The organism is Bacillus sp. EKM420B (assembly GCF_011065565.1).
GTDB classification, from domain to species: domain Bacteria; phylum Bacillota; class Bacilli; order Bacillales; family Bacillaceae; genus Bacillus; species Bacillus velezensis.
The window spans coordinates 343,897-401,315 of the sequence record NZ_JAAMNX010000002.1; the positions used below are offsets into that span (position 1 = coordinate 343,897).

A 57,419-nucleotide genomic window follows, 5' to 3' on the forward strand; every position below is an offset into this window, starting at 1 on the left:
TGACCGGTGTAAAGCCGCTTTGAATCGCTTTGTAGTACAAAAGCGGCTTGATCGTGGAAGCCGGCTGCCGTTTCGCCTGTGTCGCCCGGTCAAACGGGCTTTTTTCGTAGTCACGTCCGCCGAGAAGTGCAAGCACGCGCCCTGTTGCCGGATCAATCGCGGAAAAGCCGACCTGAATGTCAGAGCCGGTACGGATCGTATGTGCCACAGTGTTTTCCGCAATCCGCTGCATGCGCTTATCAAGCGTTGTATAAACACGCAATCCGCTCGTTGCGAGCTGTTCGCGCGTCATGCCGAGCTTTTTCTCGAGTTCTTTCATCGCATCATCGTAAAAATAAGGCGCCGTTTTCGCTGCGGTTCTGTTTTTCAGCGGCTGATAGGCAAGCGGCGTTTTCTTAAGCCTTTCCGCCTTTTCTTTTGAGATCATTTTTTGTCCGGCCATCAGACGGAGAATGGTTTCCTGGCGCTGTTTGGCCTTCTTTTCACTGACATATGGCGAATAGCCGGACGGGCCTTTCGGTATGCCCGCTAGAAGCACGGCTTCCGCATCGTTCAGATCTTTGGCGTGTTTGCCGAAATACAGGCGGGAGGCGGCTTCAATTCCGTATGCGCCGTGGCCGTAATATATCGTATTTACATAACCTTCTAAAATCTCGTTTTTAGAATAGTTCTGTTCAAGGCGGATCGTGTAAAATGCTTCGTTCCATTTTCGTTTCCATGTTTTATCATGCTCAAGGTAGAGATTTCTCGCGTATTGCTGGGTGATGGTGCTGGCGCCCTGAACCTTGGCCATTGCCTTTATGTCAGCCAGCGCGGCGGCGGCCATCCGCCGGTAATCAAAACCGTGGTGATTGTAAAAGTTTTGATCCTCCACCGCAATCGCGGCCTGCACCGCTGTCGGATTGATATCTTTTAACCGGACCCAGTAGCGCTTTTCCCCGAAATCGGTCTCACCTAGCTTTGAGCCGTCATTTGCATAAAGAATCGTAGACTGAGGAACCCGGACGGAGGGGGCGCCCTGCCATTTCGCTGCAAGAAGAACGGATGTGAAGCAGACGCCGGCCAGCATTCCGCCGATCAGTGTCAGAAAGATGCAGGCGCGGATGATTTTGAACGTGATTCTGAGCTGTTTTCCAGATACTTTATCCACTTTTGGGAACCCCCTTTTTCATGATTCTATTATTATGTGAAAAAAGGGGGTTTTTTAAACATATCAAACCGGACACTTCTTTACTTTTTCCCCTCCATCCTCTATACTTTTTCCTTAGGTGAAAATGAGATTTTAACCGGAATAAAAGCGATACAGACGCTTACAATAAATGAAATAAGCCTTGAAAGGGAGATGACAATTGAGCGAGCTTTGGTATACGGAGAAGCAGACGAAGAATTTCGGCATTACATTAAAGGTGAAACAAACATTACATACGGAACAGACGGAATTTCAGCATCTGGAAATGGTGGAGACAGAAGAATTCGGCAACATGCTGTTCTTAGACGGAATGGTCATGACTTCTGAAAAAGACGAATTCGTCTATCATGAAATGGTTGCGCACGTCCCGTTATTTACGCACCCGAATCCGGAAAACGTTCTCGTTGTCGGCGGCGGAGACGGCGGTGTCATCAGAGAGATTCTGAAGCACCCAAGCGTAAAAAAAGCGACGCTTGTCGACATTGACGGCAAGGTTATTGAATACTCTAAAAAATTCCTTCCGTCCATTGCGGGCAAGCTTGATGATCCGCGCGTCGACGTGAGAGTCGATGACGGTTTCATGCACATCGCGAAATCAGAAAATGAGTATGACGTCATCATGGTTGATTCAACAGAACCGGTCGGACCGGCCGTCAATCTGTTCTCAAAAGGCTTCTATGCCGGAATTTCCAAGGCGTTAAAAGAAGACGGCATCTTCGTCGCGCAGACGGACAACCCGTGGTTTACACCGGAGCTGATTACAAACGTACAGCGTGACGTGAAAGAAATCTTCCCGATCACCCGTCTGTATACGGCTAATATCCCGACGTACCCGAGCGGCCTGTGGACATTTACGATCGGTTCTAAAAAGTACGATCCGCTTGAAGTGGAGGACAGCCGTTTCTTCGACATCGACACGAAGTATTACACGAAAGAGCTTCACAAAGCGGCATTTGTTCTTCCGAAATTTGTGAGTGACTTAATCAAATAAAAACGTACGGCGCAGGAGCGAATCTTGCGCTTTTTTACAGGAAAGCGAGGGTATTATTGATGAGATTTGATGAAGCTTATTCAGGAAAAGTATTTATCGCAAGCCGCCCCGACTGGAAAGAGGCGGATGCCATCCTCTACGGCATGCCGATGGATTGGACGGTCAGCTACCGTCCGGGTTCACGGTTCGGCCCGGGGAGAATCCGCGAGGTGTCTATCGGTCTTGAAGAATACAGCCCGTACCTCGACCGTGACTTGGCTGATTTGAATTTCTTTGACGCCGGAGACATTCCGCTTCCGTTCGGCAATCCGCAAAGAAGCCTTGATATGATTGAAGAATACGTGGACGGCATCTTAGAAAAAGGCAAGTTCCCGCTCGGCATGGGAGGGGAGCACCTTGTATCATGGCCTGTCATAAAAGCCATGTATAAGAAGTTTTCGGACCTTGCCATCATTCATTTTGACGCGCACACCGACCTGCGCACGGATTATGAAGGCGAACCGCTTTCCCACTCTACTCCGATCCGCAAAGCGGCCGAGCTCATCGGGCCGCAAAACGTATTTTCATTCGGCATCCGCTCCGGAATGAAGGAAGAATTTGAATGGGCGAAAGAAAACGGCATGCACATTTCTAAGTTTGAAGTGCTTGAGCCGCTGAAAAAAGTGCTGCCGCAGCTTGCGGGACGCCCTGTTTATGTCACGATCGATATCGACGTTCTTGACCCCGCTCATGCGCCGGGAACGGGCACGGTTGACGCGGGAGGCATCACGTCTAAAGAATTGCTCGCGTCCATCCATGAAATCGCGCGCTCAGAGGTCAGCGTAAAAGGCGCCGACCTCGTAGAAGTGGCACCGGTCTATGACCACTCAGAACAAACAGCAAACACGGCAAGCAAGATGATCCGTGAAATGCTGCTTGGGTTTGTGAAATAGAAAGAATTTCCCCCGCTTGAAACATGGCGGGGGATTTTTATATTGTATATAAACTACTTAGAAGTTAGTAAAAGCAATATATTATTTTACTATTAATAATTGATGTTATTGATAAAAATTATATAATAGGGTATTATTTAGTAAATACATCTTTAGAAAGGAAGTTAGAATGAAAACAGCAGTAGAAAATGAATTGGAATTAAAAAAGATTGAAATTTCAGTAATTAAACTGATAATTGCTGAAAAGCCTAATAAAGAGATCGCTAAGTCATTAAACTACTCGCAGCGTAATGTCGAATATATCATAGCCGGTCTTTGTAAAAAGTGGAATGTGAGTACTAGAGTCGGTATTGTTTCGGAAGCATATAAAAGGAATTGTATACAGTGAACGAAATGAAAGAAAAACCCCTATTGAGGGGGTTTATTTATATATGCTAAAAAAACATTCTATACAGGAATGCCGTAAAAATAAAAACTGAGATTGTCAGGTAGTTCAAATTTGTTCTCCATTTCAGAAGAATAAACAAAAGAAATAAATATGCAATATTGAACAAATCAAAGATAGAAAAAATCAAATGATTACTTGTGAAAAATAAACTAGTGTTTGGATGTTCTGCGAAAATATTTTTGAATGATATAAGAAAAAACTTAATTGCGACCGGGATGTTAGAAAACATAAATAGGGAATAAAAAGTTTTGATCTTAATTTGAGCGCCAAGAAAATTTATAATGAGGAATAATACGAATCCTTCAAAAATCACCCCGAACATTAAAAGAAACAGAGCAACAATTGCTATGATATAATCTAAATGTTTTATGTGATCAATAACTTGTATAGACATGTTTTTGGGGATTAAACTTTTCATAAAAGGTAAAAGGGAACTTAAATAAAAAGCTAACCCGATAATATAAAACAAAAACGAGGACAAAAAATTAATGTTTCGTTCCTTAAATGAAGATAATTCAATTTGCATAATCCTAAGAGACTCCTTTTATAAAGATAGGTGTAATAAATGTTTCTAACATAGCTGCTATCATTAAACCGATAAATATAATACCAATATATTTAAAAGTGAATTTCAAATTTATTTTGAGGAGTAATAAATCTAAAGTTAATTTCATTCCTACAGAGGCTGCAAGAAGCAATACCGGCACTTCAATTATTCCATGGGGAATAACAAGCAGTAAAAGGTTTAAATTGTCTTTGATGTTTCCTATCGCATTCCCTAAAATTAATCCATTAATAATTAAAACAGCAACCGTGCCAAGCGACAGCGTCAACGGGCCTAAAAAAACAAGCAGACACGCTACTTTAATATTATTAAAGAAAATCTGAAAAAAATCCGGACGGATATTTCGATTTAGATTATTTACATTTGAAGCGGGATCTGTATAAAAATATGCTGTAAATAAAGCAATTAAAAATAAGATCAGACAGAGTATGTACAATTTGACTAAAACATTCTTTTTAAACAATGTATTTTCATCCATTCGTTAAAGGGACTGCCAGGGATATTGAATTTAATGTTTTATATTATGCTGCTGCTGTACTTGCTCCAGCCAATTGTTCTAAAACGGCCAATGGCAAGCCCGCACCAAGAGATCCCAAAACAGTAATGATAGCCAGAACTGAACCCGTTGCGGTGATAGCACTGACAAGCCAACTAGGAGCGATAATTCCAGCTCTGTTTAAAATATCGATAACATCCATGCTTAAATGATTATGTTTCATACTGAAAAGTGCGAGAACAATGATTCCTGATGCTACTAATGTAAAAATTGCTTTACTATTTTGTGATTTTAAAAGTAGATTCATTTTTTCCTCCAATTTTTTCAATATCCCCAGCAAGTTAAATAATAAAATATATTGGAAGCTATTTGAATTGCGGATTTCCGAAAAATAATAGTTTAGAGGTGAAATCCGTAAAAGTATCTGCTGGCTTATTTCGTACAAAGAAAGCCGGACCATATGTATGATCCGGCTTTCTTTGGTACTGAAACATTATACTTTTTTTTCAAAAATAATATCAAAATAATCGGCTGCCCCATAGCCTGAAATAGCAGGAGCAAAAATTTGAACCAGCTTCCATCCTTGCTGCGAATACTTTTCAATAATTTCTTTATAGTCTTCTTTAGGTTTTCCTTTCCATCGGTTTACTTCTGCTTTTATGAACTTATATTCGTAAACATTGCTGTATAATCCTCCGGAAGTGTATTGGAATCGTTACCTTGTTTTTCGATTATGATAAACTTGAATCCATAAATAGAGCGCGCAGCCTATTAAAAGAATCGGAAATTGCCATCCTGTATTTCCGTTTTTAAAATAATCTATTAATGACCATATCAGTAAAGCGACAGTATAAAAACTAAATGCTATTCTGGCGGCTGTACCCGATTGGTGTTTTTGCATCTCATCCATTTTCTTCATAAGAACCGCTCCCTTAATTTTTTTTGGCGTTATAGTTGAATACTTTATCTATGCCCGTATTTAAAGCGTGAGCTATCGAAAAAGCCAGACTTAAAGTCGGGTCATATTTATTATTTTCAATTGCATTGATGGTTTGCCTGGTCACATTGCAGAGCTTAGCCAGATCGTTTTGTGAAATATCAGCTGCTGTTCTAAGTTTTTTTATATTGTTATCCACTAAAACCCTCCTTAACTTATTTTGTTTTTTATTTTAAATTTTCAAATCTATATATATTTATTTTAAATAATATATGTATAAGTGTCAAATACTTTTTACACATTTGAGTTCTAAGGTATGTTTTTTTGTTTTTGTAAATTAGTTGTTTATATAAAAAAAGGCTTGCAGTTTAACCTGCAAGCCTAAAAGTAATTATCATTTAAATCATTCCGCGCTGAGCAACTTCAAATTGATGTTCCGGTGCACTTGCGATGTCGGCTGAAACAAAAACAGTGCTTACTGCCAAGCAAGTAAGTGCTAATTTATACTTCAATTTCATACAACTTCACACCTCCTTGAATCTGCTGTCTTGTTTCTTCCACTTTTAAAAAATATGCAGCAGCCTTCTCGAAATTCTCTCTTTCATGATAATATTTTGCCACATCTAAGGCAAAATCTTCAAGATCAGCATACATCAATTTATCTCTGAGAAAGTCAAAACATTCCATGATTGCTTCTTCATCAGGCTCACCGACATACAAAGATTCTAAAAATTCATATTCGACTATATATAGGGAATCTTCTGCCTCCTCTGCATAAGATACCCCTTTGTCATGATATTGTCTGGCTATGGCCATATTTCCGATTTTATAATGTATTTGTGTGATTAAGAAATAGGCTTGCGGGAGAGAAGTGATGATGTTCCCATCTTCAAAAACAGCTATTGCCCGTTTTATGTAATCAATGGCTGGTTTGTAATTTCCTTGGCTGTTAAAACAAAGTCCGATATTATATAGAGTCCGGCCCATTAATTGAGGCTGCTGTTCTGCCTCTGCCATGGCATAAGCCTTTTTAAAATGCTGAATTGCTTCATCATATTGCTTTAAGTCAAGAAAGTTGGTAGCGAACAATGAATGGCACTGAAGCACCCTTATATTATATGCCTCCTGCTTATGATAAATTTTATAAGCCTGCCGGGCATAATCCATAGAAAAATAAGTCTGCTTCATATAATAGTATGACTCTGACATCTTAAAATAAAATTCAGCTTTCTCGATACAATCTTTGACAAAATCCAGCTTATATTCAGCTTTCTTAAAAAACTGAATCGCTGAAAGATATTCACGGCATTCCAGCTCATACATCCCCCGGAAAAAATTAAAATAATAATCAAGCCGTCCGGTCAGCCGGGCCTGCTTTTTATCAATATCCGCGAGCAGATCCGATAGTCTCGGCTGTTCTTCTATCCGCTGCGATTCCAGCGGTTCGAGGTATTCGAGCATCAGATTGTGGCGGAATTCCATGAGAGAATAGTACAGGTGAAGATCCTGGTCATCTTCCAAGCCTGCAAGTTCTTCTTTGATTTCTCTCCGCAAATACTCGGCGTCCGGGATGCTGAACCTTCGAATGTACATATACCATTCGTTGATTTTTTCTCCAATCGCTGAAGACGATAAAACACTCGCCACTATTCCGAATCCCTCCCTTCCACGTTATGTATATGACATATTTTATCATTTTCATTCGGAAGGATAGCGCAAAAATACCGCAATGTTTTCTTTCGTTAAAACCGCATGTCTGCGGATATCATTTCAAAAATCCACTATTATCCCCGCAATTTGTACAAGCAAACAAATACACCTTCCCATATTCTGTTGTATCTGCGTGAGCAGTGTATGTCTGAAAAGGAAGTGAAGATATGAGAAATAACAAGCTTTCCTTTAAAGAAAAAGCAGGAGCCGCACAAGAAGAATGTTTATGTTTTTGCGAGGAAGAAGCAAGCCGTGAAGCGATGTTTCAAGCGCCGATTGAATTGCCTGAGGGGTTTGTTGTTGATCCGGCTGAAGCTGTTGCAAACGTGACGTGGAATGCAGACAGCCTTTCTTGTGTCATTGAACGCTGTTTCATTGAGACGGGGCCTGAGCCTGATGAAATCGGTATTCAATTCGCAGTGCGCCTGCAGGGAACTGTTACGCTTCTCGTCAGTGTCTCACCAGTGCGAAATCAATATGGACAAGGGGACGGGTCTGTTTCTGTCATCCGCAATGCAGAGATTGACCAAGTCGTCTATTATTCTGATGAACCCGATGATTGCCCGGATGTCAGTGACATTACGATCGAGAACCTTATTGTCGTTCCGCCATTCTATGGCAGTCCTTTATCGGTGACGGGCACGATTGTGTTTGTTCCTGAGCCGGAACCCGTTTATGCGTTTACAGCGAATCCAAATGATCAATCAGTTTCTGTGATTGATACAAACACTCATACTGTTGTGACAACGATTGCTCTGCCGTACCGGCCGACAGGTATTGAAATAACTCCGGATAAAAGCGCTGTGTTTGTTTTGCACTTCAACAATAATGTGATTTCTGTCATCGATTATGACACTTTAACAGTGACAGCATCCATACTGCTGGATCAGCCGCCTAGATCGATAAAATGTATCCCAAATCATGAGTTTGCTTATGTTCTCGGCGATACTGCGATTTATGTGATTGAAATTGATACGTTAACTGTGGATAGGTCGATTCCTGTGGAAGGATTTGATTTTGAAATTGATCCCAATGGGTTATTCGCCTATGTTCTTGATTTTGGTTTAGTGCAAAAAGTGGACCTATTCACCGGTGAAGTCACAGGAACGATTGAACGAGAGCTTATCGTATCATCCATAGAAACAAATTGGCCGGAGCGGTATGCGTATGTCTTAGAACAAGAATTCTTATTCAATTATTTGACGGTTATTGACTTAAATACGTTTACGATCAGCATTACCCAAGAGCTGGAGCCTGATGGCCAATATGTAATGTTTACGAGTGGATCAGAGGTGTATTTACATGACAGCTTCACCGGAAATTTATATGCTGTCAGTCCGAATGGTGCAGGCGTTATAGGAAATGTTCCGCAATCGGCAAGAGACTTTGCGTTTACTCCGAATGGCGAATTTCTGTATGCTGCTCATTTTATAGAGCAGAACATCACTGTTTACAACACGGATGATTATTCTGCGGAAACTGTGATATCTCTTGGAGTTTCACCGGGAGCTATTGTGATTTAATCAACTGCATGCTGTACATTTCTAAAAGGACGTGAATTCATGAAAAAGAATGATCTGTCTGCTTTACAGGAAAATTGTTTCTGTTTTTGTGATGAGGAAATTAGCAGAGAAGCGCCGTTTCAAGCGCCGATTGACATTCCCGAGGGGTTCACCATTGATTCTGCCGAAGCAGCTGCGACGGTCACATGGAGTACTGATCATTTATTATGTATCAGTGAGCCTTGCTTAATCCAGACTGGGCCGGAACCAGAAGATATCGGTGTTCGATATGCCGTGAGAGTAAAAGGGACCGTTACGCTTCTTGTCAGTGTGTCGCCTGTACGAAATCAATATGGACAAGGGGACGGGTCTGTTTCTGTGATTCATACTGAAGAGATTGATCAAGTTGTTTATTATGCAGCGCAGTCTGGCCGCTGTCCTGATTTCAGTCAAATAACAGTGGAAGATCTTCTCATTGTACCGCCTTTCTACGGCAGTCCGCTTACGGTGACCGGGACACTTGTTTTACCGCCATCGCCAGACCCTCAATCGTATGTGTTTACAGCCAATTCAGGAGACAGCACGGTTTCGGTTATTGATTCAGATTTAAACACTGTTGTAAAAACAATCCCTTTTTCTGACGTGCCAACTAATCTAGGCGTTACTTTCGATAAAGCTTTCACGTATGTCCTCCATGGGAATACCAACCTTGTCTCAGTGCTAGATAATAAAACATTAACCATCATAAATACCATCACTGTTGGAGGAGGGCCGAGAAAGGTTGAATTTGATTCAACAGATGAGTTCGCGTACGTGATGGCCGCCGGATCTATATATATGATCAACATGGCCTCTCAATCGGTCATTGATGTCATTCCGATACCCGGCGCTTTAGACTTCGCTCTTGATCCGAATGGACAGTATGTCTATACCGCTAATGGAAGCAGCTGGTCGGTTGATAAATATGATGTAAATACTGGGCAGTTGGTAGAAAGTATCATAGATACATTTGAATTTCCCAGTTTAATTGCCACTCCTTACGCTGGAAATTTTGCGTATGTGTTGAATGGTGAGCTGCTGCCGAAAGGTGTAACGGAGATCAGTTTGTCACCATTAAGCAGGGGAGGCGGCTTCAACCGTTTATTTGAAACTCTGAGGACGATTGTATTTTCTCGCGATAGCAATAGGGCTTATTTTCTAGAGCCATATAGTGAACCGTCTCTCATTAATAACTTATACGTAGTTAATACGGCTGGACAGAGGATCATTGCAAACGTGTCTCTGCCCGGCGCCTTTGACCTTGCCGTAACACCTGATAATCAGTACATTTATGCAGCACAGCCCGACGACAATACCGTAACCGTGTACCGCACGAGTGATTATACAGCCATGACGGTGATTCCGGTTGGGACTGGTCCGTCAGCGATTGCGATGTAGCTTATTTCACAGGTTGAGAGAAGCAGAGCTGCGATAAAAAAATCGTTTATAAATAAATGAGCCGATCTGCCGGATGGCAGCCAGGATGATCAAAAACAGCAGTTCACTTATGGTGAAACTGAGCATCCGCCAAACCCCGGCTCCTGTCAGCGCTCCCGCAAGCCCTTTTTTGAACAGGCTGCCATGCCGGAAAAGCTGCAGCAAGTACGTCCGCATAAAATACAATAAATACAAAATCAGTAACACCGTGAGTCCCATTGATACGGCAAGGGGCGTGTGAAAGCGGAAAGGGACGGCTTTGACGATTTCGAACACGCAGCCGAATATGATGACTTGGCATAATACAGCAGCCATCACGTGTTTGGCGGACGTTTTTATAGCTGTCACACAGCGCTTTGACATCGTTGGCATTTCTGCTGCACAATCTATGTTGCTGGAAGTCGCAGCAGCTTCGATGAGACTGTGTGGGTTTCTGAAAAGCTGCTGTCATGTTTTTCACGGATTGGGTGACATAGTGATATGATTTTCTCTTCTCATAAGGAACTGCTTTTTATGAGGTTTATCTTCAAATCTAATGAGCAATGATGGTAAGATAGAAGCAGTTGAAGTTTACAAACTGAAGGATTATACTATTCAAGTCAAAGCGGAATGATGAAAAGGACGTGTCAAAATGAAACAAGAGACACCGATAACACTCCATGTGAAGTCTGTGATCGAGGATGACGGAAATGAGGAAGTCATCGAATTCCGTACTACCGGATTTTACTATGTAAAACAACAAAAAGTGTATCTATCTTATTATGAAGAACACGACCTAGGCAAAGTAAAAACGATTGTGAAGGTGAGCGAAGGCGAAGTCCTGATCATGAGGTCAGGCGCTGTTAAAATGAATCAGCGTTTCATACCGGGAGCTTCCACAATTGCGAAATATAAAATGTCATTTGGTGAGCTTGAGCTGGAAACAAGCACAAAATCGATTCAATCTGATCTCGGTGAAGAAAAAGGCCGAATCAGCATCGCATATGACATGCATGTCGGAGACGAGCAGCAGCATTTACATAATATGACGATTACGTATGAGGGAGGAACTCACGCATGAACATTGCGGAACAAATGAAGGACGTGCTGAAGGAAGAGATCAAAGCGGCCGTTCTGAAAGCGGGCCTGGCGGAAGAAAGCCAGATTCCAAGCGTACTGTTAGAAACACCGAAAGACAAAACACACGGTGATTATTCCACAAACATGGCGATGCAGCTGGCGAGAATCGCAAAAAAAGCGCCGCGCCAAATCGCCGAGGAGATCGTGGCGTCATTTGATAAAGGCAAAGCTTCCATTGAAAAAATGGATATTGCGGGACCGGGCTTTATCAACTTTTACATGAACAACAGCTACTTAACAAAACTGATCCCGTCCGTGCTTGAAGCGGGTGAACATTACGGAGAGACAAACATCGGACAAGGCGAAAAGATTCAGGTCGAATTCGTATCGGCCAACCCGACGGGAGATCTTCACTTAGGCCATGCGCGCGGCGCGGCGGTAGGTGACGCGCTGTGCAGCGTGCTTTCTAAAGCGGGCTATGATGTGAGCCGCGAATACTATATTAATGATGCGGGCAACCAGATTAACAACCTGGCGCTTTCCGTTGAAGTCCGTTATTTTGAAGCGCTCGGCCTCGAGAAACCGATGCCGGAAGACGGTTACCGCGGCGAGGATATTATCGCCATCGGGAAAAAACTTGCCGAAGATTTCGGCGACCGTTTCGTACATGAAGAGGAGAGCGAACGTCAGGCGTTTTTCCGTGAATATGGCTTAAAGTACGAGCTTGATAAACTTCGCTCCGACCTGGAAAATTTCCGCGTGCCGTTTGACGTATGGTATTCTGAAACGTCCCTGTACGAAAACGGAAAAATTGATCAGGCGCTCGAGACGCTTCGCGAAAAGGGCCATGTATACGAAGAGGACGGCGCGACATGGTTCCGCTCCACAACGTTCGGCGACGATAAAGACCGTGTGCTGATCAAAAAAGACGGCTCATACACTTATCTGCTGCCGGATATCGCATACCATAAAGACAAACTTGACCGCGGATTCGACAAGCTCATCAATGTATGGGGCGCGGATCACCACGGGTATATTCCGCGTATGAAAGCGGCGATTGAAGCGCTCGGTTACAAGAAAGGCACATTGGAAGTTGAGATCATTCAGCTCGTTCATTTATACAAAAACGGCGAAAAAATGAAGATGAGCAAACGTACGGGGAAAGCCGTAACGATGCGCGACCTGATTGAAGAAGTCGGCCTTGACGCGGTCCGTTATTTCTTCGCGATGCGCAGCGCTGATACGCACATGGATTTTGACTTGGATCTTGCCGTATCCACATCTAACGAAAACCCTGTGTATTATGCGCAATACGCACATGCCCGTATTTGCAGCATGCTTCGCCAAGGGGAGGAGCAGGGACTTAAACCGGCGGCAGATCTTGATTTCAGCCATATTCAATCAGAAAAAGAATATGACCTGCTGAAAACAATCGGCGGCTTCCCTGAAGCAGTGGCAGAAGCGGCGGAAAAACGCATTCCTCACCGTGTCACAAACTATATTTATGATCTGGCTTCCGCTCTGCACAGCTTCTACAATGCGGAGAAAGTCATCGATCCGGAAAATAAAGAGAAGAGCCGCGCGCGTCTCGCTTTAATGAAGGCGACGCAAATTACGCTGAACAATGCGCTTCAGCTGATCGGCGTATCCGCTCCGGAAAAAATGTAATGATGATCAAAGGACAAAGTCTTCGGGCTTTGTTCTTTTTTTTGCATATAAAGCGTGTGATGTAATTCACAATCCCGCACACTGAGTTTTTGTATGATAAGACTGATATTGAATCAGTGAAAGGGGCAAGCCGAATGATCAATCGTCAACATATTCAATTATCGCTGCAGTCTTTAAGCTTAGTGGCAGGGTTTATGGTGTGGGTGCTGATTTCATCACTCATTTCCCAAATCACATTAGATATTCATTTAAGCAAGGGTGAGATTTCTTTGGTGACGGCGATTCCTGTGATCCTCGGGTCGCTTCTCCGCATTCCTTTAGGGTATTTAACGAACAGGTTTGGCGCGCGGCTCATGTTTATGGTCAGCTTCATCCTGCTTTTATTTCCTGTATTTTGGATCAGTATCGCGGATTCTCTGTTTGATTTAATCGCAGGCGGCTTTTTCTTAGGGATCGGCGGAGCGGTATTCTCCATCGGAGTGACGTCCCTCCCGAAATATTATCCGAAAGAAAAGCACGGTGTCGTCAATGGAATTTACGGTGCCGGAAACATCGGGACCGCCGTTACTACTTTTGCGGCGCCGGTTATCGCTCAAGCCGCGGGATGGAAAGCAACCGTGCAGATGTATCTTGTTTTGCTGGCTGTTTTCGCATTACTGCACGTTTTGTTCGGCGACCGGCATGAGAAGAAAGTCAAAGTTTCCATAAAGACACAAATGAAAGCCGTTTACCGAAATCATGTGCTGTGGATGTTGAGCCTGTTTTATTTTATTACGTTCGGCTCCTTTGTCGCCTTTACCATCTATCTTCCGAATTTTTTGGTTGAGCATTTTGGGCTGAGCCCTGCGGACGCCGGTCTGCGGACGGCCGGCTTTATAGCGGTCTCTACGCTGCTCAGGCCTGTGGGAGGGTTTCTGGCAGATAAACTGAGCCCGCTCCGCATTCTGATGTTTGTTTTCGCAGGGCTTACGCTGTCAGGCGTCATGCTGTCATTCTCCCCGGCGATCGGCCTTTATGCGTTCGGATCGCTGACGGTGGCAGTCTGCTCAGGGATTGGAAACGGGACGGTATTTAAACTGGTGCCTTTCTATTTTTCGAAGCAAGCGGGGATTGCCAACGGTATTGTGTCTGCCATGGGCGGACTGGGCGGTTTTTTCCCTCCGCTGATTCTGGCAAGTGTATTTCAGGCGACAGGCCAATACGCGATCGGGTTTATGGCGCTTTCAGAGGTTGCGTTAGCCAGCTTTGTCCTTGTGATCTGGATGTATTGGCAGGAAAGAATGAAAACACATACGGAGAGAAACAGTCAGAGCCTTGATTCATAATGATCCATTCACAAGATTGTTAATTTTTTCTGGGCGAGTGCAAATCAAGTCACGTTACAATATACATACGCAACGTGACTTTCTTCGAGGTGAGCTCATGAATATTCTCTCTGTCCGAAAATCTGATAAAGAACTTCTTTCCCGCGAACTGCATGAATTGCTGGAATCGATCAGTACGAAAAGGAAAATGAAAAAACACACGTATTTGTTTCAAGAAGGAATGGATGCAGAAGAGCTTTATCTGATTCAATCAGGACTCATTGAAATCGGCAAGCTGACGTCTGACGGAAAAGACCTGACGCTTAGAATCTGCCAGAAACACGATATTGTCGGGGAATTGACGCTATTCACAGATGAGCCGAGATATATGCTCAGTGCGAAAGTGTTAGAGGACGGGGAGGTGCTCGTCATTAATAAAAACAGGCTGGAAAAGGAATTGATCCAAAACGGTGTTTTAACGTTTGAATTTATGAAATGGATGAGCACCCATCTGCGAAAAATCCAATCTAAGATCAGGGATCTGCTTCTTCACGGCAAAAAAGGGGCGCTCTATTCTACCCTTATCCGCTTATCAAACAGCTACGGGGTGGAACGAAGCGACGGGATTCTGATTAACATCGTGCTGACAAATCAGGATTTGGCTAAGTTTTGCGCGGCGGCAAGGGAGAGCGTCAACCGCATGCTGGGAGACCTCCGCAAACAAGGGGTTATTTCGATAGACGAAACCGGAAAAATTATTTTGCACAAACGGGACTATTTACGATGTGAGATCGAGTGTGAAAATTGTCCGCTTGAGATCTGCAATATTGACTGAAAAAACAAGGGCAGCCGATGTCCTTGTTTTTCAGCTTGTGATACATATACACATGACGGCGAAAAAGAAGCCGGCATTTACGATTTCCAGAATGCCGATCGTTTTCACCGGCCAGTCTCTTCCATGAAAAAACCAGGCCCGCAGACTGCTTGGGATAAAAGCGAGAAACGCCCAGCCTGCCCCGAGAAGGGCCGATAAAAAGGGGAGCAAGAGGTGATATCCCCACGACCAGTAAGCAAACCTTCTGTTTTTTCTCTCCCTTATGACCGATTTCACATAAAAAGAACTCCCGACAAAAAATAAAGCGGATTGCAAGAATAGAAACCAAGCCCAGCCGTCAAGGATTCCCGTTCCCAGCCAGCAGCTCGCAAGCCCGCCCGAACAAAAGAACAGAACACCCGCAATATCATTCGTAAGTGCCCGTTCGTTTTTTCGGCGGGCATAATGCGTATGTATGAGAAACAGCGGCAATAAAAAAACGCCGATCCAGACGAGCTGCGGCTTATGAAAGACAGAAATGATCAAAAAGCAGCAGGCCGGAAAACCGTAATACCATATCCACTTTTGATAAGGCTGAAGCTGTTTCTTTTTCAAAGCGAGCGAAACGGGATAAACCGTCAAGTAAAGGAACAGCCAGCCCAGAAAGAGCGGAATATGCCAGAAAACCGGGCCTCCCTTGACCATGCCGAGTAAAAATGGAATCAGCAGCATCGCCCATGCGCCGTGCTGCTTCGGAATCATCGCTTTCATCGAAACCCTCCTTTTTATTTCATTATAAGTGCAAACACTCTCCTGATAAGTGACCTTTATCATACAAGCTGTGAAATACATCACTGCCGCGCGGGCTCAATCGGGCTACACTAAAGCTATCAATAGCACAGGAGGCTTTCCTATGAATCAGTGTGACTATTTATTATTTCTGAAACAACTTCCTATGTTTAATGAAGTGCCTCTGTCCATTGTCGAAACCTTGCTGAAAAACGGGACGTTTATCTGCGGCTCATCTGACCAATCTCCATCCTTTCTTCACTCACAATCCGTTTATATTGTATTAAAAGGCAATATCCGTTTTACGGACAGCAGGCTCCCTGAAGGGTCACAAACCGTTGCGCTGTGGGAAAAAGGCGATGTGTTTCCGATTGATGAAAAAGGCGGGCTCTCTTTATCGCCTTTTATCTCAGTCAATGCCTCACCGGATATTCTGGTACTCCATATTCCATATTCCGTATTTAAGCAAATGATGTCTTACCATCCGCGGCTGCAAATGAACTTTTTGGCGATGCTTCAGCAAAATGTCTTCTGTTCCTATCAGTTGTTTTTGCGGTATCTGCATACATCACGGGATGAAAACGCCGAACCCGGTTCTTAAACAGAACCGGTTTTTTTGATGACGCGGGCGTCCTCATATCGTTTGAAAATCCTTCCTGCTGATCTGTGTGAACGTTTTGTGAAAAAAGCAGAGTGTGTGACATAGTTCACAAGGTGATGCGCCGTCTCTGTTTATAGTGTACATAGCATCACCTGACTCGGAAGGAGTGAACGATCATGAAGAAAAAGAAAATGAGTCCGTTGCTCAGGAGATTAAACTATTTTTCTCCTATCGAACATCATTCAAATAAACATAGCCAAACGACAAGCGAAGATCGTGATTGGGAGAATGTATACAGAAACAGATGGCAGTACGACAAAGTCGTTCGCTCCACCCACGGCGTCAACTGCACGGGTTCTTGCAGCTGGAATATTTATGTGAAAAACGGAATTGTCACGTGGGAAGGACAAAACTTGAATTATCCATCAACAGGCCCGGATATGCCTGATTTCGAACCGAGAGGCTGTCCGCGGGGGGCCAGTTTTTCATGGTACATCTACAGCCCGCTCCGTGTGAAATATCCATATGTGCGCGGTGTGCTGATCAATTTGTGGCGGGAAGCATTGCAGACGCATCAAAATCCGCTGGATGCCTGGAAATCGATCGTTGAAAACCCTGAAAAAGCGAAGTCCTATAAACAGGCAAGAGGGAAAGGCGGCTTTGTCCGCGCGGAATGGCCGGAAGTGCTGAAGCTGATTTCAGCCTCTCTGCTGTATACAGTGATGAAATACGGGCCTGACCGGAATGTCGGTTTTTCTCCGATCCCGGCGATGTCCATGATCAGCCACGCATCAGGTTCGCGATTCATGTCTTTAATCGGCGGCCCAATGCTCAGTTTTTATGACTGGTATGCTGATCTCCCGCCGGCATCCCCGCAAATTTGGGGTGACCAGACGGACGTTCCGGAAAGCAGTGATTGGTACAATTCAGGCTATATCATCACATGGGGCTCCAACGTTCCGTTAACGAGAACGCCTGATGCGCATTTTTTGGCGGAGGCCCGCTATAAAGGCGCCAAGGTTATTTCAATCAGTCCCGATTTTGCGGAGTCCTCAAAGTTCGCAGATGACTGGCTGAGCATCCGCCAAGGGACTGACGGAGCCCTGGCGATGGCGATGGGGCACGTCATTATGCAGGAATTTTACGTGAACCAAGAAACTGAACGTTTTATTGAGTACGCGAAGCAATACACCGATTTTCCATTCTTCGTCACTCTGTCAAAAGAGAAGGGCGTGTATACAGCGGGGCGGTTTTTGCATGCGAAAGACATCGGGCGGCAGACAAAGCATGATCAGTGGAAGCCGGCGGTCTGGAATGAACAGACAGGTGCGTTTGCCATACCGCAAGGAACAATGGGCTCCCGCTGGGACGGGCAGCAGAAATGGAATCTGCACATGATCGACGAAGACACCGGGGAACAGATCGAACCCCGTCTCTCCGTGCTCGGAATAGAGGACGAAATCGGCACGGTGCGCATTCCGTATTTTTCAAATGACGGAAACAAAGTGCTTGAGCGGAATCTTCCTATTAAAAAATTGGATCTGAATGGTGAAGAGACGTACGTCACGACCGTGTTTGACTTGATATTGGCAAACTACGGCGTGAACCGGGGCATCGGCGGACAATCAGCCGCATCTTATGATGATCCCCGTCCGTTCACACCTGCCTGGCAGGAACAGATCACGGGAATTAAAAGAGAAGCCGTTATACAGATTGCCAGGGAGTTTGCTCAAAATGCGATCGATACAGACGGCAGATCGATGATTATCGTAGGGGCGGGAATCAACCACTGGTTCAACTCCGACACGATTTACCGTGCGGTGTTAAATCTTGTTTTACTCGTCGGCGCCCAAGGCGTAAACGGCGGAGGCTGGGCCCATTACGTGGGGCAGGAAAAGCTCCGTCCTGCTGAAGGGTGGCAGACGATTGCAACCGCAAAGGACTGGGAAGGCGTGCCTAAACTGCAAAACGGCACCTCATTTTTCTACTTTGCGACAGACCAGTGGCGTTATGAAGACCAGCCGATCAGTGACTTGGCTTCACCGATCGCCGCGTCATCCCGCTACAAGCATCACGCTGATTACAATGTGCTGGCGGCGCGATTAGGGTGGCTGCCGTCCTATCCGACATTCAATCAAAACGGCATCGATCTGTATCAAGAAGCTGAGAAGGCGGGGGCGGCGACACCTGAAGACGTAGGTGCGTACGTGGCCTCACGGCTTCAAGAGAAAAAATTGAAATTCGCGATTGAAGACCCGGACAATGAAGTGAATTTCCCAAGGAATCTCTTCGTCTGGCGGGCAAATCTGATCTCAAGCTCAGGAAAAGGGCATGAATATTTTCTCAAGCATCTGCTGGGGACGACAAACGGTCTGATGAATGACGACAGCGACAGCATCCGCCCTGAAGAAATCAAATGGCGGGAACAGGCGCCGGAAGGCAAGCTCGACTTGTTAATCAATCTCGACTTTCGAATGGCCGGTACGGCGCTGTATTCCGATATCGTGCTGCCGGCGGCAACATGGTATGAAAAACACGATCTCAGCAGCACGGATATGCACCCGTTCATTCATCCTTTTGCTCCGGCGATCTCGGCGCCGTGGGAATCGAGGTCAGACTGGGATATTTTCAAAGCGCTGTCAAAAGCCGTTTCCGACCTGGCGGAAGAAGTCGATATGGAGCCGGTGAAAGAGGTAGTCGCGACGCCGCTCCTCCACGACACGATGCAGGAATTGGCCCAGCCGTTCGGCAAAATCAATGACTGGAGCAAGGGTGAATGTGAAGCCATTCCGGGAAAAACAATGCCGAACATCCATGTCGTTGAACGGGATTACAAACACATTTTTCATAAAATGACCGCACTCGGTCCTAACGCTGCTTTAAAGCCGAGCGGAACAAAAGGGATGAGCTGGTCGATTGCGGATGAATATGAATCACTCAAAAAGAGACTTGGAGAAATCACCTCGGACAGCCTCGCAAAGGGATGTCCGAATATCAGTGAAGCGAAACAGGCGGCGGAAGCGATTTTAACCCTGTCATCCACGTCGAATGGAAAGGTCGCCGTGAAAGCATGGGAATCGCTTGAAAACATCACAAACCTGAGGCTGAAAGACCTGGCGGAAGAACGCGAGGAAGAATGCTTTACGTTCGAGCAAATTACAGCCCAGCCGAAAACGGTCATCACGTCTCCGGCTTTTACCGGCTCAGAAAAAGGAGGGCGCAGGTACTCGCCGTTTACGACGAATGTGGAAAAATTAATCCCGTGGCGGACGCTGACAGGCAGACAATCCTATTATGTCGATCATGAACTGATGATGGAATTCGGTGAAACGATGGCGACATTTAAACCGATCCTCCAGCACCGTCCGTTCCTAAGCAAGCGGCCTGATCAAGAGGGCAAAGAGATCGTTCTTAATTATTTGACGCCGCATAATAAATGGTCCGTTCACAGCATGTATTTTGATTCCCTGCCGATGCTGACGCTGTTCCGGGGCGGGCCGACCGTGTGGATGAATAAAGATGACGCAAAGGACACGGATATCAAAGACAACGATTGGATTGAATGCTTCAACCGAAACGGCGTTGTCGTGGCGAGAGCGGTTTTGTCTCACCGGATTCCTAAAGGAATGGCGTTTATGCACCATGCCCAGGACCGCCACATCAACGTGCCCGGCACAAAACTGACGAATAACCGCGGAGGCACCCATAACAGCCCGACAAGGATTCACGTCAAGCCGACCCAGATGATCGGGGGCTACGCACAGCTCAGCTACGGCTTTAATTATTACGGTCCGACGGGGAATCAGCGCGATCTGAATGTCGTCATCCGCAAGCTGAAGGAGGTCGATTGGCTTGAAGATTAAAGCGCAGATCGGGATGGTCATGAATTTGGATAAATGCATCGGCTGCCACACGTGCAGCGTCACCTGCAAAAACACGTGGACAAATCGTTCCGGTGCGGAATATATGTATTTTAATAATGTAGAAACAAAGCCCGGCATCGGCTACCCGAAGCAATGGGAGGACCAGGACAAATATAAAGGCGGATGGACGTTGAAAAAAGGAAAGCTTGAACTGAAATCAGGCCCGAAAACGAATCGGCTTGCAGGCCTTTTCTATAACCCGAACCAGCCGACGATTGATGATTACTATGAACCTTGGAACTATGATTATGAAACATTAACAAACAGTCCGCAGAAAAAGCACCAGCCGGTGGCGCGGCCGAAATCGTCCTTGACGGGTGATTTTATGAATATCGAATGGGGCCCGAACTGGGAGGATGATCTCGCGGGCGGCCATATTACGGGGCTTGAAGATCCAAACGTTCAAAAAATGGAGGAATCGATCAAAACAGAATTCGATGAGGTCTTTATGATGTATCTGCCGCGTATTTGCGAACACTGCATCAATCCGGCGTGCGTGTCCTCCTGCCCGTCCGGCGCCATGTACAAACGTGAGGAAGACGGCATCGTTCTCGTTGATCAAAACGCGTGCCGTTCATGGAGATATTGCGTGTCATCCTGTCCTTATAAAAAAGTCTATTTTAACTGGCAGACGAACAAAGCGGAAAAATGCACACTCTGCTTCCCGCGATTGGAGGCGGGGCTGCCGACTATCTGCTCTGAAACGTGTGTGGGCAGAATCCGCTATCTCGGCGTCATGCTGTATGACGCGGACAAAGTGGAGGAAGCGGCCTCCGTTGAAAATGAAAAGGATCTCTACCATTCTCAACTGGACGTTTTTCTTGATCCGAATGATCCTGAGATTGCCAAACTGGCAAAAGAACAAGGCATCCCGGCTGAATGGATAGAGGCCGCGCAGCAATCGCCGATCTACAAAATGATCATTGACTGGAAGATTGCGCTGCCGCTTCATCCTGAGTACCGCACGCTGCCGATGGTTTGGTACATTCCGCCGCTCAGCCCGATTATGAATCTCTTTGAAGGAAAAGGGAGCCGGCAAACGGCGGAAGCGATTTTTCCGGCTATCGACCAAATGAGAATTCCGATTGACTATTTGGCGCAGCTATTAACGGCCGGTGATACGGATCATATTCGGTCAACGTTAAAGAAAATGTCCGTCATGCGTCAGTATATGAGGGCGGTTCAGACGAATAAATCCATCGACCCGGCACTGATCTCCAGTGTCGGCTTAACAGAAAAGCAAATTGAAGACATGTATCGGCTGCTGGCAATCGCCAAATATGATGACCGCTTTGTGATCCCGAGCAGCCATCGTGAAGAAGTGTCTGATTTATACGCTGAACAAGGAAGCTGCGGCTTGTCATTTTCAGGCGGCCCCGGCTCTTGTTTCTAACTTTTGATAAATGAGGTGGAACAAGATGAACACCACAGACCGGCAAATCACATTCTCCGCTCTTTCCTGTCTCCTGTCTTATCCGGATGAAGAGTGGAGAGCCGGGCTTCCCGATTGGAAGGCTCTTATCCATGACATCACCAATCAGCAAATCCGTGAGAAACTGCTGCAATTTTTCGAGGCGGCAGCCAGGTTTTCTCGAGAAGCGCTGATTGAACACTATGTGTATACGTTCGATTTCGGAAAAAAAACGAATATGTACGTCACCTACTTTAACTCAGGCGAACAAAGGGAACGCGGAATTGAACTGCTGCATTTAAAAAACACCTACCAGCAATCCGGTTTCCTGCCGACAGAGAAAGAACTGCCTGATTACCTGCCGCTGATGTTGGAATTCGCCGCAGTTGCGGAGATTGAAGCGGTGAGAAGCGTGTTTGAGAAATACCTGTCCAATGTGAGGGAGCTGGCATCCCGCCTCGAAAAAAATGACAGCCTCTATGCTGAGCTGCTGCACGTGCTGCAGGCCGCGCTGGAAAGCATCGGTGTACGTGAAAGCACTGAAGAAGGGGCTGTTCAGGCATGAGCGGGCAGATCCTGTGGGGGGTTATGCCGTACATTGTATTGACGATCTTTATCGGCGGGCATATTTATCGCTATCAGCATGACCAATTCGGCTGGACGGCGAAATCAAGCGAGCTGTTAGAAAAGAAAAAACTCGCGGCGGGCAGCACACTTTTTCATTGGGGACTGCTGTGCGTTGTCGGCGGACATGTCATGGGAATTCTGATCCCGGAAGGCGTGTATACTGCACTTGGCATTTCAGAGCATACATATCACAAAATGGCGATCGGCGCGGGCCTGCCGGCGGGGATCGCGGCTTGTGCCGGACTAGTGATCCTGACGTACAGAAGGCTGTTTGACAAAAGAATCCGCAAAACCAGCTCGCCATCGGATATCCTGACGCTCATCCTGCTGCTGTTCATGATGCTGTCGGGCGTTGCGGCCACGTTTCTCAACATTGACTCGAAAGGATTTGATTACAGGGCAACAGTCGGACCGTGGTTCAGGGAAATTGTTTTGTTCCGGCCTGACGCTTCTTTGATGGAAAGTGTCCCGCTATGGTTTAAGTTTCATATCATCATAGGGTACGCCGTTTTTACCCTCTGGCCGTTTACAAGATTGGTTCACGTGTTCAGCCTGCCCCTCAAGTATTTGACCCGCAGCTATGTTGTCTATCGGAAACGCACGTAAAAGTCCCCCTGCAAGAGGGGGATTTTTTATGGTGGAAAAATAAAAACATAAGATATTTTCTGCCAAGGTAATGGCTGGGCGGCGGTGATTCCTGTTATGTTTTATGTGGAAATAATATTAACAAAAGGAGAGTGAAGAATGAAGCGGATTTTCCTCATTTTAGCCGCCTGTCTGATGACAAGCGCCGGCGTCCTGACACTCAGACATTCTCATGTATTAACCGGCGGCACAGCGGGACTGTCACTAAGCCTGTCATACTTGTTTCATTCCTCGTTTGCGATTATCTTCTTTCTGATCAATATCCCGTTTTATATATTTTCTCTCATCAGAATGGGAATCAAATTCACTCTATCCACCGTTTTTGCAGTCACAGTGCTGACTCTGTTTACCGGCGCGGATCACTGGCTGCCGCCGGTCTCTGTTTCACCGCTTGCCGGGGCGATTTGCGGCGGGGCGCTGATCGGATTCGGCCTGTCGCTCATGTTTTATCATCAGGCATCGCTCGGCGGCGCCAATATCCTCGCTTTATTTCTGCAAAAGCGCTGCGGATGGAATCCGGGTGCCGTTAATTTCCTCTTCGATTTTGGCGTCGTGCTGGCCGGCATTTTCTCCGTCGGATTGCTGAAAGGGCTCTTCTCCTTAGTGTCGATTGCGGTCACCGGTCTGATCATCGGCATCTTCAAAAATAAAATCAAAGGCAGCTGCTCGCTCAATCCGGCATTGCTTCAGAACATCACACCCGGCCAATCACAGGAAGTGTCATCATAAGCCTTTCCGGCTCGTGCGGAGAGGCTTTTTCATATGTTTACAGGCCGGAAGACAGAGGGTATACAGAGTTATCGGATCAGATGGGAGAGAGTCGGGATGCTGAAAAGGAGACTGGAATTTTGCTTTTTATATATGATGCTTATCGGAGCATATGTCATATGGTTTTTTCCGGTTTCCAGGCTTGAGTTTTACGGAGGGTTGCTTTGCTATGCAAGCATTATTTTGTTCAGCATCTATTCGTTAATTCTTGAAAACCGCACCTCGCAGCACACGCTGTTATGGATTCATATTCTTGTGTTTTTTCCGATCGCCGGGTACTTATTTTACCTTTTTTCCGGCCAGCTTTATGAAAAAGGCAAGCTGTTCAGGTCGAAACGGACATACAACCGGGAAAAGCTGAGAACGATATTTGATATGGAACAGACTCCCGATCTGTCCGGGCTGAAAGGAAATCAGAAGCGTTTCTTTCAATATTCAATCAAGGCGTCCCATATGAATATCAATACAAAAAGCAGGCTGAAGGTGCTCAAAAACGGGGACGAAACATTTCCGGAGCTGTTTGAAGCGCTCCGGTCGGCAGCATCATTTATACATATTGAGTATTACATGTTCAAATCAGACATGCTCGGGCACAAGATGATGGAGATTATGATGGAAAAAGCGCGTCAAGGTGTTGAAGTGCGATTTTTGTTCGACGCGGCCGGCAGCCTGAAGCTGGCCGGCAAAGACATAAAAAAACTGAAACGCGCGGGCGTGAACATCGTCCCGTTTCTGCCGCTGAAATACGGTTTTTTCAACCAAAAATTCAATTTCAGAAATCACCGCAAGATCGTCATCGTTGACGGGAAAACCGGTTTTGTCGGCGGGCTGAATGTCGGCAAGGAGTATATCGGCAAAGACCAAAATGTCGGCTTTTGGCGGGACACCCATATGAAAGTCGAAGGAGAAATCGTTCAGACGCTCCACAGCATTTTTATGCTTGATTGGGAATACGTTTCGGATGAGGTGCTGATTGATCAGAAAGCATACAGCCGCCCGGTCCCTGCAGAAAGCGGCGGCGTCTATCAAGTCGTTCCGACGGGCCCCGATATGAAGGAACGGATGAGCGATCTGTATTATGCCATGATAGCGGCGGCCGAATCATCTGTATGGATCGCGACGCCTTATTTCGTGCCGAATGAGCCGATCCGCACAGCGCTAAAGGAGGCTGCTGCCAGAGGCGTCCGGGTGCGAGTCATGGTGCCGGAAACCAATGACGGATTTTTAACCCAGTACGCGACGAGATCGTATTTCCCCGAGCTTCTTCGCGAAGGAATCGAAGTCTATTCCTATCAAAAAGGCTTTATGCATCAAAAGGTGCTCATCACTGACGGAAACCTCGCCTCTGTCGGGACGGCGAACATGGACATGAGAAGCTTTCAGCTGAACTTTGAGGTCAATGTCTTTTTTACAGATCAAAAGGCGATCAAAGATCTTGAAGCGCATTATCTGGAGGATATGAGAGAGTCTGAGAAAATCAGCCCCGTCCGTTTCTATAAGCGCACATTATGGGAAAGAACGAAGGAATCCTTCGCGCGGTTATTTTCCGGCGTTTTATAAAAAACGCTTTTAAAACTCCTTGTGTATAGTATAATTGAGAAATATTATCATTAGGAACGAGGCACAAGGAGGACGGAATCGTGCTGCGACAATTTTTTTCTTATTATAAACCGTACAAAAAGCTGTTTTTTCTCGACTTCTTTTCTGCCATCGCCGGCGGATTGATGGAGCTGAGTTTTCCTTTGATTGTCAATTACTTTATCGATACATTGCTCCCGGGGCGGGATTGGCGTCTGATTATTTTGACTTCCGCTGCTTTATTCGGAGTCTACGCCCTCAGCTCGGCGCTTCAGTATGTTGTGACGTATTGGGGCCACATGCTCGGCATTAACATTGAAACCGATATGCGGAAAAAGCTTTTTGACCATCTGCAAAAGCTTTCGTTCAAATTTTACGATAACAACAAAACGGGCAGTTTAATGTCCAAGCTCACCAATGATTTGATGTATATCGGAGAAACCGCCCACCACGGGCCTGAAGACCTGTTTATTGCGGTCATGACGATTTTGGGCGCGTTCGGTGTGATGCTGTTCATTAACTGGCAGCTCGCGCTGTTGACCTTTATCATTATGCCGGTCGTCATTTGGCTTGCTTTGTATTTTAATAAAAAAATGACCTCTGCGTTTACAAAACTGAACAAAGACGTCGGAGACTTCAGCGCGAGGGTCGAAAACAATATCGGCGGCATCCGTCTTGTTCAGGCTTTCAGCAATGAAGCGTTTGAAACGCAGCGGTTTGACGTGAACAATCAGCGTTTCCGCAAAACAAAGCTGACGTCATATAAAATCATGGCGAAAAACGGCTCGATCAGTTACATGCTGACAAGATTCGTCACGCTGTTCGTCCTGTTGTGCGGGACATGGTTCGTGATCCGCGGATCGTTATCTTACGGAGAATTCGTCGCTTTTGTGCTGCTGACGAACGTTCTGTTCCGTCCGATTGATAAAATCAACGCGATTATTGAGCTGTATCCGAGAGGCATTGCCGGTTTTAAAAGCTTTATAGAAATAATGGAAACGGAGCCTGATATCAAGGACGCCCCGAACGCGAGACATGTGTCCGGTTTAAAAGGGAATATCCGTTATGATGGTGTGTCATTCGGTTACGAAGAAAATAGTCCGGTTCTGTCGGGAATCAATTTGTCCATTCATGCCGGGGAGACAATCGCATTCGTCGGGCCTTCGGGAGCGGGGAAGTCAACGCTGACAAGTCTGCTGCCGCGCTTTTATGAGCCGTCTGAAGGCGTGATTTCCATCGACGGAATCGATATTAAGGACATGACGCTGTCATCATTGCGCGGACAAATCGGCGTCGTCCAGCAGGATGTCTTTCTGTTTTCCGGCACATTGCGGGAAAACATTGCTTACGGGCGGCTCGATGCGTCTGAGGAAGAAATCCGGCAGGCAGTCCGCCAGGCACATTTAGAGGATTTGGTAAACGGGTATCCCGACGGTTTAAACACGGTGATCGGCGAGCGCGGCGTGAAGCTGTCAGGCGGGCAGAAGCAGCGGCTTTCCATCGCCAGAATGTTTTTGAAAAACCCGTCGATCTTAATTTTAGACGAGGCTACATCAGCCCTCGATACAGAAACGGAAGCCGCCATTCAAAAATCGCTGCAAGAGCTGTCTGAAGGACGCACAACGCTTGTGATCGCCCATCGGCTGGCTACGATTAAGGATGCGGACCGGATCGTCGTCGTCACGAAAGAAGGCATCGCTGAACAAGGTCATCATAAGGAACTGCTGGCATCCGGCGGCATGTACCAGAGACTCCATCAGGCCCAATTCGGCGAGCTGATACATGAATAATGGAAAAAGGATAGACGAGCGGGGGCCGGGCAGCCTCCTGTCTATCCTTTTTTATGTAGTCCTTATTTAATGGGCTTCTTTTTGCGCAGGTTCGATGATATGTTTGAAACGGTCAACAAGCTGCACCGCTTTCTTTCCTTCCACTACAATTAAATATTCTTGTTCTTTATGAGCCATTCTGAACGTTTCCAGCTCAATGATATCTTTGATTTTGCACATTGTTTTTTTAGAGTAGATATACAGCTCGTGGCCTCCCGTGTGGCAAAGCTGATATAGCTGAAGCATGTTTCTTAAAGTGAACTTCTTAGCGGCTATTTTCAAAGATGTAATGTTTTTCATGTGTTTTCTCCTCCGTCTGATGGTCTGTTATTTCGGAAATTCCCCATATGAACGGGTGATAAACCTGGTTATACCTTCCACCTCAGCACTCCGCCCGCCAGGCGTTTAACTCCGCGGATGGCGCTTAATTCTTCGACGAGCCGGAGCAGCGCCCGGTCTTTCTCTTTCGCCTCAATCATAAAATCGATGTCCGTATCCCATTGTCTGAACCGCTCCAGCACTGGCAGAATAAAATTCGCATCCACATAGTCCGCATGACTGCGTACGGCTGATTCTGATTTTGGCGAGGAGAGATGGACCTTCGGCTTTAAGCCGATCCGCTGCCATGTTTTGATCATCCGCGGAAGAATGTCATCTAAATCAGCGTCATCTGTCGGATTGGCGTAAAAATGGTGATAATCAAACACAAACGGAATGCCTTCTTGCTCACATACACTGAGTGTTTCCTCGGACGTATATGTTTTATCATCGTTTTCTAAAGTCATCCGCTGTTTGATGACATCGGGAAGTTCTTTCAGATTCACGCGGAAACGGCCAAGCGCGCTTTGTTTGTCACCGTAAGCGCCTCCGACATGGATGTTGATGACGGAACGGTCCGCGATGCCCATTGCGTCCAGCATGTTATAATGATAGGCCATATCCTTGACCGCATTTGCGGTAATCTCCCGTTTCGGGCTTGTAAAAAGCGTGAATTGGTTCGGATGAAAGCTCGTTCTGAGGTCATATTTTCTGACCAGCCCGCCGATCTCACGAAACTCCTGGCGAAACGGCGTGATAAAATCCCACATTACATCCGGGTGCGTGGCGAGCGGCACAATTGAGCTTGAGAACCTGTATAAAGGGATGCCGTGGCCGACCACATAGTGGAGGGTGCGCAGCGTATTGGTAAGATTTGCTTTCGTCACAGAAAGCAGGGCGTCTTTCCGCTCACTGCGGGAAAGCTTGGTATAGCGCGCATATGTTAAGGTTTTGGCGGGGGACGCGTCCCAAAGGCACATGGCGTTTGCGACGAATCCGAATCTGAACAGCATATGGTTTCTCCTTTATAAAAAGTAAGATATGGCCTTTCCCAGCCATTCTGCAGGAAGCTGTCTGACGGAGCGCTGTTTCACTTTTTCTAATGTGAGAAGCTCGGATTTTTCGATGTCCTGCTTTATGGTTGAAAGCACTTCCTTTGTAAAGTCTTCATCATGAATGATGACATTCACCTCTTCATTCCAGAACAGGCTCCGTTTATCAAAATTCGGCGTGCCGATAATGCTGATGCGGTCATCTATAATGAAGGCTTTAACATGATAAAAGCCTTGATAATACCGATAGATGAGGCAGCCGGCCTTCAGAAGCTCGGGATAATAGGCAAAAGCTGTTTCCCGAACGAGCGGGTGATCTGATTTCATCGGAACGATCAAGATGACTTTGACGCCTTTTCGGCAGGCTGAAATAAGCGCTTCCTGAAGCTTTTTGCTCGGTACATAATAAGGCGTGCCGATGATGATTTTTTTCTCCGCCTTACGGATGCAGTTTTCATAATGCGATTCAAGCGAAAAACCGTCAGATGCATATGTCCTATGAGAGATATTCCCTTCGGATAATGCCGGATAAACCCCGGGTGATTCGGGTGTTTTTCCGGTATTTCGTTTCAGGTCGCTTACAAAAAGAGTCTGAAGATCCGCCGTGCCTTCGCCGGTCATCCGCAGGTGATAATCCTCCCAGTTTCCGAACTTCGCTTTTTTGCCGAGGTACTCTTCAGCGATATTAAAGCCGCCGACATAGCCGATTTTGCCGTCAATGACGGTCACTTTCCGGTGATTCCGTTTTTGCAGCCTGAAAAAAAGAAACGGAAATGCCGGTTTATTTAGAAAATGAACGTGAACGCCGGCTTTTTTCATCGTTTGAATGGAAGGCTTTTTCACTTGGCGGCTGCCCGCCCAATCGAGCAGCAGATATACGGAGACGCCGGCCCGGGCCTTTTCTTTCAATAAATCAAACATCTCATGGCTGACTTGGTCGTTCTTCATAATAAAAAACATCATATGAATAGAAGAGACGGCTTGGCGGATATCAGCCGTCATCTGCTGCACAAGCTCGCTGCCGCAGTGAATGAGTGTGATATTACTCTTTTTCGGGTCAAAAACGGGCTCATACGCCTGTTTTTTGTACGCCGCCCGGCCAAGCAGCATATCAAGCAGCATAAGTGCGATCAATATGATAAAAATGACAAGCAACACAAAAATGACCTTCATACCGACGCTCCTTTCCGAAGTATCCGTAGTGTGCCCTGAGAATGTGAATTTAATTATTGACTGAACACTCATTCATTATTTATGATAAAGTAAAGATATGACAATGAAGAGGGGAATCAGAACAAAGGGGGAGACAAGATGAACGCATTTCTCATGGTAAACGCGCTGCTGTTTTCAGCTGTAACCGCTTACGCCGTTTATTTATTCGTTTACCTGATCAGAACGAGGATCGCTTATATTAAGCTCGGCCAAAGGGAAGAATTTGATAAACGCCTGAAAGAACGTCTTCAGAAGATATGGGTGAATGTGTTCGGGCAGAAAAAATTGCTGAAAGATAAAAAGAGCGGAATCATCCACGTTCTGTTTTTTTACGGTTTTATACTCGTTCAGTTCGGCGCAATTGATTTTATTCTGAAAGGGCTGCTTCCTGACCGGCATCTGCCGTTCGGCCCGCTTTATCCGGCATTTACCTTTTTTCAGGAAATCGTCACGTTTCTGATTTTAATCGCCGTAGTCTGGGCGTTTTACCGGCGCTACATTGAAAAGCTCGTCAGATTGAAACGCGGGTTTAAAGCGGGGCTTGTCCTGCTGTTTATCGGCGGACTGATGGTGACAGTGCTGCTCGGGAACGCCATGAACCTTTTATGGCACGATCATTCTCTGTCTTGGACGGAACCGATCGCTTCCTCCATTACGTTTGTGCTCGGGGGTCTTTCAGCGCCGGCGGCCGCCGCCGTATTTTATGTTTCATGGTGGCTTCATCTGTTGTTTTTGCTCAGCTTTTTAGTGTACGTGCCGCAATCAAAGCATGCGCACTTAATTGCGGGTCCGGCGAATGTGTTCCTCAGCAGGCTGGATTCAAAAGGAAAGCTGGAAAAAATCGATTTTACCGATGAGACGAAAGAAAGCTACGGCGTCGGAAAGATTGAAGACTTCCGCCGCTCTCAGCTTGTCGACCTTTACGCCTGCGTCGAATGCGGCCGCTGTACAAATATGTGTCCGGCCTCCGGTACGGGCAAGATGCTCTCGCCGATGGACCTCATTTTAAAGCTCAGAGACCATTTGACGGAAAAAGGCGCTGCCGTGACATCAAAATCTCCGTGGGTGCCCGCGCCCGTTTTTCAGCACACGAAGGCGAATCAGCTCGCCGCGGCTTCCTCAGGGGGAGGATCGCGTGAAGCGGCGGCAGCCATTGATTACAACCCGAGCCTAATCGGCGAGGTCATCACGGAAGAGGAGATTTGGGCATGCACCACTTGCCGCAACTGTGAAGATCAATGTCCTGTCATGAATGAACACGTTGATAAAATTATTGATCTGCGCCGCTATCTTGTGCTTACAGAAGGGAAGATGGACAGCGACGCGCAGCGGGCCATGACAAGCATTGAAAGACAGGGAAACCCGTGGGGCTTAAACCGGAAAGAGCGGGAGAACTGGCGGGAGCAGGCTGATACAGAGATTCCGACAGTGAAAGAAATGAAAAAACAAGACAAAGAGTTCGACTATTTGTTTTGGGTCGGCTCAATGGGTTCCTACGATAACAGGAGCCAAAAGATTACCGTCTCATTTGCAAAGCTGCTCAATGAAGCGGGCGTATCCTTTGCGATTCTCGGCAATAAGGAAAAAAACTCAGGCGATACGCCGCGCCGTTTGGGCAACGAGTTTCTGTTCCAAGAGCTGGCGGAACACAACATCGGCGAATTTGAAAAACACGGAATCAAAAAAATCGTCACGATTGATCCGCACGCCTATAATATGTTCAAAAATGAATATCCTGATTTCGGATTCCGGGCCGAAGTCTATCATCATACTGAATTATTAGCCGAGCTTGTGTCACAGGGAAAACTAAAACCGCTTCACCCGGTGAATGAAACGATTACCTTCCATGACTCGTGCTATTTAGGAAGATACAATGAAGTGTATGAGCCGCCGAGAGCGATCTTAAAAGCCATTCCGGGCGTTCAATTGAAGGAAATGGAGCGCAGCCGCGAAAACGGGATGTGCTGCGGCGCCGGAGGAGGGCTCATGTGGATGGAAGAAGAAACGGGAGCGAGAATCAACACGGCCCGGACTGAGCAGGCGCTTTCTGTCAGTCCGACGGTCATCAGCTCCGGATGTCCTTACTGTCTGACCATGCTCGGTGACGGTACGAAAGCGAAAGAAGCCGAAGACGCGGTCGGCACTTATGATGTCAGTGAATTGCTCGCCATGTCTGTATTCGGCGCTGAAAAACAAGAGTCTTTATAGAAAGAAGCGGGCCGCCGGCGCATATGCCGGCGGCTTTGTTTTCGCACATCAGCCGATTTATGAAGGGACGGCTCTAAAATTTCTTAAATTACGCTGTTAAGGGTAGCATATTCTGTTTTAATTTGTTTATAATGAGAGGTATGGTTTATGAACAAAACAATACAAATTCGTTCTTATTATAGGATAGAAACAGATACATATAAGTAATAGAAAGGGAGTGTCCGACCTTGAGTATCAAACAATATTCTCAGGAACAGCTGAAGCAGATGGCTTTAGTTGAAATCGCTCACGAAATTTTCTCAGAACATAAAAAACCGGTTCCGTTCCAGGAGCTGCTGAATGAAATGATCTCCTTGCTCGGTGTTACGAAAGAGGAACTGGGCGACCGTATCGCCCAATTTTATACAGACCTGAACATTGACGGCCGCTTTATTGCTCTGTCAGACCAGACGTGGGGGCTTCGCAGCTGGTATCCGTACGATCAGCTGGACGAAGAAACACAGCCGACTGTAAAAGCGAAAAAGAAAAAAGCGAAAAAAGTCGTTGAGGAAGATCTCGACCTTGATGAATTCGAGGAAGTTGATGAAGATGACATCGATCTCGATGAAATAGAAGAAGATATTGACCTTGACGCAGACAGCTTCGACGACGAAGATATCGATGAAGAAGATGACGACGAGCTTGAGATCGAAGACGATGTGATTGAAGAAGATGAGGAAGATTATGATGATGAGGAAGAGGAACGCAAAGACTGATTTTATATCAGCAAAACGATCTTGACTTTCATTGTCGAACTATGTAGTATGTATTTTGGGCTCTTCAAAAAGAAGAGAATTCATAAGAGTGCTACGCTCCCTTTCAAGAAATTGAAAGGGAGCTTTCTTATTTTCATCTCCCAAATTCTTTTACACATCATTTGTTTTTAGTGAAATGATTTTCTATAAAACGGCACATTTTAAGGAATGTAGCGCAGACCGAAGAGAGGAGCAAACGAAATGACGAAATATATTTTTGTAACCGGGGGAGTTGTATCATCACTCGGAAAAGGAATTGTGGCTGCGTCACTTGGCCGCCTTTTGAAAAACAGAGGCATGAGCGTCACTATCCAAAAATTTGACCCTTATATCAACGTTGACCCGGGAACGATGAGCCCGTACCAGCACGGTGAGGTATTCGTTACCGATGACGGCGCTGAGACTGACCTTGACTTAGGGCATTATGAGCGTTTCATTGACATTAATCTGAACAGATTCAGCAACGTGACGACCGGCAAAATTTATTCCGCCGTATTGAAAAAAGAGCGCCGCGGGGACTACCTCGGCGGAACGGTTCAGGTCATTCCGCATATCACAAATGAACTGAAAGACCGCGTGTACCGTGCAGGCAAAGAAACAAACGCAGATGTAGTCATTACTGAGATCGGCGGAACAGTGGGAGACATCGAATCCCTTCCGTTCCTTGAAGCTATCCGTCAAATGAAAAGCGACATCGGCCATGAAAACGTGATGTACATTCACTGTACGCTTGTTCCGTACATCAAAGCGGCGGGCGAGCTGAAAACAAAACCGACGCAGCACAGCGTAAAAGAGCTGAGAAGCCTCGGTATTCAGCCTAATATCATCGTCGTGCGCACGGAAATGCCGATTTCTCAAGATATGAAAGATAAAATCGCGCTCTTCTGCGATATTGACACGAAAGCGGTCATCGAGTGCGAAGATGCGGACAACCTTTACTCCATCCCGCTTAACCTTCAGGAGCAGGGACTCGATAAGCTTGTCTGCGATCATATGAAATTAGAATGCAAAGACCCGGATATGACGGAATGGAAAGACCTTGTCACGAAAGTGAAAAACTTGTCTAAAACCATTACAATCAGCCTTGTCGGTAAATACGTCGAGCTTCAGGACGCTTACATTTCAGTCGTTGAATCACTGCGCCACGCGGGCTATGCGTTTGACGCTGATGTGAAGATCAAATGGATTAACGCCGAAGAAGTGACAGAAAGCAATATTCAAGAGCTGACTGGCGGCACAGACGGAATCATCGTGCCCGGCGGTTTCGGGGACCGCGGCGTAGAAGGGAAAATCATCGCCGCCAAGTATGCGCGTGAGAATAAAATTCCGTTCTTCGGCATCTGCCTCGGTATGCAGATTGCATCCATTGAATATGCGCGAAACGTATTAGGTCTGGAAGGGGCTCACTCTGCGGAGATCGATCCGTCCACCCCTTATCCGATCATCGACCTTCTGCCAGAACAAAAAGATGTCGAGGATCTTGGAGGAACGCTTCGTCTCGGACTGTACCCTTGTAAGCTTCAGGAAGACACGAAAGCCTTCGAAGCGTATGCGGATGAAGTGGTATACGAACGCCACCGCCACCGTTATGAATTCAACAACGAATACAGACAGCAAATGGAAGAGAACGGTTTTGTGTTCTCAGGAACAAGCCCTGACGGCCGTCTTGTGGAAATCATCGAGCTGAAAGACCATCCTTGGTATGTCGCTTGTCAGTTCCACCCTGAGTTCAAATCAAGACCGACAAGACCTCAGCCTTTATTCAAAGACTTTATCGGCGCTTCCGTACAAGCTGCAGAACAGAAGTAATAAAAAAAGACTTGCCTCCTTTAAAAGCGGCAAGTCTTTTTTCTGCATCAGGCATATTCCTGCATCATTTCCTTTAACGTAAAGGATAGCGCGTGATAGACATACAGGCCTGTCATTAATGAAGGAAAGCCGTATCTTGTCCCGTCTTCATCGGGCAGAAGCGGCATTTTTAATTTGCTGTCAATATGAACATCACAAAATTCCTCAATCCCGGTTTGATCTTTGATGACAGGAGATACGCAAACGAGGCCGACCCCTTTTTCATAAAGCTTTTGAGCCAGCGCCTGTTCTTCAGCTGTGCCCGGACCTGAACAAAACATCAGCACCCTGTCGCTTTCTGTAACCCAATCAGCTGTATCCGGAAACGCTTTGACGGAAGGCATCGGTTCTGAGCCGAGTTCCGCCTCGCACAAAATGCCCTGCATCTCATTTGCGCCGTATAAATAAATGGTATGACCGCTGACGGCTGCCTGCGCCAGCAGGCGCGCGCCGTCTTCTATTGCTTCGGATTCCTTATCCTGAATGCGGGAAAAAATGCCTGCAAGCTGGGTCGTAAATATCTTTAACATGAGTGAAACCTCCTTTACACATACAAGAACAGTATACAACAAAAGAGAAAATGCTCAGAAAATGTCGGAAAGTAGACTATTATAATTAAAGGAAATGTGAAAATCAAACAGAATACATAAACAACTGCTTCCTTTTGACGAAAATGATAATATTGGGGTGTAAAATGATGAATGAAAAGATTTTAATCGTAGATGACCAATACGGTATACGCATATTGCTCAATGAAGTGTTTCATAAAGAAGGGTACCAGACGTTTCAGGCCGCCAACGGCATACAGGCGCTGGACATCGTAACGAAAGAACGGCCCGATCTCGTGCTTTTAGATATGAAAATCCCCGGCATGGACGGAATCGAAATTCTCAAGCGCATGAAGATGATCGACGAATCCATCCGCGTCATTATCATGACCGCTTACGGAGAACTCGATATGATTAAGGAATCAAAAGAGCTCGGAGCGCTGACTCATTTTGCGAAACCTTTTGACATTGATGAGATCAGAGACGCGGTGAAAAAATATTTACCTCTAAAATCGAATTAATAAAATTAGAAACAATTATGTCATTGTGTTGCCGATTTGTCGAAAAGTTGGTATCCTAGAGATGGAGAAAAAGCGATCTGTTGTTTTACATATGACAGGTTTTTATGGTCATGCTATAGGTGGAAAGCTTTTTTCGAGAAGAAGCAAATCAGGCTACATAAGGAGGACTTTCGACATGCCTTTAGTTTCAATGACGGAAATGTTGAATACAGCTAAAGAAAAAGGATATGCTGTTGGACAATTTAATTTAAATAACCTTGAGTTCACTCAAGCTATTTTACAAGCAGCAGAAGAGGAAAAATCCCCGGTTATTCTTGGTGTTTCAGAAGGCGCGGGACGCTACATGGGCGGCTTCAAAACAGTGGTTGCCATGGTTAAAGCTCTTATGGAAGAATACAAAGTGACAGTTCCTGTCGCGATTCACTTAGACCACGGTTCAAGCTTTGAATCTTGTGCGAAAGCGATTCATGCAGGTTTCACTTCTGTAATGATCGACGCATCTCACCATCCGTTTGAGGAAAACGTAGCAACTACAGCTAAAGTGGTTGAGCTTGCTCATTTCCACGGCGTTTCAGTTGAAGCTGAGCTTGGAACTGTAGGCGGACAGGAAGATGACGTGATCGCTGAAGGCGTAATCTATGCTGACCCTAAAGAGTGTCAAGAACTTGTAGAGCGCACTGGCATCGACTGCCTTGCACCTGCACTGGGTTCTGTTCACGGTCCTTACAAAGGCGAACCGAACCTCGGTTTCAAAGAAATGGAAGATATCGGAAAATCAACCGGCCTTCCGTTAGTACTTCACGGCGGTACAGGAATTCCGACTGCCGACATTAAAAAATCAATCTCACTTGGTACGGCTAAAATCAACGTAAACACTGAAAACCAAATTTCTTCTGCAAAAGCTGTCCGCGAAACATTGGCAGCTAAGCCGAACGAATACGATCCTCGTAAATATCTTGGACCTGCTCGTGAAGCAATCAAAGAAACGGTTATCGGCAAAATGCGTGAGTTCGGTTCTTCAAACCAAGCTTAATTCAATGTAACATCCATAAACCGCCTGACAGCATTGACAGGCGGTTTTATGTCTTACCTTTAGAAAGCGCAATCATGTTTTACAGTTCTGAAAATTTATTACTGGGGAGGCTTTCCTTATGTTATTTTTCATTGATACAGCAAACATTGACGAGATTAAAGAAGCTTATGAACTTGGCGTTCTTGCCGGAGTTACGACAAACCCTAGTTTAGTGGCGAAAGAAGCTGACGTGTCTTTCCATGACAGACTTCGTGAGATTACGGAAGTCGTGAGCGGATCAGTAAGCGCGGAAGTCATTTCCCTGAATGCTGAAGAAATGATTGAAGAAGGTAAAGAACTTGCGAAAATCGCGCCGAATATTACGGTGAAAATCCCGATGACGTCTGAAGGGTTAAAAGCCGTAAAAGCGCTGAGCGACCTGAACATTAAAACAAACGTGACGCTCATTTTCAGCGCCAACCAGGCGCTTTTGGCGGCAAGAGCCGGAGCGACTTATGTATCTCCGTTCTTAGGCCGTCTGGATGACATCGGCCATAACGGTCTTGAACTGATTTCAGAAATAAGACAGATTTTTGACATTCATGACATTGATACACAAATCATCGCAGCTTCCATCCGTCATGCACAGCACGTGACTGAAGCCGCTTTACGCGGTGCGCATATCGGTACGATGCCGCTGAAAGTCATTCACCAGCTGACGAAACATCCGTTAACGGATAAAGGCATCGAGCAATTCTTGGCTGACTGGAATAAATAAGGGGGAAAAGGGCGGCAAACCGGTTGCATCCGTTTGCCGCACCCTTATGTTTTCATGTTTGGCAGCGGGCCTTCAGTATCAAAGTGAAGAGTGTGTTTCCCCGGAATATGAACCCGGCGGGCCTCTGTGCATCCTGTGTTAAAAATGCCCCGCAAAGCTTCGCTATTTTCTTCCTGTTATTTTATAATGTCCTTGTATTCTTTCTCTTCGAATTGGCTACATTTTGGACAAGAGCTTTATTTGCAGAGACAGAATAAAATGCCATTTTATTTACGCTCCGCAGCTATCTTCTTATGGAAGGAGACTATCATGGAAAAGTTGAATATTGCCGGCGGCGATCCGTTAAACGGAACCGTACATATCAGCGGTGCGAAAAACAGCGCCGTCGCATTGATACCCGCAACCATTCTGGCAAATTCCGAAGTAACGATCGAAGGGCTTCCGGAGATCTCAGATATTGAAACGCTGCGTGACCTGCTGAAAGAAATCGGCGGAAACGTCCATTTTGAAAAAGGAGAAATGGTCGTTGACCCTTCCCCGATGATCAGCATGCCGCTTCCCAACGGCAAAGTGAAAAAACTCCGCGCTTCCTATTACTTAATGGGCGCGATGCTCGGCCGCTTCAAACAGGCGGTCATCGGACTGCCGGGCGGATGCCATCTCGGGCCGCGGCCGATTGACCAGCATATCAAAGGGTTTGAGGCGCTTGGGGCGGAAGTCACCAATGAACAAGGCGCGATTTATCTGCGCGCCGAAAGGCTGAGAGGCGCACGGATTTATTTAGATGTCGTCAGCGTCGGAGCGACGATCAATATCATGCTTGCCGCTGTACTGGCTGAAGGTAAAACCGTGATAGAAAACGCCGCCAAGGAACCTGAGATTATTGATGTTGCCACATTGCTCACCAGCATGGGCGCGAAGATCAAAGGCGCGGGAACCAATGTAATCAGAATCGACGGCGTAAAAGAGCTGCACGGATGCAGGCATACGATCATTCCGGACAGAATTGAGGCGGGCACCTTTATGATCGCCGGCGCCGCGATGGGGAAAGAAGTCATTATTGATAATGTCATACCGACTCACCTGGAGTCTTTAACGGCGAAGCTCAGGGAAATGGGTTTTTACATTGAGACGAGTGACGATCAGCTTCTTATGCTCGGCGGGCAGAAGCAGATAAAACCGGTCGACGTAAAAACGCTTGTTTACCCGGGATTCCCGACTGATCTTCAGCAGCCGATGACATCTCTGTTAACGAGAGCCAGCGGCACGAGCGTCGTAACCGACACCATCTACTCGGCCCGGTTTAAACATATAGATGAGCTGAGACGGATGGGGGCCAATATGAAAGTGGAAGGCAGGTCGGCCATTATCACCGGTCCGGCCGAGCTTCAGGGCGCAAAAGTAAAGGCGAGCGATCTGCGTGCAGGCGCTTGTCTGGTCGTCGCCGGGCTCATGGCTGACGGCGTAACCGAAATTACCGGTCTCGAGCATTTAGACCGCGGCTACAGCAATCTTGAGAAAAAACTCGAAGGTCTGGGCGCCACAATCTGGCGGCAAAGGCTGACGGACGAAGAGATAGAACAGCTCCAAAATTCATAGAAATGCGGACTTTTGAGAGGAGATCGTGTTGAAATGGAAAGAAGCTTATCGATGGAATTGGTTCGAGTCACTGAAGCGGCGGCTTTAGCATCTGCCAGATGGATGGGCCGCGGGAAAAAAGATGAAGCTGATGATGCGGCGACAAGCGCAATGCGTGACGTGTTTGACACGGTGCCGATGAAAGGCACGGTCGTGATCGGGGAAGGCGAGATGGATGAAGCGCCGATGCTTTACATCGGCGAAAAGCTCGGAAACGGATACGGCCCGCGCGTCGATGTCGCCGTCGATCCTCTTGAAGGCACAAACATCGTAGCGAGCGGCGGCTGGAATGCGCTGACGGTGATCGCGGTCGCCGACCATGGAACATTGCTGAACGCCCCGGATATGTATATGGAAAAAATCGCGGTCGGTCCCGAAGCGGTAGGCTGCATCGATATCGAAGCGCCTGTCATTGATAACTTAAAAGCCGTTGCGAAAGCGAAAAATAAAGACATTGAAGATGTCGTGGCAACCATTTTAAATCGTGACAGACACGAAAAAATCATCTCTGAATTGCGTGAGGCGGGCGCCAGAATCAAACTGATCAACGACGGCGATGTCGCGGGCGCCATCAATACGGCCTTTGACCATACGGGAGTAGACATTCTCTTCGGTTCAGGCGGGGCTCCTGAAGGCGTGCTGTCTGCCGTTGCGTTAAAAGCGCTAGGCGGCGAAATCATCGGCAGGCTTCTGCCGCAAAGTGCGGAAGAGCAGGCGCGCTGTGAGCGAATGGGCCTTGATGTATCCAAAGTGCTCCGGATGGAGGACCTTGTGAGAGGGGATGACGCCATTTTTGCCGCAACGGGCGTCACGGACGGAGAGCTGCTGAAAGGCGTTCAGTTCAAAGGCTCCGTCGGCACGACTGAAAGCCTGGTCATCCGAGCGAAATCAGGAACGGTCCGATTCGTTGACGGAAGACACAGCCTGAAGAAAAAACCAAATCTTGTGATCCGGCCATAAATAGAGAAAAGCGGGACGGAAAGTCCCGCTTTTCTTTTGCAAAAAAGAGTCAACCCTATCATTTATATGTCAAAGCATTATTTAAGTTGAATAATTTTTTGAAATGAGGTAAAAATAAAGAGTGCTGCGATTTTTCTGTGTCATTCCTTCTTTTGAGTACTGGGAAATTTTCAAATTCTACCGCATACAGACGATATAAATATTGATCTTCTCAAGTTTTTGTCCTCGCTTCCTTCAAAACTCATTAAGACATTCCTTTTTTAAAAAAGCGCCGATCATGGGTGGAAGTGTTACCGATAGAAGTTCCTGAACGTTTTATAAAAGAATGTGCTTTGGCGGAATCATGCGAAGCAGCCGATTTGAATGAAAACAGCAATACATTGACTATGAAAAGCGTGGTGTTTTTATGAAAGACGTATCTATTTCCTCTTTGGAAAATATGAAATTAAAAGAACTATATGAACTGGCCAGACATTATAAAATCTCCTACTACAGCAAACTGACTAAAAAAGAATTAATCTTTGCCATCCTGAAAGCCAACGCCGAGCAGGAGGATCTTCTGTTTATGGAAGGCGTGCTCGAAATCATCCAATCGGAAGGATTCGGCTTCCTCAGACCGATTAATTACTCGCCAAGCTCAGAAGACATCTATATTTCTGCTTCCCAGATCCGCCGCTTTGATTTAAGAAACGGTGACAAAGTATCCGGCAAGGTGCGTCCGCCGAAAGAAAACGAACGCTATTACGGACTTTTGCACGTTGAAGCGGTAAATGGAGACGATCCGGAATCTGCGAAAGAGCGCGTTCATTTTCCCGCGCTGACTCCGCTTTATCCGGACCGCCAAATGGTGCTTGAGACGAAACCGAATTATCTTTCAACAAGAATTCTCGATATGATGGCTCCCGTCGGTTTCGGCCAGCGCGGTCTGATCGTGGCGCCGCCGAAAGCCGGTAAAACCATGCTGTTAAAAGAAATCGCTAACAGCATTACGACAAATCAGCCTGACGCTGAATTGATCGTTCTCTTAATTGATGAAAGACCGGAAGAAGTAACGGATATTGAACGTTCCGTAGCGGGCGATGTCGTCAGCTCGACGTTCGATGAAGTGCCGGAAAATCACATTAAGGTAGCGGAGCTTGTGCTTGAACGGGCGATGCGTCTCGTTGAACACAAAAAAGACGTTATCATTCTGATGGACAGCATTACCCGCCTGGCACGGGCCTACAACCTCGTTATCCCGCCAAGCGGACGTACGCTTTCCGGCGGGATTGACCCGGCTGCGTTCCATCGTCCGAAGCGCTTTTTCGGTGCCGCGAGAAACATTGAAGAGGGCGGCAGCCTGACCATTTTGGCGACGGCGCTCGTAGACACGGGCTCCCGGATGGATGACGTCATCTATGAAGAGTTTAAAGGAACGGGCAACATGGAGCTTCACCTTGACCGTTCTCTTGCGGAAAGACGGATTTTCCCGGCGATCGATATCCGCCGCTCCGGCACGCGGAAGGAAGAGCTGCTCGTGCCGAAAGAGCATCTTGACCGTCTATGGGCAATCCGCAAATCGATGTCTGATTCTCCGGACTTCGCAGAGAAGTTTATGAGAAAAATGAAAAAAACAAAAACGAATCAGGAATTCTTCGATCTGATCAACCAAGAATGGAAGCAGGCAAACCTTTCATCATCAGCCCGCCGCTGATAAAAAATGTATTTGCAAATGCAGTAAATGACTGATATAATTCTCTCATATGCGTTCCGGATTCGCTCCGGAATAATAACTCTGTTTCCACACGGGATTCAGGGCGGAAGGAGATGGATACAATGAAAGCAGGAATTCATCCTAATTTCAAAAAAGCAACAGTTAAATGCGCTTGCGGAAATGAATTTGAAACAGGCTCAGTAAAAGAAGAGGTACGCGTTGAGATTTGCTCTGAATGCCACCCATTCTACACTGGACGTCAAAAATTCGCTTCTGCTGATGGTCGTGTTGATCGCTTTAACAAAAAATACGGTCTTAAGTAATAATAGATTTTACAGGCAGGCAAGAATTGCTTCTTGCCTGTTTTTTATGTCCATAAACAGGAAAAAAAGGGGAGCGGATAGCCTATGTACATAATGAAGCAAAGCGGATGGCTTGAGCTGATATGCGGCAGCATGTTCTCTGGGAAATCAGAAGAGCTGATCCGCAGAGTGAAAAGAGCGACATATGCGAAGCAGGAGGTCAAGGTGTTCAAACCTGCCATTGATAATCGCTACAGTGAGGAGGCCGTCGTTTCTCACAACGGCACATCCATGACAAGCCACGTCATCTCGTCTTCGGCTGAAATATGGGATCATATCAGTGAAAGCACGGACGTCATCGCGGTAGATGAAGTGCAGTTTTTCGGCGAATCGATCATCGGTGACTTATCCTCGCTTGCGGATAAAGGCTATCGTGTCATCGCGGCCGGACTTGATATGGATTTCCGGGGAGAGCCGTTCGGCGTGGTGCCGAATCTGATGGCGGTTGCCGAATCAGTGACGAAGCTGCAGGCGGTCTGCTCCGTTTGCGGGTCGCCGGCAAGCCGTACGCAGCGTTTGATTGACGGGAAGCCCGCTTCCTATGATGATCCGGTCATTTTAGTCGGCGCGTCGGAGTCATACGAAGCGAGATGCAGACACCATCACGAAGTGCCGAAAAAACAGACTGATAAATAACCCTTTTCATGAAAACATCGGTAAAAAATCCGGTGTTTTTTTGACGGTTTTTCAAAAATTGTAGTTAATTAACTTAAAAAAGAGTATGAAAAAATTAAGTAATTTTCATCTCTTGAATTTTCATTTTTACAGGCATAAAATGACTAAGTAATGTAAATAGTTATGAGACATTGTTCGAATAATTGTCAAAAAAAGATATAGCAGATCGCGATCACACTAGCCAAAATGGGTAATTACTTAACTTTGTTAACTATTTGAAGAAAGAAGGAGATTTTCTTGAATAATATTAAAGTAACGAAGGAAGGCAACTTAGAAACTACTTTAAGAGGAAAAGAAGTTCTATCTATCCCTACTTTAAATAAAGGTGTTGCGTTTTCAGCAGAAGAAAGAAAAAGCCTTGGATTAGACGGGCTGCTTCCTCCGACCATTCTGTCTCTTGATGAGCAGGCAAAACGCGCATACGAGCAGTTTCAAGCTCAGCCGGACCGCCTTCGCCAAAACGTGTATTTGAATGATTTGCAAAACCGTAACGAAGTTCTTTTCTTTAAATTGCTTCAAAACCATCTTCGTGAAATGCTGCCGGTTGTTTACACACCGACTGTCGGTGAAGCGATTCAAGAATACAGCCATGAGTACAGAAGACCTCAAGGGATTTACCTTTCTATCGACAATGTAGAAGGAATCGAAGAGGCATTTGAAAACCTTCATGCCACTGCCGGAGATATTGATCTGATCGTTGCGACAGACTCAGAAAGCATCCTCGGAATCGGTGACTGGGGTGTAGGCGGTATCAACATCGCCATCGGTAAATTAGCCGTATACACAGCGGCTGCCGGTATTGACCCAAGCCGTGTTATTCCTGTCGTTCTTGACGTCGGTACGAACAATGAAAAACTTCTGAACGATCCTTTATACATCGGTAACCGTCATGAACGTATCCAAGGCGAACGTTATGAAGCTTTCATTGACGCTTATGTAAAAGCTGCGCTTAAATATTTCCCTAAAGCTCTTCTTCACTGGGAAGACCTTGGAAACAAAAACGCGCGCAATATCATGAAGAAATACAACCATGAAATTCTTACATTCAACGACGACATTCAAGGAACAGGCGCGATTACGCTTGCAGGTGTGCTTGCGGCTATGAAGAAAACAGGCGCGTCTATTAAAGACCAGCGTGTGGTTGTCTTCGGTGCGGGATCTGCCGGAATCGGAATCGCTGACCAAATCCGCGACACTATGGTGCTTGCCGGTCTTTCTGAAGAAGAAGCCAACAAAGCGTTCTACACAATGGACTACAGAGGCTTGTTAATTGAAGGTATGGAAAACATTCTTGATTTCCAAGAGCCGTACCTGCGCACAGCTGAAGAAATTAAAGATTGGAAACGCGATGAAAACGGACAAATTCCTTTCATTGAAGTGATCCGTCAAGCGAAACCGACAATCTTAATCGGTACATCAGGCCAAAGCGGCGCGTTCAGTGAAGAAATCGTCAAAGAAATGGCAAAACACGTTGAGCGTCCGGTCATCATGCCGATGTCTAACCCGACACCGCTTGCTGAAGCCGTTCCTAGCGATCTTTTCAAATGGACTGACGGCAAAGTGCTTGTGGCGACAGGAAGCCCGTTTGAGAATGTAGAGTACAATGGCGTTTCTCATGAAATCGGACAATCTAACAACGCATTTGCGTTCCCTGGACTTGGTCTCGGTTCAATCGTTGTAGAAGCGAAAGTGATTACTCCTGCAATGTTTGCGGCAACTGCTGACGCAATCGCAGAAAGCGTTGATTTTGAAACACCGGGTGCAGGCCTTCTGCCGAGCATGAGCGACTTACAAGAAGTTTCAATTAAAGTTGCGATCGCCGTAGCGGAAACTGCCATTAAAGAAGGCGTGGCAAACCGCATTCCTGAGAATGTAGAACAAGCCGTTCTTGATGCAATGTGGAAACCGCAATATAAACAAGTTATCGCTAAATAATTTTACGATTAATTTTACAGTCCGAGGGAAAGCTTTTATGTAAAGGCTAAAGTATACGGACATTAAGGATTTGGAGGAGAACATTTTGAGCTTCTTAGATATTTTAATCCTCCTGGCGCCGATCTTTTTCGTGATCGTGCTGGGATGGTTCGCAGGTCGCTTCGGAAGTTATGACGCGAAGTCAGCAAAAGGGGTAAGCACCTTAGTTACGAAGTACGCGCTTCCGGCGCATTTTATCGCAAGTATTTTAACCACTTCAAGAAGTGCGTTTTTATCACAGGTTCCTTTAATGATCGCTTTGATCATTGGGATTGTCGGATTCTTTATCGTCATTTTGTTGGTTTGCAAATTTATCTTCAAGTATGATTTAACGAATTCATCTGTATTTTCTTTAAACTCTGCACAGCCGACATTTGCATTTATGGGTATTCCGGTACTCGGAAGCTTATTCGGAGCAAACGAAGTAGCGATTCCTATCGCCGTTACGGGTATCGTGGTTAACGCCATCCTTGACCCGCTTGCGATCATTATCGCTACTGTCGGAGAGTCATCTAAGAAACAAGACAGCGAAAACGAGAACTTCTGGAAAATGACTGGTAAGTCTATTCTTCACGGTCTTTCCGAACCGCTTGCGGCTGCACCGCTTATCAGTATCATCCTGGTACTCTGCGGTGTAACACTCCCTGGCTTGGGTGAAAAAATGCTTGATCAGCTCGGAAGCACAACATCAGGTGTTGCACTCTTCGCCGTCGGTGTAACTGTCGGTATCCGCAACATTAAGCTCAGTCTGCCGGCTTTCGGTATCGCTTTGTTAAAAGTTGCCGTTCAGCCTGCGCTGATGTACTTGATCGCTCTTGCAGTCGGACTTCCGGCTGACCAGATCACTAAAGCGGTATTGCTCGTTGCATTCCCTGGATCTGCGGTAGCGGCGATGATTGCCACACGTTTCGAAAAACAAGAGGAAGAAACTGCGTCCGCGTTCGTGATCAGTGCGATTTTATCTCTTATCTCACTGCCGATCATCATTGCGCTGACTGCATAATGAAAAGCTCCCTGTTTCAGGGAGCTTTTTTGATTAGAATTGAAATTTAAAAGGCGAAAATCTCGTTTTTTTTCTGGGTTTCTTATGTTCTGAAGAAGCGGCTGTTTCTGAGAGGGGAGCTGTCTGGGCAAGTTCCTGGATGCGGGAGGCCAATGTCTGCAATTCGGTATTGAGGTCGTCAATTTCCCGTCTGTGCTGAAGAAGCTGATAAGACACCCCTTCATCCGCCTTTTGTTTCAGCTGGCGTTCTAGCTCCTCTATCCTTGAAAGCAGATGGTTCTCACCTTGTTTCTCTTTCGTGAGAATGTCCAGTTTGCGCTCCAGCTCTGCCAACCTTTGTTCAGCGCCGCCATTGATTTTCGGACGCTGCAAAATGAAGCCCGTCCGTTTTTTCGGCTGCCGGGGCACTTGAACGTCCAGAAGGGCAGTGCCTTCAGAAATTTGCCGTTTGACCGATTTCAGCACATCAAGATCCTCAGGTGTAAAGGAATAATGTCCGAGCTCATTCCGTTCAGCCGGAAGGTTCAGCTGCTTGACCCACCTTTGCACCGTTTTTGCGGAGACGCCGAGCTCTTTTGCGGCCATGTTTGTATTCATGATCACATACCTCCTTTTTGCTAGGTATTCGACCATGAGGCGGCGTTCCCTTCATGTTAGACAAAACAAGAAGGAATTCGCCAAAGAAAGCGGCATTTCTTCAAAAAACGTTACGCTTCATACAATTCAAGCGGAAGCTTGTCGGGATCGAAGAAAAAGGTAAACCGTTTCCCCGTCAGCGGATCGGTTCTGATCGGTTCTGTGCCGACGCCCTTTTCCTTTAACTCCCTGACGGCTGCTTCAAGATCGTTTACGGTGAAGGCGAGATGCCGGAGACCCGCGGCTTCCGGTCTGGTCGGCCGTTCGGGCGGATCGGGAAAGGAAAACAATTCAATCGCGTACGCGCCGCCCAGCGCCAGATCGAGTTTATAAGATTCCCGTTCCTTTCGGTATGTTTCTTTTATAATGCCGAAACCGAGTATCTCGGTGTAAAAAGCTTTCGACTTTTCATAATCAGAGCATATGATTGCTATATGGTGGATGGATTTCAGCATATCCGCCCCTCCTTTTTTGCTTCAGTATAACAGAGGCGAATTGCTTTTGACTGGCGATAAGCCCTATACTATAATGAGAATGTTACGCACAGGAAAACAGAGGTGAAGACCGTGTTAGACCGTTTACAGTCAATTGAACAACGATACGAAAAATTAAATGAGCTTTTAAGTGATCCGGAAGTGGTCAACGATCCGAAAAAGCTTAGAGAATATTCGAAAGAGCAATCTGATATACAAGAAACCGTTGAAGTCTATAGACAATACAGAGACGCATCAGAACAGCTTGCCGATGCGAAAGCGATGCTTGAGGAAAAGCTTGATGCCGATATGAGAGAAATGGTGAAGGAAGAAATCTCCGAACTGCAGGGAGAGACGGAAACCTTATCAGAGCGTTTGAAAGTGCTCCTCATCCCGAAAGACCCGAACGATGACAAAAACGTAATCATGGAGATCCGCGGAGCAGCGGGAGGAGAAGAAGCCGCGCTGTTTGCGGGAAATCTCTACAGAATGTACTCCCGTTACGCCGAGATCCAAGGCTGGAAGACTGAAGTCATGGAAGCAAACGTGACCGGAACGGGCGGTTACAAAGAAATCATCTTTATGATTACGGGAAAAGGCGCATACTCCAAGCTGAAGTATGAAAATGGCGCGCACCGCGTACAGCGTGTTCCGGAAACGGAATCAGGCGGCCGTATTCATACATCCACGGCGACGGTGGCGTGTCTTCCTGAAGCGGAAGAAGTAGAAGTGGACATCCACGAAAAAGATATCCGCGTCGATACATTCGCATCAAGCGGACCGGGCGGACAAAGCGTAAACACGACGATGTCGGCCGTACGCCTGACGCATTTACCGACCGGTGTCGTCGTATCCTGTCAGGATGAAAAATCTCAGATTAAAAACAAAGAAAAAGCGATGAAGGTGCTCCGCGCCAGAATCTATGATAAATTCCAGCAGGAAGCTCAGGCTGAATATGATCAGACCCGTAAATCAGCCGTCGGTTCAGGCGACCGTTCCGAGCGTATCCGCACATACAATTTCCCGCAAAACCGTGTGACGGATCACCGCATCGGCCTGACGATTCAAAAGCTGGATCAAATCTTGGAAGGCAAGCTTGATGAAGTGGTTGAAGCGTTAATCGTAGAAGACCAGTCAAGCAAGCTCCAGCAGGCGGAAAATTAAGATGAAGACCGTTTTTGAAGCCCTAAGCTGGGCTTCTTCTTATTTAACCGAAGCGGGAAGAGAAAAAAACGCGGCCGAGCTGCTGCTGTTAAATGATACCGGAATGGATCGGAGCAAACTTCTCGCAAGTCTGCAGGAGCCCGTCGGCGAGGACGAACTTTACCGTTTCAGACGGCACGTGGAGATGCATAAAGAAGGTATTCCGATTCAATATATTATCGGGAAAGAACAGTTTTACGGCAGGGAATTTTTTGTGAATGACGATGTTCTCATTCCGCGTCCGGAAACGGAAGAAGTTGTGTTTCATCTGCTGGACAGACAGAAGCGGGTATTTTCCGGGGCAGAACGCCTGAACGTCATTGATATCGGTACGGGGAGCGGAGCCATTGCGGTGACGCTTGCGCTTGAATGCGGACATTTTTCAGTATCGGCTTCGGATATTTCAAAAGAAGCGCTGCAGGTGGCGGAAAGAAATGCGCAAAACCTCGGAGCGGACGTGTGCTTTTTGCAGGGAGATCTGTTAACTCCTTTTATTTCATCAGGAAAAAAAGCGGATATGATTGTTTCCAATCCGCCGTATATTTCTGAAGAAGAAATGGCGGATTTGTCGGATATCGTCCGTTTCCATGAGCCGCTTCATGCACTTACGGACGGCGGTGACGGTTTGAAATTCTACAAGCGGTTTATGGAGGAGCTGCCTCTTGTCATGAAAGATAAAGCGCTTGTCGTCTTTGAAATCGGATATAATCAGGGAAAAGCCGTGAAAGACCTGTTCCGTCATTCCTTTCCGAATGCGGAAGTGGAAGTCGTACAGGACATCAACGGAAAAGACAGAACCGTATCCGCGGTCATCACATCATGAAAAAAGCCCGCCGGTGACGCACACGGCGGGCTTTTGTTACAATGGAAAGAAAATGAAAGGGGCATCCGCCTTGAAAAAAGCGTTCGCCTTCGGATGTATACTCGCCGCCGCAGCTTATGCGGCTGGATTTGTCCTGCCGTTTGGCTTTGACATCATTTTCGGTGCCGTTACGGCTGTTCTTATCGTCGCAGCGGTCATCGTTTCCGGGCTGGCCGTAAGCGGAGCGGAGCAGCGGGCCAATTATCATTCTGAAACAGAAGAAGGACGGCACGCCCGTTTAAAGATGGCCGCCGTTTTCTTTTGCGCCGCTCTCCCTTCAGCCGGCTGTCTGCTGATTACGCTTCTGTAGCCGAATTTTGTCTTTGCAGCAATACGGAATCCCACACCCAATAGACGACGGCTGTTAAAACCGCAAAGATATAAAAGGCTGAATTAGAAAACAGAGATTGGCCTGACGGCTGCAAAAGACCGAAGATGATCCCGTTTGCAATGAACGACACCCCTAAATAATAAAGAAAATACAGCGGATGAAATCTCTTCGGCTTTTTATTCAGAAAGTATTGAAGCGGCAGCGCAAAAATCAAATAAGGAAACAAAAAATAAAACGCCATCGAAATGAAAGCCGCGATAATGAATTGATGAACATACAAAATAGAATAAATGACAGACATACATGCCGCCGACAGCAGCACGGTGTAATTATATTTCATCTGAAAACCTCCTATCAAAATAATATCGTACCATATTTTGAATCTGTCAATGCAGATTATCAGCTTGCTAGATTTTTTTCTTCCCGCCGGTTTAAACCTTTTCCGTCATGTCCATAATGGGACTAGATAAAAAAAGCACGGAGAGGAACGGTGGGGACCGATGAAACAGACAATGATGATCTGCATATATATTTTTCTTTTATTATCAGGAGCGCTTGCGGGTTTGACAAAAGAAGAAACGGCGCGGGCATCAGCCGATGAGCCCGTCGTCATACCGGATGAAGCGATCCGGCTCAGGATTTTGGCCAACAGTGATAACGATGAGGATCAAAAGCTCAAGCGCCAGATCAGAGATGCTGTAAACAAGCAAATCACGGACTGGGTGAAAGATATCACTTCCATTGAAGAAGCGCGGCGGCTCATTCGTTCGAAGCTTCCTGAAATTAAAGAAATCGCCAAACGAACGATGAAAGAAAAGGGTGCGCATCAATCCGTTTCAGTTCAATTCAATAAAATCTCGTTTCCGACAAAGCTGTACGGCAATATGGTCTATCCGGCCGGAAAATATGAAGCGATTTTAATTACACTCGGCAATGGCGAGGGCGCCAACTGGTGGTGCGTCTTGTTTCCGCCGCTGTGCTTCCTTGATTTCTCAAACGGCGAAGCGGTGAAAGATCAGGAAGACGGCGGACAGAAGCAGGAAGAAACGCAGAAACAGACAGAAAAAGTGCTGGATGACGTAAAAGCAAAGGCTGATAAAGCGAAGAAAGAAAATAAAGATGACGATGATACCGAAGTGAAGTTTTTCCTCGTCGATTGGATTTCAGATCTATTTTCCTGAAGCAAAAGGCATAAATCCGGATTCGATTCATAGATTGGAAGAAAGAGTTGATCGAAACGGAGGGAAATATATGTTTTATCAGCTGAGAGTGGCAAGAGATCAAGATACCGAGGCGCTGGAGGCCTTTTTGAAAAAGTCTGATACGGCACATGCGGAAATCGATCAGCAGATCAGCCGGTTTATCGTGCTGGAAGACAGCGAAAAAAAGATTGCCGCCTGTCTCGGGATCGAAAAATTCAGCGGCGGAAAAGGGCTTCTCCGTTCACTCGTCATGTCGGACAGGCTGAATCAAAGCCATATCGTTACACTGTTTCAAAGTATGGATGTGCTGTGCAAAAAACATGAGATTCAAGATGTCTACTTAGTCGCCAATCAGCCCTCATCCGCTGAGTTTCTGAATGTGATGGGATTTGAAGCGTGCGCCGATGCGCCTGATGAACTGTATACGTCCGAACATTTCCGCAACTCGTTATGCACAGAAGGTTCGTTTTTAATGGTGAAAACCTCTGCCTGATCTAACTTATACACAAGGTTATCCACTTATTAAAAAGTGTTGTCCACAGTTTGTGGATAACACTTGTTTTATTAAAGGACATCTTTTATACTTTCAAAAGGAATACACGAGAGAAAATAAAGTTTTACCGCTTTAAAATAAGGAGTTTGGTTATACATGAAAACAAGAAGATGGTTTGTGGATTGTTCCGCAGAATTATCCACAACCGATCCCCAAATTACACAAGCCGCGGAATTGCTCCGGCAGAATGAGGTTGTGGCTTTTCCGACAGAAACCGTTTACGGACTGGGCGCTAACGCTGAAAATACGGAAGCCGTAACGAAAATATATGAGGCGAAAGGAAGGCCGAGCGATAACCCGCTGATTGTGCATATATCCCATATCAGCCAGCTTGATCGTTTTATCAGCCATATTCCTGAGACGGCGAAAAAGCTTATGGAGCTATTCTGGCCGGGGGCGCTGACCCTTGTCCTGCCGTGTAAGCCCGGTGTGCTGTCACCCCGTGTCACCGCGGGACTTGAGACGGTAGCGGTCAGAATGCCTGATCATCCGGCAGCATTAGCCCTCATCAGCTCGGCCGGGCTGCCGATCGCCGCGCCGAGCGCCAATTTATCAGGAAAACCGAGCCCAACAAAGGCCGAGCATGTAGCTCATGATTTAAACGGCCGTATTGCGGGTATTGTGGACGGCGGCGCGACGGGAATCGGAGTGGAATCAACCGTTCTGTCCTGTACGGGGAAACAGCCCGTGCTGCTTCGTCCGGGAGGCGTGACAAAAGAGCAGATTGAATCCGCCGCCGGTCCGGTTCTTGTGGATAAAGGGCTGACCGAAGAAGATGAGGTTCCTATTTCTCCCGGTATGAAATATACACATTACGCGCCTTCTGCGCCGATGGCTATTGCTGGCGGCGGCGCCCGGAGAATTCAAGAACTGGCAGACGCATATAAAAGCCGGGGAAAACGAATCGGCATTTTGACAACAGAAGAGAACGCCGATAGTTACCAGGCTGATTATATCAAGGTCTGCGGCAGACGCGCCGACCTTGAAACAGTGGCGTCCGCCTTATACGATGCGCTCCGCAGCTTTGATGAAGCGGAAGTGGATATGATTATTTCTGAGTCCTTTCCGGATACCGGAGTGGGGCTCGCCGTTATGAACAGGCTGATGAAAGCCGCAGGCGGCACCGTTATCCATTAACTTGTTCTACCCCTTATCGGACATGCATAAGCTAAACAAGCGGGCACGTCCAAGGGGGTTTTTATTCATGTCGAATCTATTCATCGGGGAACTTGTCTCCTTAAGCATCATGGCATTTGCTTTGGGGACGGATGCCTTTTCCGTCGGGCTCGGAATGGGAATGATTCAGCTGAAGAAAAAACAGATTTTTCATATAGGGGTTGTCATCGGGCTGTTTCATGTCATGATGCCGCTTGTGGGAATGGCGGCCGGGCATCTGCTGTCCGGTTTTCTGGGGATGCTCGCCGTTTACATCGGCGGATCTCTTCTTTTTATTTTAGGGGTGCAGATGATGATCGCCGCGTTTAAACAATCGGACGGGCCGCTCATATCTCCGGCAGGCTCGGGACTGTTGCTGTTTGCGGTCGGTGTCAGTCTGGACAGCTTTTCTGTCGGGCTCAGTCTCGGGATGAACGGCTCCAATCCGTTTCTGGCCGTTACGCTGTTCGGGGTCTTCAGCACCGTTTTAACATGGGCGGGCCTTTTGGCGGGAAGAAAGGTGCAGTCGTGGCTCGGCTCCTACAGCGAAGCGCTTGGCGGAGCCATTTTGATCGGATTCGGGCTGAAACTGCTTTTACCGATATAAGATACGTAAAAAAAGAAACGAAGATGCCGTTTCTTTTTTCTTCATTTATAATAGGCAGTAAGAGGTGACGGACATGAAAATAATCTTTGTTTGTACAGGCAATACGTGCCGCAGTCCCATGGCTGAGGCTCTTTTTAAATCCATAGCAGAAACGAAAGGGCTGGATGTCAGCGTAAGCTCGGCCGGCGTATTCGCGTCTCCGCACGGAAAAGCGTCGGCTCATGCCGTAGAAGCGCTGTTTGAAAAACGGATCGCCCTCAATCACAGTTCATCTCCCTTATCGGAAGAACATATCGAGACGGCCGATCTGGTGCTGGCGATGACCGAACAGCACAAACAGCTGATTGAAGGCCGATATCAAAACAGTCAGGGCAAAGTTTTTACCATTAAAGAATACGTGACGGGGGAAAGCGGCGATATCTCTGACCCGTTCGGCGGTCCGCTTGATGTTTATAAACAGACGCGGGACGAACTGGAGGAGCTGCTGACCCTTTTGGCTGATCAATTGCTTGACGGGAAAAGCAAGTAATCTGTCAGAAAATCTGCAAACAGGTCATTTGCAAAACGAATGTGAAAGAGTAGAATGAAATCAACGGATTTCGTAATAAAAAGGACAAGCAAACTGGGCTGTCTTCGCCCAGCCACACCTAGGAGGTAAATGAATGAAAGTAGCTATTGCGTCAGATCACGGCGGCGTCCATATCCGCGAAGAAATAAAAAGTCTTTTGGATGAATTGCAGATTGAATACATTGATATGGGCTGTGAATGCGGCGCCGGCTCTGTCGATTATTCAGACTACGCTTTTCCGGTAGCGGAAAAAGTGGTGAACGGCGAAGCTGACAGGGGAATTTTAATTTGCGGCACAGGCATCGGCATGAGCATCTCCGCAAATAAGGTAAAGGGCATACGCTGTGCGCTTGCCCATGACACCTTCAGCGCAAAAGCGACGCGTGAACACAATGACACGAATGTTCTTGCGATGGGCGAACGCGTCATCGGCCCGGGACTGGCGCGCGAAATCGCAAAAGTCTGGCTGACGACTGAATTTACGGGCGGCCGCCACGAACGGCGGATCGGCAAAATCGCAGATTACGAAGAAAAAAATCTGTAAGAGGTGCTGGACAATGGAAGAGATGAAGCAAAAATGGACGGACATGCTGACTGAGTTTCAAGAGCAGGCAGGACTGACGGACGGCAGTCTGCTGGTGATCGGGTGCAGTACAAGTGAAGCCGCCGGAAGCCGGATCGGCACCGCCGGAAGCGGGGATTGGGCTGAATTGATATACGGCGGACTTAACCGGTTTAAGGAAAAAACGGGTGTGCATCTTGCTTTTCAATGCTGCGAGCATTTAAACAGGGCGCTTGTCATTGAAGCGGAAACGGCCGAGCGGTTCAGGCTCCCCATTGTTTCAGCCGTCCCCGTCCCGAAAGCGGGCGGAGCGATGGCCTCTTATGCATACCGGCAGATGCGTTCTCCCGTGCTCGCTGAATCGATTCAGGCTGACGCCGGGATTGACATCGGTGATACGTTCATCGGCATGCATCTGAAACCCGTTGCCGTCCCTGTCCGGATATCGAGCCGTGAGCTTGGAGAAGCACATGTGACGATGGCTCGGACAAGACCGAAACTGATAGGCGGAATTCGCGCCGTTTATGAATGCGAATGATGAAAATACTTTTCCTCTATAATGTTCGTGTTTTCTAATTAAATTTTGTGATTTTTTTAAATAAGCTGTTACATTCACCTGAAAAACCATGTACAATAAGGGTGGTAAAAATAAAGAACAGGAAACGGATAGGAGAGGATCTCGCTGATGAAACATTTACCTGTACAAGATAAACAAGTGTTTAACGCCATCAAAGATGAGCGTAAGCGTCAACAGACTAAGATCGAATTAATTGCTTCTGAAAACTTCGTGACGGAAGCGGTAATGGAAGCGCAAGGCTCTGTTTTAACAAACAAATATGCTGAAGGCTACCCCGGCAAACGCTACTACGGCGGCTGTGAGCATGTTGATGTCGTTGAGGACATCGCCCGCGACCGCGCGAAAGAGATTTTCGGAGCTGAGCATGTAAACGTTCAGCCGCACTCAGGCGCTCAGGCGAACATGGCTGTTTACTTCACGATTTTAGAGCACGGCGACACGGTGCTCGGGATGAACCTCTCCCACGGCGGCCACTTAACACACGGAAGCCCGGTTAATTTCAGCGGCGTTCAATACAACTTTGTAGAATACGGTGTCGATAAAGACACGCAATATATAGATTATGAAGATGTGCGTGAAAAAGCGCTGGCGCATAAGCCGAAACTCATCGTAGCCGGAGCGAGCGCATACCCCCGCACGATCGACTTTAAAAAATTCCGCGAAATCGCTGATGAAGTCGGCGCTTACTTCATGGTAGACATGGCGCATATCGCGGGTCTTGTCGCAGCCGGTCTTCATCCGAATCCGGTTCCTTACGCTGACTTTGTAACGACAACGACTCACAAAACACTTCGCGGCCCCCGCGGAGGAATGATCCTTTGCCGTGAAGAGTTCGGCAAGAAGATTGATAAATCCATTTTCCCGGGAATCCAAGGCGGACCGCTTATGCATGTCATCGCGGCCAAAGCCGTATCTTTCGGAGAAGTGCTTGAAGATGATTTCAAAACATATGCGCAAAACGTCATCTCGAACGCGAAGCGCCTGGCTGAGTCTCTGAACAAAGAGGGCATTCAGCTCGTATCAGGCGGAACGGATAACCACCTTGTGCTTGTCGACCTCCGTTCTCTCGGACTGACCGGAAAAGTCGCTGAACACGTTCTTGATGAAATCGGCATTACATCTAATAAAAACGCGATCCCTTACGATCCGGAAAAACCGTTTGTCACAAGCGGAATCCGTCTCGGTACGGCAGCTGTGACAAGCCGCGGCTTTGACGGTGACGCGCTTGAAGAAGTCGGCGCTATCATCGGCCTCGCGCTGAAAAATCATGAAGACGAAGCAAAACTTGAAGAAGCGAGACAGCGCGTATCTGCCTTGACTGAAAAGTTTCCTTTATATAAAGAACTGGACTATTAATAAGGAAGAAACCCGCCGGAACCTTAATCCGGCGGGTTTTTTTATGATTTTCTTGAAACTGTTTGTCTTTTTCTGTAGAATCAATAGAAGTGTGAAAAAGTCACTCGGACAACAAAAAAGGAGCTGAACACAGTATGGGAAAGGTTTACGTATTTGATCATCCTTTAATCCAGCATAAGCTGACATATATTCGGAATGAAAATACAGGCACAAAGGATTTCAGAGACCTTGTGGACGAAGTCGCATCACTGATGGCGTTTGAAATTACACGTGATCTTCCTCTTAAAGAAGTGGAAGTGAAAACACCTGTTCAAACAGCGACATCCAAAGTGATTTCAGGGAAGAAACTCGGTATCGTGCCGATCCTGAGAGCGGGTCTCGGAATGGTTGACGGCATGCTGAAATTAATCCCGGCCGCTAAAGTGGGACATGTCGGATTATACCGTGATCCGGAAACCTTAAAACCGGTGGAATACTATGTCAAGCTTCCTTCTGATGTAGAAGAACGCGAATTTATTGTCGTGGATCCGATGCTTGCTACGGGAGGCTCTGCGGTGGAAGCGATCAACAGCCTGAAAAAGCGCGGCGCGAGAAACATTCGTTTTATGTGTCTTGTAGCGGCTCCGGAAGGCGTGGAAGAGCTGCAGAAACATCATTCTGACGTTGATATTTATATCGCCGCCCTTGATGAAAAACTGAATGAAAAAGGCTATATCGTTCCGGGCCTCGGTGACGCGGGTGACAGACTGTACGGAACCAAATAAATCGGAAAACCTCATTCAGGGGGTTTTCTTTTTTTATCCAGATTTTTGCTGAATGGGCAGAGTTCATACATTTATAGGTGAATTTGTGAACATTCTGTGTATGCTTCCGGTATAAAAAGTTTTTTAACTTTAAACAGATTGACACATGTTAGGGGCTATTGTATGCTAAACGAGGGTATTATGAGAAGGTTTTCATTCCTTTCATTTCTAGTATCCATCCTCATTTTAAATCCTCCAAAAAAACCCGTTATATGAGGATTTATCTAAGCGAATGAAACAGCATCCCGTGGCATCAGGAGGATGAGTGGTTTTTTCGAACAGGCCGTTTTGCGGACAAAAAAGGCCTTCTGCAAGGGTTAACCGCATGTTTTGCCGTATCCAGGAATTATATTACATTTTCATCAGGAGACAGATAGTTGATGGACGATCCCAATCTTACATTCAGCAGACAACGGAGATATGTATTTGTAATCTTAGCAATCTATTTGCTGGGATATGGTCTTACGGCGTATAAAACTGTTTTTTTAGGCCTCTTTTTGGGAACTGTTTTCAGTTTGTTTAATTTGTGGCTCTTGACCAGAAGAATGAATGCTTTTGACAAGGCCGTGGCGAAAGGAAAGTCCATACGATCACTCGGGAGCGCAGCGCGTTGGTGCAATGCGATACTTGCGATGGCTGTCGCCTTTAAATATCCCGATAAAGTCAGTGTGGC

General features: G+C 46.6%; 58 protein-coding genes and 3 pseudogenes (2 of these 61 only partly in view). 44 read left to right on the top strand and 17 right to left on the bottom strand.

Features of this window, described 5'->3' with window-relative positions; genetic code table 11:
• Positions 1 to 1,150, bottom strand: partial view of a transglycosylase domain-containing protein gene (locus G9F48_RS06695; RefSeq protein ID WP_165409253.1) — the 5' portion only. 923 nt of this gene lie to the left of the window's left edge; 1,150 of the gene's 2,073 nt are visible here — the first part of the coding sequence; the start codon lies at positions 1,148 to 1,150; the stop codon falls past the left edge of the window.
• 199 nt (positions 1,151 to 1,349) lie between these two features.
• Here G9F48_RS06695 and speE point away from each other — a divergent pair, with 199 nt between their 5' ends.
• The 3 genes from speE (at position 1,350) to G9F48_RS06710 (ending at position 3,500) form a co-directional block, all read left to right on the top strand.
• A complete protein-coding gene (speE, locus tag G9F48_RS06700) occupies positions 1,350 to 2,180 on the top strand; it encodes a spermidine synthase (RefSeq protein WP_003151052.1) in 831 nt (276 codons plus the stop codon).
• Between the two features lie 59 nt (positions 2,181 to 2,239).
• Positions 2,240 to 3,112: an agmatinase gene (gene speB, locus G9F48_RS06705; protein WP_165409254.1), complete on the top strand. Its 873-nt coding sequence runs from the start codon at positions 2,240 to 2,242 to the stop codon at positions 3,110 to 3,112.
• Between the two features lie 169 nt (positions 3,113 to 3,281).
• Complete coding sequence (locus G9F48_RS06710; protein ID WP_003151056.1) at positions 3,282 to 3,500, top strand: helix-turn-helix transcriptional regulator; 219 nt, start codon at positions 3,282 to 3,284, stop codon at positions 3,498 to 3,500.
• 590 nt (positions 3,501 to 4,090) lie between these two features.
• Here G9F48_RS06710 and G9F48_RS06720 read toward each other — a convergent pair.
• From G9F48_RS06720 to G9F48_RS06750, 7 genes and pseudogenes are all read right to left on the bottom strand, one after another.
• Complete coding sequence (locus G9F48_RS06720; protein WP_146283983.1) at positions 4,091 to 4,603, bottom strand: stage II sporulation protein M; 513 nt, start codon at positions 4,601 to 4,603, stop codon at positions 4,091 to 4,093.
• A gap of 43 nt (positions 4,604 to 4,646) precedes the next feature.
• Positions 4,647 to 4,928: a hypothetical protein gene (locus G9F48_RS06725; protein WP_014419131.1), complete on the bottom strand. Its 282-nt coding sequence runs from the start codon at positions 4,926 to 4,928 to the stop codon at positions 4,647 to 4,649.
• 186 nt (positions 4,929 to 5,114) lie between these two features.
• A pseudogene (locus tag G9F48_RS06730) lies at positions 5,115 to 5,300 on the bottom strand (DUF4177 domain-containing protein); the annotation flags it as partial.
• Between the two features lie 36 nt (positions 5,301 to 5,336).
• Positions 5,337 to 5,540 carry a hypothetical protein gene (locus tag G9F48_RS06735; RefSeq protein WP_127069885.1) on the bottom strand — a complete coding sequence of 68 codons (204 nt, stop codon included), beginning with the start codon at positions 5,538 to 5,540 and terminating at the stop codon, positions 5,337 to 5,339.
• Positions 5,541 to 5,553: 13 nt separating this feature from the next.
• A complete protein-coding gene (locus G9F48_RS06740; protein WP_003151064.1) occupies positions 5,554 to 5,757 on the bottom strand; it encodes a helix-turn-helix transcriptional regulator in 204 nt (67 codons plus the stop codon).
• Positions 5,758 to 5,956: 199 nt separating this feature from the next.
• The gene (locus G9F48_RS06745; RefSeq protein ID WP_127069886.1) at positions 5,957 to 6,076 is read right to left on the bottom strand and encodes a PhrC/PhrF family phosphatase-inhibitory pheromone; all 120 of its coding nucleotides are present in this window, start codon (positions 6,074 to 6,076) and stop codon (positions 5,957 to 5,959) included.
• Positions 6,060 to 7,205 (bottom strand): response regulator aspartate phosphatase, encoded by a 1,146-nt coding sequence (locus G9F48_RS06750; RefSeq protein WP_127069887.1) that lies wholly within the window; start codon positions 7,203 to 7,205, stop codon positions 6,060 to 6,062. Before G9F48_RS06750 ends, G9F48_RS06745 begins: the two co-directional genes overlap by 17 nt.
• Before the next feature lie 230 nt (positions 7,206 to 7,435).
• Between G9F48_RS06750 and G9F48_RS06755 the strand changes: the two genes are divergently transcribed.
• Both G9F48_RS06755 and G9F48_RS06760 read left to right on the top strand, forming a co-directional pair.
• Positions 7,436 to 8,791 carry a YncE family protein gene (locus G9F48_RS06755; protein WP_165409255.1) on the top strand — a complete coding sequence of 452 codons (1,356 nt, stop codon included), beginning with the start codon at positions 7,436 to 7,438 and terminating at the stop codon, positions 8,789 to 8,791.
• A gap of 39 nt (positions 8,792 to 8,830) precedes the next feature.
• Positions 8,831 to 10,207 (top strand): YncE family protein, encoded by a 1,377-nt coding sequence (locus G9F48_RS06760; RefSeq protein WP_165409256.1) that lies wholly within the window; start codon positions 8,831 to 8,833, stop codon positions 10,205 to 10,207.
• Positions 10,208 to 10,213: 6 nt separating this feature from the next.
• Here G9F48_RS06760 and G9F48_RS06765 read toward each other — a convergent pair.
• A pseudogene (locus tag G9F48_RS06765) lies at positions 10,214 to 10,724 on the bottom strand (bacteriocin biosynthesis protein AlbG); the annotation flags it as partial.
• Positions 10,725 to 10,877: 153 nt separating this feature from the next.
• On the opposite strand from G9F48_RS06765, the gene G9F48_RS06770 reads away from it, so the two are divergent.
• The 4 genes from G9F48_RS06770 to G9F48_RS06785 all read left to right on the top strand — a co-directional run bounded on the left by G9F48_RS06770 (position 10,878) and on the right by G9F48_RS06785 (position 15,112).
• A complete protein-coding gene (locus G9F48_RS06770; RefSeq protein WP_045926590.1) occupies positions 10,878 to 11,306 on the top strand; it encodes a DUF1934 domain-containing protein in 429 nt (142 codons plus the stop codon).
• Positions 11,303 to 12,973, top strand: coding sequence for an arginine--tRNA ligase (argS, locus tag G9F48_RS06775; protein WP_061890879.1), 1,671 nt, complete (start codon positions 11,303 to 11,305; stop codon positions 12,971 to 12,973). Before G9F48_RS06770 ends, argS begins: the two co-directional genes overlap by 4 nt.
• 134 nt (positions 12,974 to 13,107) lie before the next feature.
• Positions 13,108 to 14,298: a nitrate transporter NarK gene (narK, locus tag G9F48_RS06780; RefSeq protein WP_165409257.1), complete on the top strand. Its 1,191-nt coding sequence runs from the start codon at positions 13,108 to 13,110 to the stop codon at positions 14,296 to 14,298.
• Positions 14,299 to 14,395: 97 nt separating this feature from the next.
• Positions 14,396 to 15,112 carry a Crp/Fnr family transcriptional regulator gene (locus tag G9F48_RS06785; protein ID WP_014306017.1) on the top strand — a complete coding sequence of 239 codons (717 nt, stop codon included), beginning with the start codon at positions 14,396 to 14,398 and terminating at the stop codon, positions 15,110 to 15,112.
• Between the two features lie 30 nt (positions 15,113 to 15,142).
• On the opposite strand, the gene G9F48_RS06790 is transcribed toward G9F48_RS06785, so the two are convergent.
• Complete coding sequence (locus G9F48_RS06790; RefSeq protein WP_017418714.1) at positions 15,143 to 15,862, bottom strand: YwiC-like family protein; 720 nt, start codon at positions 15,860 to 15,862, stop codon at positions 15,143 to 15,145.
• Positions 15,863 to 16,004: 142 nt separating this feature from the next.
• On the opposite strand from G9F48_RS06790, the gene G9F48_RS06795 reads away from it, so the two are divergent.
• The 8 genes from G9F48_RS06795 (at position 16,005) to G9F48_RS06830 (ending at position 27,223) form a co-directional block, all read left to right on the top strand.
• A complete protein-coding gene (locus tag G9F48_RS06795; RefSeq protein WP_017418715.1) occupies positions 16,005 to 16,481 on the top strand; it encodes a Crp/Fnr family transcriptional regulator in 477 nt (158 codons plus the stop codon).
• 176 nt (positions 16,482 to 16,657) lie between these two features.
• A complete protein-coding gene (locus G9F48_RS06800) occupies positions 16,658 to 20,344 on the top strand; it encodes a nitrate reductase subunit alpha (protein ID WP_165409258.1) in 3,687 nt (1,228 codons plus the stop codon).
• Positions 20,334 to 21,797: a nitrate reductase subunit beta gene (narH, locus tag G9F48_RS06805; protein WP_060387221.1), complete on the top strand. Its 1,464-nt coding sequence runs from the start codon at positions 20,334 to 20,336 to the stop codon at positions 21,795 to 21,797. The genes G9F48_RS06800 and narH overlap by 11 nt, the downstream gene beginning before the upstream one ends.
• Before the next feature lie 25 nt (positions 21,798 to 21,822).
• Entirely contained in the window at positions 21,823 to 22,380 is a 558-nt protein-coding gene (gene narJ / locus G9F48_RS06810; RefSeq protein ID WP_165409259.1) for a nitrate reductase molybdenum cofactor assembly chaperone, read from the top strand.
• Entirely contained in the window at positions 22,377 to 23,048 is a 672-nt protein-coding gene (gene narI / locus G9F48_RS06815; protein WP_165409260.1) for a respiratory nitrate reductase subunit gamma, read from the top strand. The genes narJ and narI overlap by 4 nt, the downstream gene beginning before the upstream one ends.
• A 138-nt stretch (positions 23,049 to 23,186) precedes the next feature.
• Entirely contained in the window at positions 23,187 to 23,816 is a 630-nt protein-coding gene (locus G9F48_RS06820; protein ID WP_077722981.1) for a YitT family protein, read from the top strand.
• A 96-nt stretch (positions 23,817 to 23,912) separates the two neighbouring features.
• Entirely contained in the window at positions 23,913 to 25,415 is a 1,503-nt protein-coding gene (cls, locus tag G9F48_RS06825) for a cardiolipin synthase (protein WP_165409261.1), read from the top strand.
• 80 nt (positions 25,416 to 25,495) lie between these two features.
• Entirely contained in the window at positions 25,496 to 27,223 is a 1,728-nt protein-coding gene (locus tag G9F48_RS06830) for an ABC transporter ATP-binding protein (RefSeq protein ID WP_103526564.1), read from the top strand.
• Positions 27,224 to 27,289: 66 nt separating this feature from the next.
• On the opposite strand, the gene G9F48_RS06835 is transcribed toward G9F48_RS06830, so the two are convergent.
• The 3 genes from G9F48_RS06835 to cls (G9F48_RS06845) form a co-directional block, all read right to left on the bottom strand.
• Positions 27,290 to 27,562, bottom strand: coding sequence for a hypothetical protein (locus G9F48_RS06835; protein ID WP_003151087.1), 273 nt, complete (start codon positions 27,560 to 27,562; stop codon positions 27,290 to 27,292).
• Between the two features lie 68 nt (positions 27,563 to 27,630).
• Complete coding sequence (gene uvsE / locus G9F48_RS06840; protein ID WP_103526565.1) at positions 27,631 to 28,593, bottom strand: UV DNA damage repair endonuclease UvsE; 963 nt, start codon at positions 28,591 to 28,593, stop codon at positions 27,631 to 27,633.
• A gap of 12 nt (positions 28,594 to 28,605) precedes the next feature.
• On the bottom strand, positions 28,606 to 29,805 hold the full coding sequence (gene cls, locus G9F48_RS06845; protein ID WP_165409262.1) for a cardiolipin synthase: 1,200 nt from the start codon (positions 29,803 to 29,805) through the stop codon (positions 28,606 to 28,608).
• A gap of 138 nt (positions 29,806 to 29,943) precedes the next feature.
• Between cls (G9F48_RS06845) and G9F48_RS06850 the strand changes: the two genes are divergently transcribed.
• The 3 genes from G9F48_RS06850 (at position 29,944) to pyrG (ending at position 34,655) form a co-directional block, all read left to right on the top strand.
• Complete coding sequence (locus G9F48_RS06850; RefSeq protein WP_165409263.1) at positions 29,944 to 32,052, top strand: heterodisulfide reductase-related iron-sulfur binding cluster; 2,109 nt, start codon at positions 29,944 to 29,946, stop codon at positions 32,050 to 32,052.
• Positions 32,053 to 32,279: 227 nt separating this feature from the next.
• Positions 32,280 to 32,807, top strand: a complete 528-nt coding sequence (gene rpoE / locus G9F48_RS06855; RefSeq protein ID WP_032875929.1) for a DNA-directed RNA polymerase subunit delta — start codon at positions 32,280 to 32,282, stop codon at positions 32,805 to 32,807.
• 240 nt (positions 32,808 to 33,047) lie between these two features.
• On the top strand, positions 33,048 to 34,655 hold the full coding sequence (gene pyrG / locus G9F48_RS06860) for a glutamine hydrolyzing CTP synthase (RefSeq protein ID WP_003151098.1): 1,608 nt from the start codon (positions 33,048 to 33,050) through the stop codon (positions 34,653 to 34,655).
• A 47-nt stretch (positions 34,656 to 34,702) separates the two neighbouring features.
• Here the strand turns inward: pyrG and G9F48_RS06865 are convergent, their stop codons facing one another.
• A complete protein-coding gene (locus G9F48_RS06865) occupies positions 34,703 to 35,224 on the bottom strand; it encodes a DUF2529 domain-containing protein (protein WP_165409264.1) in 522 nt (173 codons plus the stop codon).
• A gap of 164 nt (positions 35,225 to 35,388) precedes the next feature.
• Between G9F48_RS06865 and spo0F the strand changes: the two genes are divergently transcribed.
• The 11 genes and pseudogenes from spo0F to G9F48_RS06915 all read left to right on the top strand — a co-directional run bounded on the left by spo0F (position 35,389) and on the right by G9F48_RS06915 (position 45,858).
• Positions 35,389 to 35,763, top strand: coding sequence for a sporulation initiation phosphotransferase Spo0F (gene spo0F, locus G9F48_RS06870; protein ID WP_012118670.1), 375 nt, complete (start codon positions 35,389 to 35,391; stop codon positions 35,761 to 35,763).
• 175 nt (positions 35,764 to 35,938) lie between these two features.
• Positions 35,939 to 36,796 carry a class II fructose-bisphosphate aldolase gene (locus G9F48_RS06875; protein WP_003151102.1) on the top strand — a complete coding sequence of 286 codons (858 nt, stop codon included), beginning with the start codon at positions 35,939 to 35,941 and terminating at the stop codon, positions 36,794 to 36,796.
• 118 nt (positions 36,797 to 36,914) lie between these two features.
• Positions 36,915 to 37,553, top strand: coding sequence for a fructose-6-phosphate aldolase (gene fsa, locus G9F48_RS06880; RefSeq protein WP_003151103.1), 639 nt, complete (start codon positions 36,915 to 36,917; stop codon positions 37,551 to 37,553).
• Positions 37,554 to 37,862: 309 nt separating this feature from the next.
• Positions 37,863 to 39,152, top strand: coding sequence for a UDP-N-acetylglucosamine 1-carboxyvinyltransferase (locus G9F48_RS06885; RefSeq protein ID WP_014306008.1), 1,290 nt, complete (start codon positions 37,863 to 37,865; stop codon positions 39,150 to 39,152).
• 33 nt (positions 39,153 to 39,185) lie between these two features.
• A complete protein-coding gene (glpX, locus tag G9F48_RS06890) occupies positions 39,186 to 40,151 on the top strand; it encodes a class II fructose-bisphosphatase (protein WP_003151105.1) in 966 nt (321 codons plus the stop codon).
• A gap of 201 nt (positions 40,152 to 40,352) precedes the next feature.
• Positions 40,353 to 40,561 (top strand): annotated as a pseudogene (locus tag G9F48_RS20045) (hypothetical protein).
• Positions 40,558 to 41,844: a transcription termination factor Rho gene (gene rho, locus G9F48_RS06895; RefSeq protein WP_003151107.1), complete on the top strand. Its 1,287-nt coding sequence runs from the start codon at positions 40,558 to 40,560 to the stop codon at positions 41,842 to 41,844. Before G9F48_RS20045 ends, rho begins: the two are co-directional and overlap by 4 nt.
• Positions 41,845 to 41,966: 122 nt before the next feature.
• Positions 41,967 to 42,167, top strand: a complete 201-nt coding sequence (gene rpmE / locus G9F48_RS06900) for a 50S ribosomal protein L31 (protein WP_003151132.1) — start codon at positions 41,967 to 41,969, stop codon at positions 42,165 to 42,167.
• An 84-nt stretch (positions 42,168 to 42,251) separates the two neighbouring features.
• On the top strand, positions 42,252 to 42,842 hold the full coding sequence (locus tag G9F48_RS06905) for a thymidine kinase (protein ID WP_038464350.1): 591 nt from the start codon (positions 42,252 to 42,254) through the stop codon (positions 42,840 to 42,842).
• Between the two features lie 276 nt (positions 42,843 to 43,118).
• Positions 43,119 to 44,816: an oxaloacetate-decarboxylating malate dehydrogenase gene (gene malS / locus G9F48_RS06910; protein WP_039253498.1), complete on the top strand. Its 1,698-nt coding sequence runs from the start codon at positions 43,119 to 43,121 to the stop codon at positions 44,814 to 44,816.
• Positions 44,817 to 44,901: 85 nt separating this feature from the next.
• Positions 44,902 to 45,858, top strand: a complete 957-nt coding sequence (locus tag G9F48_RS06915; protein WP_003151136.1) for an AEC family transporter — start codon at positions 44,902 to 44,904, stop codon at positions 45,856 to 45,858.
• A 33-nt stretch (positions 45,859 to 45,891) separates the two neighbouring features.
• Here the strand turns inward: G9F48_RS06915 and racA are convergent, their stop codons facing one another.
• Positions 45,892 to 46,455, bottom strand: coding sequence for a chromosome-anchoring protein RacA (gene racA / locus G9F48_RS06920; RefSeq protein WP_015418422.1), 564 nt, complete (start codon positions 46,453 to 46,455; stop codon positions 45,892 to 45,894).
• Between the two features lie 110 nt (positions 46,456 to 46,565).
• The gene (gene gloA2, locus G9F48_RS06925; protein ID WP_044052824.1) at positions 46,566 to 46,949 is read right to left on the bottom strand and encodes an SMU1112c/YaeR family gloxylase I-like metalloprotein; all 384 of its coding nucleotides are present in this window, start codon (positions 46,947 to 46,949) and stop codon (positions 46,566 to 46,568) included.
• Between the two features lie 111 nt (positions 46,950 to 47,060).
• Here gloA2 and prfA point away from each other — a divergent pair, with 111 nt between their 5' ends.
• The 3 genes from prfA (at position 47,061) to G9F48_RS06940 (ending at position 49,342) form a co-directional block, all read left to right on the top strand.
• Positions 47,061 to 48,131 carry a peptide chain release factor 1 gene (prfA, locus tag G9F48_RS06930; RefSeq protein WP_003151139.1) on the top strand — a complete coding sequence of 357 codons (1,071 nt, stop codon included), beginning with the start codon at positions 47,061 to 47,063 and terminating at the stop codon, positions 48,129 to 48,131.
• Between the two features lies 1 nt (position 48,132).
• Entirely contained in the window at positions 48,133 to 48,993 is an 861-nt protein-coding gene (gene prmC / locus G9F48_RS06935; protein WP_165409265.1) for a peptide chain release factor N(5)-glutamine methyltransferase, read from the top strand.
• A gap of 70 nt (positions 48,994 to 49,063) precedes the next feature.
• The gene (locus tag G9F48_RS06940; RefSeq protein WP_069449066.1) at positions 49,064 to 49,342 is read left to right on the top strand and encodes a DUF5316 family protein; all 279 of its coding nucleotides are present in this window, start codon (positions 49,064 to 49,066) and stop codon (positions 49,340 to 49,342) included.
• Here the strand turns inward: G9F48_RS06940 and G9F48_RS06945 are convergent.
• Entirely contained in the window at positions 49,329 to 49,703 is a 375-nt protein-coding gene (locus G9F48_RS06945; RefSeq protein ID WP_069449065.1) for a UPF0715 family protein, read from the bottom strand. The genes G9F48_RS06940 and G9F48_RS06945 overlap by 14 nt on opposite strands.
• A 160-nt stretch (positions 49,704 to 49,863) precedes the next feature.
• Between G9F48_RS06945 and spoIIR the strand changes: the two genes are divergently transcribed.
• From spoIIR to atpI, 10 genes are all read left to right on the top strand, one after another.
• Positions 49,864 to 50,544, top strand: coding sequence for a stage II sporulation protein R (gene spoIIR / locus G9F48_RS06950; RefSeq protein ID WP_165409266.1), 681 nt, complete (start codon positions 49,864 to 49,866; stop codon positions 50,542 to 50,544).
• 70 nt (positions 50,545 to 50,614) lie between these two features.
• A complete protein-coding gene (locus G9F48_RS06955) occupies positions 50,615 to 51,058 on the top strand; it encodes a hypothetical protein (protein WP_003151145.1) in 444 nt (147 codons plus the stop codon).
• A 156-nt stretch (positions 51,059 to 51,214) separates the two neighbouring features.
• Positions 51,215 to 52,255 (top strand): L-threonylcarbamoyladenylate synthase, encoded by a 1,041-nt coding sequence (locus G9F48_RS06960; protein ID WP_165409267.1) that lies wholly within the window; start codon positions 51,215 to 51,217, stop codon positions 52,253 to 52,255.
• Positions 52,256 to 52,322: 67 nt separating this feature from the next.
• Positions 52,323 to 52,880, top strand: coding sequence for a manganese efflux pump MntP (locus G9F48_RS06965; RefSeq protein ID WP_003151147.1), 558 nt, complete (start codon positions 52,323 to 52,325; stop codon positions 52,878 to 52,880).
• Positions 52,881 to 52,953: 73 nt separating this feature from the next.
• Positions 52,954 to 53,409 carry a low molecular weight protein arginine phosphatase gene (locus tag G9F48_RS06970; RefSeq protein ID WP_029325731.1) on the top strand — a complete coding sequence of 152 codons (456 nt, stop codon included), beginning with the start codon at positions 52,954 to 52,956 and terminating at the stop codon, positions 53,407 to 53,409.
• 133 nt (positions 53,410 to 53,542) lie between these two features.
• Positions 53,543 to 53,992 carry a ribose 5-phosphate isomerase B gene (gene rpiB / locus G9F48_RS06975; protein ID WP_003151149.1) on the top strand — a complete coding sequence of 150 codons (450 nt, stop codon included), beginning with the start codon at positions 53,543 to 53,545 and terminating at the stop codon, positions 53,990 to 53,992.
• Positions 53,993 to 54,005: 13 nt separating this feature from the next.
• The gene (locus G9F48_RS06980) at positions 54,006 to 54,548 is read left to right on the top strand and encodes a TIGR01440 family protein (protein WP_007407598.1); all 543 of its coding nucleotides are present in this window, start codon (positions 54,006 to 54,008) and stop codon (positions 54,546 to 54,548) included.
• Positions 54,549 to 54,695: 147 nt separating this feature from the next.
• On the top strand, positions 54,696 to 55,943 hold the full coding sequence (gene glyA / locus G9F48_RS06985; RefSeq protein WP_007614376.1) for a serine hydroxymethyltransferase: 1,248 nt from the start codon (positions 54,696 to 54,698) through the stop codon (positions 55,941 to 55,943).
• A 134-nt stretch (positions 55,944 to 56,077) separates the two neighbouring features.
• Positions 56,078 to 56,707 (top strand): uracil phosphoribosyltransferase, encoded by a 630-nt coding sequence (upp, locus tag G9F48_RS06990; protein ID WP_003151154.1) that lies wholly within the window; start codon positions 56,078 to 56,080, stop codon positions 56,705 to 56,707.
• A 419-nt stretch (positions 56,708 to 57,126) separates the two neighbouring features.
• Positions 57,127 to 57,419, top strand: the 5' portion of a protein-coding gene (gene atpI, locus G9F48_RS06995) for an ATP synthase subunit I (protein ID WP_003151155.1). Its footprint extends 91 nt past the window's final position; 293 of the gene's 384 nt are visible here — the first part of the coding sequence; the start codon lies at positions 57,127 to 57,129; its stop codon lies beyond the right edge, outside the window.

Coding starts and splice junctions, on each gene's coding strand:
- speB (WP_165409254.1), top strand. CDS start 2,240: ATGAGATTTGATGAAGCTTATTCAGGAAAAGTATTTATCGCAAGCCGC.
- G9F48_RS06710 (WP_003151056.1), top strand. CDS start 3,282: ATGAAAACAGCAGTAGAAAATGAATTGGAATTAAAAAAGATTGAAATT.
- G9F48_RS06720 (WP_146283983.1), bottom strand. CDS start 4,603: ATGGATGAAAATACATTGTTTAAAAAGAATGTTTTAGTCAAATTGTAC.
- G9F48_RS06725 (WP_014419131.1), bottom strand. CDS start 4,928: ATGAATCTACTTTTAAAATCACAAAATAGTAAAGCAATTTTTACATTA.
- G9F48_RS06735 (WP_127069885.1), bottom strand. CDS start 5,540: ATGAAGAAAATGGATGAGATGCAAAAACACCAATCGGGTACAGCCGCC.
- G9F48_RS06745 (WP_127069886.1), bottom strand. CDS start 6,076: ATGAAATTGAAGTATAAATTAGCACTTACTTGCTTGGCAGTAAGCACT.
- G9F48_RS06755 (WP_165409255.1), top strand. CDS start 7,436: ATGAGAAATAACAAGCTTTCCTTTAAAGAAAAAGCAGGAGCCGCACAA.
- G9F48_RS06760 (WP_165409256.1), top strand. CDS start 8,831: ATGAAAAAGAATGATCTGTCTGCTTTACAGGAAAATTGTTTCTGTTTT.
- G9F48_RS06770 (WP_045926590.1), top strand. CDS start 10,878: ATGAAACAAGAGACACCGATAACACTCCATGTGAAGTCTGTGATCGAG.
- argS (WP_061890879.1), top strand. CDS start 11,303: ATGAACATTGCGGAACAAATGAAGGACGTGCTGAAGGAAGAGATCAAA.
- narK (WP_165409257.1), top strand. CDS start 13,108: ATGATCAATCGTCAACATATTCAATTATCGCTGCAGTCTTTAAGCTTA.
- G9F48_RS06785 (WP_014306017.1), top strand. CDS start 14,396: ATGAATATTCTCTCTGTCCGAAAATCTGATAAAGAACTTCTTTCCCGC.
- G9F48_RS06790 (WP_017418714.1), bottom strand. CDS start 15,862: ATGAAAGCGATGATTCCGAAGCAGCACGGCGCATGGGCGATGCTGCTG.
- G9F48_RS06795 (WP_017418715.1), top strand. CDS start 16,005: ATGAATCAGTGTGACTATTTATTATTTCTGAAACAACTTCCTATGTTT.
- G9F48_RS06800 (WP_165409258.1), top strand. CDS start 16,658: ATGAAGAAAAAGAAAATGAGTCCGTTGCTCAGGAGATTAAACTATTTT.
- narJ (WP_165409259.1), top strand. CDS start 21,823: ATGAACACCACAGACCGGCAAATCACATTCTCCGCTCTTTCCTGTCTC.
- narI (WP_165409260.1), top strand. CDS start 22,377: ATGAGCGGGCAGATCCTGTGGGGGGTTATGCCGTACATTGTATTGACG.
- G9F48_RS06820 (WP_077722981.1), top strand. CDS start 23,187: ATGAAGCGGATTTTCCTCATTTTAGCCGCCTGTCTGATGACAAGCGCC.
- cls (WP_165409261.1), top strand. CDS start 23,913: ATGCTGAAAAGGAGACTGGAATTTTGCTTTTTATATATGATGCTTATC.
- G9F48_RS06835 (WP_003151087.1), bottom strand. CDS start 27,562: ATGAAAAACATTACATCTTTGAAAATAGCCGCTAAGAAGTTCACTTTA.
- uvsE (WP_103526565.1), bottom strand. CDS start 28,593: ATGCTGTTCAGATTCGGATTCGTCGCAAACGCCATGTGCCTTTGGGAC.
- cls (WP_165409262.1), bottom strand. CDS start 29,805: ATGAAGGTCATTTTTGTGTTGCTTGTCATTTTTATCATATTGATCGCA.
- G9F48_RS06850 (WP_165409263.1), top strand. CDS start 29,944: ATGAACGCATTTCTCATGGTAAACGCGCTGCTGTTTTCAGCTGTAACC.
- pyrG (WP_003151098.1), top strand. CDS start 33,048: ATGACGAAATATATTTTTGTAACCGGGGGAGTTGTATCATCACTCGGA.
- G9F48_RS06865 (WP_165409264.1), bottom strand. CDS start 35,224: ATGTTAAAGATATTTACGACCCAGCTTGCAGGCATTTTTTCCCGCATT.
- spo0F (WP_012118670.1), top strand. CDS start 35,389: ATGATGAATGAAAAGATTTTAATCGTAGATGACCAATACGGTATACGC.
- G9F48_RS06875 (WP_003151102.1), top strand. CDS start 35,939: ATGCCTTTAGTTTCAATGACGGAAATGTTGAATACAGCTAAAGAAAAA.
- fsa (WP_003151103.1), top strand. CDS start 36,915: ATGTTATTTTTCATTGATACAGCAAACATTGACGAGATTAAAGAAGCT.
- G9F48_RS06885 (WP_014306008.1), top strand. CDS start 37,863: ATGGAAAAGTTGAATATTGCCGGCGGCGATCCGTTAAACGGAACCGTA.
- glpX (WP_003151105.1), top strand. CDS start 39,186: ATGGAAAGAAGCTTATCGATGGAATTGGTTCGAGTCACTGAAGCGGCG.
- rho (WP_003151107.1), top strand. CDS start 40,558: ATGAAAGACGTATCTATTTCCTCTTTGGAAAATATGAAATTAAAAGAA.
- rpmE (WP_003151132.1), top strand. CDS start 41,967: ATGAAAGCAGGAATTCATCCTAATTTCAAAAAAGCAACAGTTAAATGC.
- G9F48_RS06905 (WP_038464350.1), top strand. CDS start 42,252: ATGTACATAATGAAGCAAAGCGGATGGCTTGAGCTGATATGCGGCAGC.
- racA (WP_015418422.1), bottom strand. CDS start 46,455: ATGAATACAAACATGGCCGCAAAAGAGCTCGGCGTCTCCGCAAAAACG.
- gloA2 (WP_044052824.1), bottom strand. CDS start 46,949: ATGCTGAAATCCATCCACCATATAGCAATCATATGCTCTGATTATGAA.
- prmC (WP_165409265.1), top strand. CDS start 48,133: ATGAAGACCGTTTTTGAAGCCCTAAGCTGGGCTTCTTCTTATTTAACC.
- G9F48_RS06945 (WP_069449065.1), bottom strand. CDS start 49,703: ATGAAATATAATTACACCGTGCTGCTGTCGGCGGCATGTATGTCTGTC.
- spoIIR (WP_165409266.1), top strand. CDS start 49,864: ATGAAACAGACAATGATGATCTGCATATATATTTTTCTTTTATTATCA.
- G9F48_RS06955 (WP_003151145.1), top strand. CDS start 50,615: ATGTTTTATCAGCTGAGAGTGGCAAGAGATCAAGATACCGAGGCGCTG.
- G9F48_RS06960 (WP_165409267.1), top strand. CDS start 51,215: ATGAAAACAAGAAGATGGTTTGTGGATTGTTCCGCAGAATTATCCACA.
- G9F48_RS06965 (WP_003151147.1), top strand. CDS start 52,323: ATGTCGAATCTATTCATCGGGGAACTTGTCTCCTTAAGCATCATGGCA.
- G9F48_RS06970 (WP_029325731.1), top strand. CDS start 52,954: ATGAAAATAATCTTTGTTTGTACAGGCAATACGTGCCGCAGTCCCATG.
- rpiB (WP_003151149.1), top strand. CDS start 53,543: ATGAAAGTAGCTATTGCGTCAGATCACGGCGGCGTCCATATCCGCGAA.
- G9F48_RS06980 (WP_007407598.1), top strand. CDS start 54,006: ATGGAAGAGATGAAGCAAAAATGGACGGACATGCTGACTGAGTTTCAA.
- glyA (WP_007614376.1), top strand. CDS start 54,696: ATGAAACATTTACCTGTACAAGATAAACAAGTGTTTAACGCCATCAAA.
- upp (WP_003151154.1), top strand. CDS start 56,078: ATGGGAAAGGTTTACGTATTTGATCATCCTTTAATCCAGCATAAGCTG.